The sequence below is a fragment of the Bradyrhizobium sp. 190 genome (genome assembly GCF_023073415.1).
Taxonomy (GTDB): domain Bacteria; phylum Pseudomonadota; class Alphaproteobacteria; order Rhizobiales; family Xanthobacteraceae; genus Bradyrhizobium.
Genome location: NZ_JADPJL010000005.1, coordinates 337351 through 392425, shown reverse-complemented (window position 1 = coordinate 392425; position 55075 = coordinate 337351). Strand labels below are relative to the sequence as shown.

Genomic DNA, 55075 nt, shown 5'->3' with positions numbered 1-55075 from the left:
ATCACGACAGGCCGCCTTTCCGGTCGCAGCGGAGGCGGAACGTTCCGGCAATCGGATGGCTGCACCGGAACGTGGACGGCATCGAAGCAATAGCGCCGTTGCGCGTTAGCCGCGGGAAATATTGGAACATTTCATTATGGAATACTCGGCGCAACGTTCGATCGGAATTGGCCTCCTCTCGCTCCTGATCTCGGTCGCCATATTAGGCGCGGCAGCGGCGCAATCCGGCAGCGCCGGCGGCAGCATCGGCAACGACGAAAAATCGCTGTCCGGTTCACGTGAGAAGCCACGCGCGGTCGAATCTTCCAAGCCGGCGCGTCGCGCCAAGCCCGAAGCCGAAGAGCCGCGCCGTGCATCGCGAAGAAACGCCGGTGGGGGCGGCGCTGGCGGTGGCAATTTCGATGGCGCCTGGGTTGCCGTTTCCGTGGGCACGCCTTGCGGTAGCGCCACCGAGCGATTTGTCATCTCCGGCGGCCGGATCACGGGGGAATGGAGTTCCGGCCAGGTCAGCCCAAATGGGTCCTCGAGGGGACACGGATCCGCCGGCGGTGTGAGCTGGACCAGTTCCGGCCGCATGTCGGCCAGCAGCGGCTCCGGTTCGTTCGTCCGATCCGACGGCTGTACCGGACGCTGGACCGCCTCCAGACAGTAGGAAAACGGCATCCAAACAGGAGAAAAACAAGCTGTTTTGCAGGCAATCCGCCGACCTCAATTGAGGCGGCGGCACTAGCCCCAATTATACCCCATCCCTTCCGGAATTGCGGCTCATTGCCACCCAAGTCTCTGACCAGATTGGGGGCATCAAGCGTCGCGTTGCGTAGCGTTGCCGGGGATGTTGATGTCGAACCGTTCCGTGAAATTCGTCCCGGCTCTCTTGGCCGGTGTTGTGGCAGGAGCCAATCTGGCCACCGTGACGGATCTCCGGGCCCAGGTAATTTCAACAGCGGAAGCCGCCACGCAGCCCGCCGCTGACAATTGCCTGTCCGCGCCAAAGGGCGCGACCCCCGCAGGCAGCCATTGGTACTATCGCATCGACCGCACCACCAAACGTCAATGCTGGTATCTCCGGGAGGAGAGCGACAAGGCCGATGACAAGTTCGCACGCGCCGCGCCGCCGGCTTCGGCCCCGGCGCCAGCTGCGGCCCCGGCTCCAGCTTCGGCAGCAGAGGAGCCGGCGCAGCAACGAACGATCACACGCAAGTCGATCGCCGACGCGCGTGCCGAATGGGTCTCGCAGCAACCCCGCGCCGAGCCGAATTCGCCCGCCAAGGTCGAGCCGCGAACGGTTGCGGCAGCCCCCGCGCCCGCCGCTCAGAACACCCAGCGCGCAGCCATGCCGAATGTGCTCGCACCAGCGCCGCTGTCGTCGATGCGATGGAACGACGCTCCCACCACGAGATCTCTTGCCAATCCAACCGATCTCCAGGTTGCCGCCGCCAACCCACCCGCAAGCCAGCCGCCACAGGCCGCGGAAGTGCAGCAGCCCGCGGTAGATCAGGTTGCGCCCGCCGCAGCGGACGCGGCGACGGCAAAGCCGACCGCATCGCTGCAGAAGCTGTTGCTGGTGATGGCCGCCGCTCTTGCGCTGGCCGGCCTCACGGTAAGCGCGATCGTCAGGATCGGCCGCATGCGGGCGCGCCGCGCCATGCGCCGCAAGCGGCGCGCGATGTGGGATTCGGCCAAAACAAAGCGGCGTTCGCCACAGCCGATGTTCCACGACGAGGACGCCGGGCTGCGGCGTACCGCAGGCGTGCATAATCCGCGCGCGCCCCAGGATGTGCACAAGCCGCGCGTGCCCCAGGAAAGGACAACGCGCGTGCCCCGAGAGCGGCCGCGGGCTCCCCAGGAGCGGCCATACGTGCCGCAAGAACGGCCGCGTGCGCCCCAGGACCGGGAGCGGCAGGTTACGGAAATGCTGTCCCGGCTCGCCCGCAGCGCCCAGAACTGATCGAAACGGAAGCGGCGGCTATTTCTCCAGCTGGCGCTGCAGCTTGCGAACGAACTCGGTCAGGCCGGTGCGGCGCTCACGCTTGAGCCGCTCGGCCTTGAGGATCGACTGCACCTCGGCGAACGCGTCATCGACGTTGTGGTTGACGACGATATAGTCGTATTCCGCCCAGTGGCTGAGTTCATGGGTGGCGCGGCTCATGCGCCCGCGAATCACCTCGTCGGAATCCTGCGCACGCGTGTGCAGCCGTTTCTCCAGGTCGGCGGCCGATGGCGGCAGGATGAAGACCCGGACCACATCGACGCTTGCCTTCTGATGCAGCTGCTGGGTGCCCTGCCAGTCGATGTCAAACAAAACATCCTGTCCCGCCGACAATGCCGCTTCGACCGGCGCGCGCGGCGTACCGTAGAGATTGTCGAATACAGTCGCCCATTCGAGCAGTTCGCCCTGCTCCACCATCGTCTCGAATCTGCGCTTGTCGACGAAGAAATAGTCGCGCCCCTCGACCTCGCCCGGTCGCATCGAGCGCGTCGTCGCCGAAACCGACATCTTCAGACCCGGCTCGCGCTCGAGCAGCATGCGCGACAGCGTGGTCTTGCCCGCGCCCGAAGGCGACGACAGCACGAACATCAGCCCTCGCCGTTCAACCCCGTCGAAACCTCCAGCCGTCATCGGTTACTCCAGGTTCTGGACCTGCTCGCGGAACTGTTCGACCACGTTCTTCATCTCGAGCCCGGTCTGGGTCAATTCCAGATCGTTCGATTTGGAGCAGCAGGTGTTGACCTCGCGGTTGAATTCCTGGGCGAGGAAGTCGAGCCGCCGCCCGACCGGTCCGCCCTTGCCGATCATCTCACGGGCCTGCGCGACGTGCGAGGCGATGCGGTCGAGCTCTTCGCGGATGTCGGCCTTGGTCGCGATCAGGATCGCTTCCTGATTGAGCCTGTCCGCGTCGAAGCGTTCGGAAGTTTCCAGCAGTGCCGCCACCTGTTCGGCCAGGCGCGCCCTGATCGCCTCTGGCTTGCGGCCAGGCGCCGCCTCGGCCCGCTTCGCCAGTCGCTCGATTTCATCCATGCGCTGGCTGAGAATCTGTCCAAGCGTCGTGCCCTCGCGGCGGCGCATCTCGACAAGTTGGGCGAGCGCCTGCTCGAAGGCGGCGGCCGCCGCGTCCTTGGCCGCCTTGTCTTCCGCCTCGTCGCTTTCGGGTTCGACGACTTCGATGACGCCCTTGATGGCGAGCAGCCCATCGATGCTGGGCGCCACCGCGTCGATCCTGCCGGCGAGCTCGCCTGCAACCTTCACGATCGAGGACAGCACGTCTTCATTGATGCGTACGGTGGAGACCGCGTTGGCGCGCTTGACGCTGAGGTTGGCGTAGACCGTGCCCCGCGACAACACCTCGCCCGCGCGTTTCTTGGCAAAGGCCTCCAGTTCGTCCCAGCCCGGCGGCAGGCGCAAGCGCAGGTCAAATCCCTTGGCGTTGACGGATTTCAGTTCCCACTCCAACGTATAGGGGCCGCTGGCGCCGTGGCTCCGGGCAAAACCGGTCATGCTCGATAGCGCCATCGCGTAATACTCTCCGAAAGACAGGGATTTCGAGACTCGAAAGGAACGGCGGGACCTTAAGCCGATTTCCGCCAAAGTGGAATTACGTTCCGGCTGTGGCCGGAACGACTGTTCAACCGGCGGGGCGTCAGCGCTGAACCACCGGCGGCGTCATGGTCGACTGCGCGGCGCCCTGGCGGCCTGGCGCCGCCGCAGGTGCCGCAGGCCGGGCGGGCGGCTTTTTCGGCGCCGCCGGCCGCGGCGTAGTCGCGGTTGGATTGGTATCCGCCGGTGCTCCTGCCGACGTGGGCGGTGGCGCATCCTCTGATGGTTCGACGGTGTCGTTCTGAATCTGTTTTTCGAGCGCCCGCAACTTGGCGACGTTCTTCTGGTGCTGGTCGTAGGTCTCGGTAAAGGCGTGCCCGCCGGTCCCGTCAGCCACGAAGAACAGGTCGCGCGTGCGCGCCGGGTTGGCCGCCGCTTCGAGCGAGGCGCGGCCCGGATTGGCGATCGGTCCGGGCGGCAGGCCCTCGATCACATAGGTATTGTACGGCGAAGGCTGCGTGATCTCGGAGCGCTTGATCGGCCGGCCCAGCGTTCCCTTGCCGCCGACCAGGCCGTAGATGATGGTCGGATCAGACTGCAGCTTGATCCTCTGCCGCAGGCGATTGGTGAATACGGCAGCCACGCGGCTGCGCTCGTCGGCCCGGCCGGTTTCCTTCTCGATGATCGAGGCCAGCGTGATGAGCTGATCCGGCGACTTGACCAGAACATCCGGATTGCGGCGCTCCCAGATTTCCGCAAGCACCCGCTTCTGGCTCTGTTGCAAGCGGTGGATCACCTGCTCGCGCGTGGTGCCGCGCGGGAATTTGTAGGTTTCCGGCAGCAGCGTACCTTCGCGCGGCATTTCCCGCACGCTCCCAGCGAAGATGTCGTTGTCGGTGAGCCGCGCCACGATCTGTTCGGACGTCAGGCCTTCAGGGATAGTGACGGCGTGCTGCACCACCTTGCCCTCGACGATGGTGGCGATGACATCGCGCAGGCTGGCATTCTTCTGGAAGGAATATTCGCCCGGCTTGAGGTCGGAACTCGCCTTGAGCGCAAACACGCCGCCGATGAATACCCAGGGATTGACGTTGATCACGCCCTCACGCAGCAACGCATCGGCGATGTCGCGCTTGCCAGCGCGCGAGGGAATGTTGACGATCTTGTCTTCCCGCAGCGGCCCCGGCGTCTCCAGCATCTGTCTGCCGTAATAATACACCGTCCCCGCCCCGATCATCAGAATGATCAGGATGGTGATGATGGCATTGCCGACGACCACGAAAGGATTGCGGGCGCGCTCCGACCGCTTCGGCGGCGGCGGCACCTGCTCGGGCTCCAGCGCAGCGCGCGGGCTCCGTGGTGAAATGGGCGGCCTCTCACTCATCGATGCAACCTGAATCCTGTCGGTTCAATCGCGGCCCGGCAATCCTCTGCCCAGCCGATAGCATACGCCCATATGTAGAAGTCATCGCCGAATACGGCAAAACGGTGGAGTCGTTATAAACACTTGCTAGTCGGCCACGCGCTGAACGATCACGGAGGCATTGGTCCCCCCGAAACCGAAGGAATTCGACAGCGCGACGTTAATTTCGCGCTTGCGCGCCGTCTGCGGCACCAGATCGATCGCCGTTTCCACAGACGGATTTTCCAAATTGATGGTGGGTGGAGCAACGTTATCGCGAATCGCAAGGATACTGAAAATGGCCTCGATCGCGCCGGCAGCACCGAGCAGGTGCCCGGTCGACGATTTCGTCGACGACATCGACACCTTGGAGGCGGCGTTGCCGAGCAGCCGCTCCACCGCGCCGAGTTCGATCTCGTCGCCGATCTGCGTCGAGGTTCCGTGCGCGTTGATGTAGTCGATATCGGATACCGCGATGCCAGCGCGCTTGATCGCCGCGCTCATGCTGCGGAAACCGCCATCGCCATCCGGCGACGGCGAGGTGATGTGATAGGCGTCGCCCGACAGGCCGTAGCCCACCACTTCGGCATAGATTCGCGCACCGCGGTTTTTCGCGTGCTCATATTCCTCGAGCACGACGACGCCGGCGCCCTCGCCCATGACGAATCCATCGCGATCCTTGTCATAGGGCCGCGAAGCCCTTTGCGGCGTCTCGTTGAAGCCGGTCGAGAGCGCGCGCGCCGCGCAGAATCCAGCCATCGCCAGCCGGCAGATCGGCGATTCGGTCCCGCCCGCCACCATGACGTCGGCGTCGCCGAGCGCAATCAGGCGCGCTCCATCGCCGATCGCATGCGCGCCGGTCGAACACGCGGTCACCACGGAATGGTTGGGGCCCTTGAGGCCGTGCTCGATCGAGACATAGCCGGACGCGAGATTGATCAGACGCCCCGGGATGAAGAACGGCGACACCCTGCGCGGCCCGCGCTCCTTCAGAAGCAGCGCCGTGTCAGCGATGCCGGACAGACCACCGATACCCGAACCGATCAGAGTGCCGGTGGCGCATTTGTCTTCTTCGGTCGAGGGATGCCAGTCGGCGTCGTCGAGCGCCTGGCGCGCGGCAGCCATCGCAAAGATGATGAAATCGTCGACCTTGCGCTGTTCTTTCGGCTCCATCCACTGATCGGGATTGAACGTGCCATCACTGCCGTCGCCGCGCGGAATCACGCAAGCGATCCGGCTCGCAAGATCGGCGACTTCGAATGTATCGATCTTCCTGGCGCCGCTCTGGCCGTTGAGGATACGCGTCCACGTTGTGTCAACGCCGCAGCCGAGCGGCGTAACCATGCCCAGCCCCGTGACGACAACCCGCCTCATGTCAAAAACTCCAGCCCGAAACCAGCGGCCCAAAACAAGAAACCGGGGGACCGTTCGACAACGGCCCGTCCGGCTCTGTCTCTACCCGCCCGGGACGTCAGCTTTTCGCGTTCTTCTCAAGAAACTTCGTGGCGTCGCCGACGGTCAAAATCGTCTCGGCGGCGTCATCGGGGATTTCGCAACCGAACTCTTCTTCAAATGCCATCACAAGCTCGACGGTGTCGAGACTGTCGGCGCCGAGATCGTCGATGAAACTTGCGTTGTCGACAACCTTATCGGGTTCAACACCGAGGTGTTCGACCACAATCTTCTTAACCCGCTCGCCAATCTCACTCATCGTTCAACCTCGTGCTTGTTCCAATGGACCCGACCCCAAGACGCTTCAAATACGCTACGAGCTATCGTGGTCGTTAAACTTCCTTCGCTATCGCGCATAGTCTTGATTCGGCCCGGTGGTAGCCGACAAAGCCCCGGCGAACGGCAGGCGTCGCCACGCCAATATACAGGGTTTCAAAATCCTGCAATGGCCTTGTTTGCCCATCCGTCGGGGGTTCGGTTATCATACTTCCCAAGCCTTGACTACAAGCCTCAACCGCCCCGGGAAACGGCCTTTGGCCGCGTCGATCGGGGCAATAACTGGCTCAAAACATGGCCATTCCGCCGTTGACGTGAATCGTCTGGCCGGTGACGTAGGCCGCCTCGTTCGAGGCGAGATAGACGGCCGCCGCGGCGATGTCCTCCGGCGTCCCGAGCCGCGCCGCAGGAACCTTGGTCAGGATGGCCTCGCGCTGCTTGTCGTTGAGCGCGTCGGTCATCGGCGTCTTGATAAAGCCCGGCGCAATGCAATTGGCGGTCACGTTGCGCTTGGCGTATTCCGCACCCAGCGTCTTGATCAGGCCGATGATTCCGGCCTTCGACGCGGTGTAGTTGGCCTGGCCGGGGTTGCCAGTCACACCGACGATCGAGGTGATGGCAATGATCCGGCCGAAGCGCTTGCGCATCATCAGTTTTGTTGCGGCGCGGGCGAGACGGAAGGTCGCTGTCAGATTGACCTGGATGACGTCGTCCCAATCCTCGTCACGCAACTGTACGAAAAGGTTGTCACGCGTGATGCCGGCATTGGCGATCAGGATGTCGACCTGCCCCATCGCGGCTTCAGCCGCCGGCACCAGCGCCTCGACTTCCGCACTGTCGGAGAGATTGCACGGCAGCACGTGGACGCGATCGCCCAGCTTGCCGGCAAACGAATCCAGCACCTCGCGGCGCGTACCGGAAATAGCCACCGTCGCGCCCTGCGCATGCAACGCCTGCGCGATCGCCCCGCCAATGCCGCCGGTCGCGCCGGTCACCAGCGCCGTCCTGCCCGTCAAATCGAACATCAATGTCTCCTTCCGGGAGCTTTAGGCCGAAGCCGCCAATGCGTCCTTGGCCGTCGCAATATCGTTGGGTCCTCCGATCGACACGCCGACCGCGCCGTCGGCGATGCGCTTGACCAGCCCGCTCAGCACCTTGCCGGCGCCGATTTCGAAGAACCGCGTGACGCCATGACCTGCCATGTAAGCTACCGACTCGCGCCAGCGCACGGTGCCTGTGACCTGCTCGATCAGGCGGCGGCGAATCTCGTCGGGATCGGTGATCGGCGCAGCCAGCACGTTCGACACCAGCGGCGAGGCCGGCGTCTTGATCGTCACACCAGCCAGCGCCTCCGCCATGGCATCGGCCGCGGGCTGCATCAGCTTGCAATGGAACGGCGCGGACACTGGCAGCAGCATTGCACGCTTGGCGCCCTTGGCCTTGGCGATTTCGAGCGCGCGCTCGACGGCGGCCTTGTCGCCGGACACCACCACCTGCCCGCCGCCATTGTCGTTGGCGGCCTGGCAAACCTGCCCCTGCGCGGCTTCGCTGGCAACCGCCATCGCGGCCTCATAATCGAGCCCGAGCAATGCGGCCATGGCGCCAGCGCCGACCGGCACGGCCTTTTGCATCGCAAGGCCGCGGGTACGCAGCAGGCGCGCGGTATCGCTGATGCTGAGGCTGCCGGCTGCGGCCAGCGCGGAATATTCGCCGAGCGAATGGCCGGCGACGAAGGCCGCATCCCGCCCGACGGAAAAGCCCGCCTCGGTCTCCAGTACACGCAGCGTGGCGATCGAGACCGCCATCAGGGCCGGCTGGGCATTTTCGGTGAGCTGGAGGGTTTCGGCCGGGCCATCCCAGATGATGGCGGTCAGCTTCTCGCCGAGCGCCGAATCGACCTCGTCGAATATCGCCCGCGCGGCCGGAAAGGCCTCCGCCAAGGCCTTGCCCATGCCGACCGCCTGGGAACCCTGTCCCGGAAACGTAAATGCAGCCGTCATCGGCGCTCCCTCATTCGAATGGGGCCGTAAGACACTGACCAAGGCCGGGATGTCAAGCCGCGGTGCGGAATCGCCGCCGCCCCGGCTTGAACCTTGATCTGGGCACTAGAACCCGCCCGCCGCCTGATCGCCGCCTACATCAGCGCCGGCCCGCGCGCGGCGCCCGCTACTCACGAGTTTCCCCGGCCGGTCCTCGTGGTCCGGCCTGGCAGTCGCGAGCCGCAGCACGGCGGCGTAATTGGGCTGCACCTCCATCCGCTCCGCATACCGGCTTTCAGAGAGAATGCGGTGGACGCGCGGCAGGTTGTAGCAGGGCACGTAGAACAACAGATGATGCTCGAGGTGATAGTTTACGTAATACGGCGCGATAAACAGCCGCTCCAGGAAGTTCGCGTGCGTCGTTCTTGTATTGCGCAAGGGATCGCTCGAATCCGGGACCACCGCATGCTCGGCAATGTTGCGGATGCGGGTGATGACCATCTGCCAGGTGAGCAACGGCAAAAGCCATAACAGCGGATAGGCCCACCACACGCCGGCAGCCGCAAGGCCTGCAAACAGCACGGCGTTGACGGCACACTGCGGACCGAGCTTCTCCCAAAAATGCGCAGCGCGCTGCACGAGCGGCCATTCCTTAGGTCCAAGTGCATTTAGCAATTGCGCCTTGCGCTGCTGGTAGCCGGTCTGTCCGGTGATATCGCGTACGAACTTGCGGCGGTAGCTCATCCCCGTGATCGGAAACGGCGCGGACAACACCAGATCCGGATCGTCTTCCTGCTGCGTGCGCGCATGGTGCTGCAGGTGATAGCGGCGATAGGCGCGGGTCTCGGCGAAGATCGGATAGGCGCAGAACCACTGGCTCAGCGTCAGGTTGACCTTCTCGTCCGCCGACAGGCAACCATGCGCGCCGTCATGCATCAGGATCGCAAGCCCGAGCTGGCGCGAGCCGATGATGCCCACCGCCAGCAGAAGGGTCAGCGGGTTGGGCCACCAGGCGACCAGCGCGATCGATCCCAATATCAGCGCCCACGCATGCGCGATCAGGGCTATCCCCTTCCACGTTACGCGCTGGCGCACGGCGATCAGTTGGTCATCGCTCAGGAAGTCGCGAGCACGCATGCGTAGCGCGGTCATGATGATCTCTCCCCGTCGGGTGAATCCGAAGCGTCGCGGTCGCCGACCAGACGCAGTCGGGTACTGTCGTCTTCGGTCCTTGTCGTCGCCTGATCGCCCAGCACGCGCAGCATCTCGCCGCTCATTTCTTCAGCCGAACGGCCCATGGCATGGCCCTCGACCATCACGCCGATCGCAAGCGCCCAGAACCGGCGCGAGCTGGCGTCCGGATCACGCAAGGTTTTCCAGCGGTGTCGCTCAATCTGGCCGGCATAGGCGCGCATGCCCTCGCCGTGCAGCCGCTCGATGGTGCGCTCCACCAGCGGCGCGAGATCCGGGCGGCGGCGGGTGAGCGTGAGCGCTTCGGTAAAGAAGGCGACCGAATCCGCCGCCGTGACGGTCTCGACCAGGGCGCGGGTGTATTCCCGCGGCGTGTGGGCCTGCAACGCGGCCTGCTCGGCCGCGCGCGCCAAATACAGTACGTCGCGGCAGGCAGCTTCGACGAACAGCGCTTCCTTGGTGCGGAAGTAATAGGTGATCTGGCTCGGAAACGCGTCCGCAGCCGCTGCGATGTCCGAGATCGAGGTGCCGGCAAGACCCCGCTCCTTGAACAGCCGGCTGGCGACGTCGAGCAGGCGCGAGCGCATCTGGCGCCCGGCCGAACGCGTCGCACGGGCGGCGTGCTTGGGATCGCCGGCCGGCGTTTCGGGTGCTGTCTGGACGGACTTCGGAGCCATTTTTCGCCCTCTTATCCATTGTTTGTATGACGTACAAACAAATAAGTCAATTGACGCGTTGGCTCCCGCCCCTGCCTGTGGTGAGGTCAGGAACCCTTTCAAGCCCCCGCAAGAAGCCTTGCCAGCGCGCTGAAAATCCTTATAAACCGCGCCATCCGTGGATCCCGGCCGGGAGCTGAACGGACGGTCTCAGCAATCTCACCTTTTTGGCGATGTTGATGTGGCAGGGCCAGTCGGCCCGTCGTCCCGTGCTTCCGCCTTCTGAGCTTATCCCGAGTCCTTTCCGAAGGCCTCGAAGGGCTTGCCGCCGGGAACCGCGCCAACTCTAGGAAAGGACACCCATGCCTCTTTATGAGCATGTTTTTCTCGCGCGTCAGGATGCGAGCACGCAGCAGGTCGAAGAGCTGACCACCCAGATGACGGGCATCGTCGAAGGGCTCGGCGGCAAGATCACCAAGACCGAGAACTGGGGCGTGCGTTCGCTCACCTACCGCATGAACAAGAATCGCAAAGCGCACTTCGTGCTGATGAACATCGATGCGCCTTCCGCTGCGGTCACCGAGATCGAGCGCCAGGAGCGGATCTCTGAAGACGTCATCCGTTACCTTACCGTCCGCGTCGAAGAGCACGAGGAAGGTCCCTCGGCCATGATGCGCAAGGCCGATCGTGACCGTGAGCGCGACGATCGCGGCGGCGGCTTCCGCGGTGACCGCGAAGGCGGCTTCCGTGGCGATCGTGAAGGCGGTGGCTTCCGCGGCGACCGCGGCCCGCGCCGTCCGCGCGAAGACGCCGCTGTTGAAGCGACGGAAGAGGAGTAAGAATCATGGCTGAAGCTGGTGCACGCCGTCCGTTTTTCCGTCGCCGCAAGACCTGCCCGTTCACGGGTCCGAATGCGCCGAAGATCGACTACAAGGATTCCAAGCTGTTGATGCGTTACGTGTCGGAGCGCGGCAAGATCGTGCCGAGCCGCATCACGGCCGTCTCCGCCAAGAAGCAGCGTGAGCTCGCGCGCGCCATCAAGCGCTCGCGTTTCCTCGGCCTGCTGCCCTACGTTATTCGCTAAGACCTCTTCGACCGGCGGCGTCCGCGCCGCCGGTTGCAATTCTTCATAAGGCTTCCGGGTCGTCCGGTCGCCGATGGTTGGGGTCAAGACGACCTCTAACCGCTCGAAAGGAGCGGGACAGCTGATGATCGCGATTGTCCTCATTGGTCTTGCAGCCGGCTGCGCGTCGGCGCTGATGTTCGCCTCGATCATCTCGGGCGCGCTGATCTCATTGCTGCTGTTCTATCTGGCGCCGCTGCCGCTGATGGTGGCGGCCCTGGGATGGGGACCGATCGCAGCGACGGTCGGCGGCATTGTCGCCGCTTCCGGTCTTGGCGCGATCTTCGGCCTGCCCTATTGCATCGCCTTTGCCATCACCGTTGCGCTGCCCGCCTGGTGGCTCGGCCACCTCTCGCTGCTGGGACGGCCGCTGCCCGGTGCAGCCGCCGGAAATGGTTCGGCACCGGCCGCGCCGCAGCTCGAATGGTATCCGGTCGGCCGCATCCTGCTCTGGATCGCAGGCTTTGCCGCATTGGCCACGATTGCGGCCATGCTGACGCTTGGCACCGATGCCGAGACCATCACCAACTCGCTGCGCCGCGGGCTGTTGCGAATTCTGGGGGCGCGCGATTCGGCGTCGTCGGCCGATATCGAACGCTGGGTCGCAGCGCTTGCCATCGTCGCGCCGGCGGCCGCAACGATCGTCGCCATGATGACGTTGACGCTCAACCTCTGGCTCGCCGGCAAGATCACGGCGACGTCCGGCCGGCTGCACCGGCCATGGCCCGATCTGAAGAGCGCGGAATTGCCGCCGATGACGCTGGTGGCGCTGTCGGTCGCGCTGGCTTTTTGCTTTATCGGCGGGCTCGCCGCGATGTTCGCACAAATCGCGACGACCGCGCTGATGATGGCCTACGGCCTCACCGGCTTTGCCGTGCTGCACACGCTGACGCTGGCGCTCAAGAGCCGGGCCTTCTGGCTCTGCTGCATTTACGCGATTGTTGTCGCGTTTGGCTGGCCGGTGCTGGCGATGATCGCGCTCGGCCTTGCGGATGCGGTCTTTGGCATTCGCCAACGCTATTTGCGCGGCAAGCCGCCGCCCTTGCCGGCGTCCTGAAACTGCAACCATTCACTTCAACCGCATACCGAACACTCAAAGGAGAACGAAAATGGAAGTCATCTTGCTGGAACGCGTCGCCAAACTCGGTCAGATGGGCGAAGTCGTCCGCGTCAAGGACGGGTTTGCCCGCAACTTTCTGCTCAAGCGCGGCAAGGCGCTGCGCGCCACCGCCGACAACCGCGCCAAGTTCGACGGCATGAAGGCCGAGCTCGAGGCCAACAACCTCAAGGCCAAGGGCGAAGCGACCAAGGTCGCGGAGAAGATCAACGGCCGCAACGTGATCGTGCTGCGCCAAGCTTCCGAAACCGGTCAGCTGTTCGGCTCGGTAAGCGTGCGCGACATCATCGCTTCCTTCGAGGCCGACGGCGTCATCATCAGCCGCAGCCAGGTTCTGCTGGATGCGCCGATCAAGACCATCGGCAAGCACGAGATCGCCATCGCCGTGCATCCGGAAGTCGAAGTCAGCGTCAGCGTCACCGTGGCGCGCAGCGCCGACGAAGCCGAGCGCATCAACCGCGGCGAGGACATCTCGACCCGTCAGGAAGACCAGGACGCCGCCGCCGAGGCGCTCGCCGCAGCCGGCGAGTTCTTCGATCCGGAAGCCCAGCACGACGACGAGGCGCCGGCGCCCGCTGCGACCGAGAAGTAACGCGTCCTATCGCGCTGTGATGAGTTTCAAGCCCGGCCCCTCAGGCCGGGCTTGGGATTCTGGCAGCCGCTTCTCGTCGAGCATGGCAATCGACGCTAGCGCAGTCGCAGTGTGCTTCTCGACACCGTCGGTCACGCAGAACACGTCGGCCGCAACCACGGCGACCTGACGTCCGGGCTTGATCACGCGCGCCCGGCAGATCAGGCGCTCGCCTGCAGCCGGCGACAGCAGGTTCAATTTGTATTCCGCCGTCAGCGCCGACTGCCCCCGCGATGTCGCGGCCGCAATGGTGGTGGCATTGTCGACCAGGAAGGCGGTGACGCCGCCGTGGAACAGGCCGTGCTGCTGTAACAGTTCCGGCCGGCGGTCGACCGCAAGCGTGCACGTGCCGCGCGTCAGCTCGGACAGCTCCGCCCCGATATGGGTCATGAAGCCTTGGCGCCCGACATTGTCGCGGATACGGGTCGCGATCGGCGCGAAGTCGGGATCGTTATTCGCATTATACGGTTTCTCCCGGTTGGTGGATCGCATCGGGCGCGACCACCGCGCGAATGGCACAGGCGATCAGGATGTCGGCCTGCGCTCTTGGATCGGCGCGATCGCGGCCCGACAGCCATGCGCGGCAAAAAATTTGCGCCGGTCCGATAATCTGGCTGAAGAACAGTGACGACGTCATCGGCAGCAATTCGCCGCGCTCAACCAACGGCACGCGCCATCGCTCGACGGCTTCAGCAAGGCGCGAATTCTGTGCGCGCTGCGCGCCCCGGATCTCCTCGGTCCATTCACTGCGGGAGATTTCGAACAGATAGCGCGCCTCGCGCCTGGATTTGACGACCCATTCGAGATGCGCCCGGATCAGCCGCGCCACGCCTTCCCGCGCGCTGCAGGATTCATCGACCGCCGCGATGACGGCGGCGTGGTAACGGGCGAGAATTTCCAGGAACAGCGTGCCGGCCAGCTCCTTCTTCGATCCGAAGAAATGGAAGAAGCTGCCATTGGACGCCTGCGCGCGGGTTCTGATGGCGGCCACGGTGGCTCCCTCGAAACCGTCGCGGTCGAATACCGCCAATCCCGCCGCCAGCAGATCCTCGCGTGCAGTGGTCATCCGCGTCCGTCTTTCGAGACCGTTGGATTATTACTCTAGAGCTATGCTCTAGAACTGGTCAAGCGACATCACAGCATCGACGGGCATCCGGCAATCTGAAAATTCTAGCGCGAGATGGGCGGAACGGGCGGGCCGGCGGGTGTTGCCGGCGGCGGTGCGGGCGTCGTAGCCGTTACCGGTGGAGACGCGGCTGCGGGAGAATCTGGGGCCGGCTCAGGCGCGGTCGCTGCGGAAGCTGGCGGCGCCGCGGTGACCGGCGACACCGGATCAGACCGGAGCGGGTTAGGCTCGCTGCCGACGTTCTCCTTGGGAGCATCGACCTTGGCGGTCTCGGGTCCGCCCTCGCGTGCCGGCTTTTCTGTTTCGCCTACGGGCTTCGTTGCCTCGCTGGCCGGCTTGTCGCCCTCGCCCTTGATCGCGTCGGTCTTGATCGCATCGGTCTTGGCGGGATCGGTCGCGGCAGTTTCAGCCTTGGCGGCATCCCGCGACGCATCTTCTTCCTTCGCGGCATCGCCAGGGGCTGCCTGCTCGGTTTTCGGCGGTTCTTCGGCGGCGGGCTTGCCACGTCTGCCCTGCTTCTGCCTGACGCCCGATTTGCTGTCGGTCGCGGCCTGCACCGGGGCCTGTCCATCTGCAGGCTTGGCGGCATCGGGCGCCGCTTGCGGACGTGCGAACCGCTTCGCGTCTCGGCCCGGACGCGCGCCCTCGCCTTGCGGTGGTGCTCCGTCGGCGTCCGGCCGGGAAGCGTCCCGCGCAGGTGCAGCCGGTGGCTGCCGGCGACCGAGCCGGTCGGGCTGATCCGGCCTGCCGTCCTGCTTGGCGTCCTTCTTCTTCGGCTGATCCTTGCTCTGATACCGCGGGTCGGCAGCCCCGTTGGATATCAGATAGGAAGAAAGCAACGAGGCCATGTCGGTGCCGGTCGTATAGTGCTGGCGCAGAAACCCCGGCAACGACGAAGTCGACGTGTTCTTCAACAGGCCGCGCGGGCTCTTGTGGCAGGCGCTGCAGGTGTTCGAGAATATCTGGGAGGGACTCTTGCCGGCGTCGAGATTTTCCACCGCCCACACCACGCCTGCTGTGAGGCAGCCGATCAGGAGCGTCACCGTCGCTATACTGAGCGCTCGGCTCAACATTCCCTAACTTCTCCAGACGTCGAATCGCTGCGGCGTCGCACAACGTAGCCAGCGGCGGGGTCACCTTTTAGCCCATTATGACGCGAATGGAAGCGCGCTCAGTACGCATCTGCGTGAGTGTGACATTTGTGAACATCCGCTTTGACTCCAACACACTAGCGCCACGGCATCATCGTACTTATGATTTTATTGATCCATCCTTGGAACCAGCGGTTCCGGGGTGCGTCAGTAGGTGTAACAGTCGCTCGCTCCATTGGTGCTTCGATGGACCGGTTGTTGCGTTATTTCCTCGGTCAGTTCATTCGCCGCGGCACAATGATATTTACAGCCGCGAGCGGGACCAGGTTTACCTGCGGCGACGGAACCGGCCCCCCGGTGTCGGCCCGGTTCCTGACCGAACGGACTCAGCGCCGGATCCTGCTCAATCCCGAACTGGCGCTCGGCGAAGCCTATATGGACGGCACATTCGTGGTCGAGGATGGCTCGATCGCGGACGCGCTGGAGATCCTGCTCGGCCAGCCCGAAATGGTCCCACGTTGGGCCAAGCTGCAATGGTGGCTGCGCTATTTCAGCCGGCACGCCAGGCAATTCAATTGGCGCGGCCGGGCGAGAAACAACGTCGCCCATCACTACGACCTCGACGGGCGGCTCTATTCCCTCTTCCTCGACGCCGACAAGCAATATAGCTGCGCCTATTTCGAAACGCCTGATACGACGCTCGACGATGCGCAACTCGCCAAGAAGCGCCACCTTGCCGCCAAGCTCCTGATCGGGCGCGGCAACCGCGTGCTCGACATAGGCTCGGGCTGGGGCGGCCTTGGCCTCTATCTGGCCGAAATGACCGGCGCCGATGTCACCGGCATCACGTTGTCATCGGAGCAATTGCTGTCCTCGAATGCCCGCGCCGCCGAAAAGAACCTGACGGGGTCGGCAAGATTCCTGCCGAGCGATTACCGCGATATTGCCGGCCCGTTCGACCGCATCGTGTCGGTCGGCATGTTCGAACATGTCGGCATCGACTTCTATGAAACCTATTTCCGGCGCTGTGCCGAACTTCTCAGCGACGACGGCGTCATGGTGCTGCACTCGATCTGCCGATCTACCGGGCCCGATGTGACGAGCCCATGGATCACGAAATACATCTTCCCGGGCGGCTATATCCCCGCCCTTTCCGAGGTCATTCCCGCGATCGAGAAGGCGGGCCTGCTGGTCAGCGACATCGAAATCCTGCGGCTGCATTATGCCGAAACGCTGAAGGCCTGGCGCGACCGCTTCCTGGCGCGGCGCGAAGAGGCGGTGCGCCTCTATGACGAGCGTTTTGCCCGCATGTGGGAATTTTACCTGGCGGCGTCGGAAATGTCGTTCCGGAAGCAAAACCTGATGAATTTCCAGATCCAGCTCACCAAGCGCCAGAGGGTCGTGCCGATGACGCGGGATTACATTACCCGGGAAGAAGCGAGGCTGCGCGGAATGGAACTCGGCAGGCCGCCGCGGCTACAGTTGGCGGGCGAATAGGCCGCTCCAATCATAGTGGCGTCAATTCCGCAGGCTGTACGCCGAGGCATAAGGCGTAAGAGCCAACGCCGGACGCGCGAGTTGGGCTCGGAACGCAGCAAGCAACTGATCATCACAGGGGACGGCGCGCAATTCCGGGCGCGAAATCTCTTCCATCGTGTCGATCAGCATCGACAGCCACGCGCGCTGCCCGCTTGCCGATCGCCATCCCTGGATTTGCTGACCCATCGCCTGTCCTTCCGGTCCGTCACAACTGGCAACTCGAAAATCGCCGGCCCGTTCCCGATTTCGTAACCAATCCATTCTGCGACGAAGAAAATCACACCCGATGTGATCTACTTCACAGAAGCGCCCGGCGGCTCGTCGTACATCTCCGCCATGAGCCGACAGACCTACCCAGCCCCATTCGATTCCGACATCAGGATCGACTACGCCTTGATCGTAGCCGGCGTGGGCGCCGCTCTGCTCGCGTTCCTCTACCTGATCCTGGTTTGATCAACGCTTAAGACGCGGGTCGAAACGTCTCCCCGCGTTCGGATATGTCCGTCCAAGTCGCGGTAAGGTTCAGGTCCTCCTAAGATTTTGCCTGGCATTTTTGCGGAAAGCGCACCCGCACCGGCTGGTTGTGACCGAAAGCCCGTCAAGCTTCACGGCGCGCGCGCGCCGGATTCATCCACATTTTTGAAGAACGGTGCATAGCGGCCAGCTTTTGCTTCCGCTTTGTCCAGGACAGGCGCTTTATCGCCGGCCCTTGCGGAAATCCTAGCAACGCCAAAAAACAAGAGCATAACCTGACGCCATGGCTACTGATTCGAACGTCCTCAAGCTTGCTCCCGACGCTGGAACTCCGGTCTACCGGAGCGCACCGCACAATATCGAGGCGGAGCAGAGCCTGCTGGGCGCCATCCTGGTCAACAACGACGCGTTCTACCGGGTTTCCGACTTTCTGGAGCCGAAGCACTTCTTCGAGCCGATCCACCAGACCATTTTCGAGACCGCCGGCAGCCTGATCCGGATGGGCAAGGTCGCTACCCCCGTCACGTTGAAGACCTTCCTGCCCGCCGATACTGATATCGGCGGCATGACGGTGGGCCAGTACCTCGCGCGCCTCGCGGCCGAGGCGACCACGATCATCAACGCGCAGGACTACGGCCGCACGGTTTACGACATGTCGCTGCGCCGCGACCTGATCCGGATCGGCGAGGACATGGTCAATGTGGCCTTCGACGCGCCGGTGGATTTTACCCCGCGCACCCAGATCGAGGATGCCGAGCGCCAGCTTTACGAACTTGCCGAGTCCGGCCGTTACGACGGCGGCTTCCAGCGCTTCTCGCAGGCGCTGACCACTGCGGTCGACATGGCGGCCAAGGCCTTCCAGCGCGACGGCAGCCTGTCGGGCATTGCCACGGGCTTGCGCGATCTCGACACCAAGATGGGCGGGCTGCAGGCGTCCGACTTGATCATCGTCGCCGGCCGCCCCGGCATGGGCAAGACGGCGCTTGCCACCAACATCGCCTACAACATCGCCAAGGCGCATCGTGCCGAGGTGCAGGTCGACGGCACGATGAAATCCGTCAATGGCGGCATCGTCGGCTTCTTCTCCTGCGAAATGTCCGCCGAACAGCTCGCCACACGTATTCTTGCCGAGCAAACCAGCATCGCGTCGAGCATGATCCGCCGCGGCGGCATCAGCGAGGCCGATTTCGAGAAGATCCGCGACTATTCGATCGAGCTGCAGTCGCTACCGCTCTACGTCGACGAAACCGGCGGCCTGTCGATCTCACAGCTGACTGCGCGCGCCCGCCGGCTGAAGCGGCAAAAGGGCCTCGACATGATCGTGATCGACTACATCCAGCTTCTGCAGGGCTCGGGCAAGAAGTCTGACAACCGCGTGCAGGAAGTGACCGAGATCACCACCAGCCTCAAGGCGCTCGCCAAGGAACTCAACGTTCCGATCATCGCCTTGTCGCAGCTCTCGCGTCAGGTCGAAAACCGCGACGACAAGCGGCCGCAACTGGCCGACCTGCGTGAATCCGGTTCGATCGAACAGGACGCCGACGTCGTGATCTTCGTGTACCGCGAGGAGTATTACCTCGCCAACAAGGAGCCGCGTATCGGCACGCCCGAATACGAAAAATGGCAGCTCGACATGTCGCTGGTGCACGGCAAGGCCGAAATCATTATCGGCAAGCAGCGCCACGGCCCCACCGGTACCGTGGAAGTGCAGTTCGAGGGCCAGTTCACGCGCTTCAGCGATCTCGCGCAGGATGGCCACTTGCCCGACCGCGGCTATTGAGGCGAACGGCGGTTGAACCGCCGCGTTCCGCCACGTAAAATGGGGCATGAACATTGCCCCAGATCCCAAATCCATTCCGCAAGGCACCCTGCTCTCGCCGGAGGCGAACCAGGCGGCTGCGCTTGTGACGGCCACCGGCGTGCTGACGGTCGATCTCGACGCCATCGTCGCCAACTGGCGCAAGCTCGAGAAGACGGCGGTGCCAGCCGAATGCGCCGGTGTCGTCAAGGCGGACGGCTATGGCTGCGGCGCCGAACAGGTCGCGCGGGCGCTTGCTGCCGCCGGCTGCAAGACGTTTTTCGTCGCCACGCTCGATGAAGCGCGCGTTGTGCGTGCGGCCGTGCCAGGAGCGGCGCTCTACGTGCTCGGCGGCTTCTTCCAGAACACCGGCGAGGCCTACGCCAGGATCGACTGCAAGCCCGTGATCGGCGACCTCAACGAACTCGCCGAATGGGACGTGTTCTGCCGCCGCTCGGGTTGGTCGGGCGGTGCGGCCATTCACATCGATACCGGCATGAACCGGCTCGGCCTGACGGTCACCGAGGCGCAAGGCATCATCCCGCGGATCAACGCCGGCGATCACGGCATTACGCTCGTGATGAGCCACCTCGCCTCCGCGGAACTGCTCAACAATCCCGCCAACGCCCGGCAACTCTCGGCCTTTCGCGAGATCGCAAGCGTGTTCTCCGGCGTACCGGCGTCGCTTGCGAATTCGTCCGGCGTTTTCTTAGGGTCTCAATTCCAATTCGACCTGGTGCGGCCGGGCTGCGCGCTTTACGGTATCAATCCGACGCCGGAAGCCGACAATCCGATGCAGCCGGTCGTCGAACTGAAGGCGCGCATCGTTCAGATACGCAACGTCGAGCGCGGCGACACCGTCGGCTATGGCGGCACCTGGACGGCGCGACGTCCGACCAGATTAGCGATCGTTTCCGCCGGCTATGCCGACGGCTATTTCCGTGCTGCCAGCGCCAATGACGGCACCCGTGGCGCCGAGGTGGTGGTCGCCGGCAGACGCTGCCCGATCGCGGGGCGGATTTCGATGGACCTGACGGCCGTCGACGTCACCGATCTCGACAAGAATGCCGTGCGGCGCGGCCATATGGTGACGCTGATCGGCGAAGGCATCACGGTCGACGAACTCGCCCACCATTTCGGCACCATCGGCTACGAGGTGCTGACCAGCCTCGGCAAGCGCTACACGCGGATTTACAAGGGCGGCAATGCCATTGCAGAGCCCCCTGCTCCGCCTCCAGCGGAGCCGGCTGCCGCTTCTACCTAGTTCTTAGTTTCCAGGTTCGTTCGCGCCGCCTCATGTCGAGGTTGTGTATTACTGTGTCTTCCGGCTGGCCAACACTTTCTTGCAGGTGTCGCTGAGTTGGTGCTGCTGCTTGTTCAGACATGCGACGACACGGCCGCCGCCGGGCGGCGTGCCGGCGCAATATTTGTCATAGTCCGCCTTGCAGGCGCCGCGCTGGTCGGCGGTTTGAGCAACCGCGGATCCGGAGCATCCGATGGCGAGTGCGAGAACGGCGAAGCGTAGTTTCGACATGGAATCTCCAAGTGTCAGCGAAGTGTCAGGCGAAGTATCGTGATGCCGGCTAGTTCTACATGAAGATCGCGACCTTCAACATTAACAATGTCAACCGCCGCCTGCCGAACCTGTTGCGCTGGCTGCGCGCGGCTAAACCCGACGTCGTCTGTCTGCAGGAACTGAAATCAACCGATGCTGAGTTCCCGATTCTGGCGATCAACAAGATGGGCTACGGCGCGGTGTGGCGCGGCCAGAAGACCTGGAACGGCGTGGCCATCCTGGCGCGCAACGCCGAGCCGGTATTGACCCGAACCGCGCTGCCCGGCGATCGCAATGATGACGAGGCGCGCTACATCGAGGCCGCCGTCAACGGCATCATCGTCACCAGCATCTATCTGCCAAACGGCAACCCGCAGCCCGGACCGAAATTCGATTACAAGCTCGACTGGTTCAAACGGCTGCGGTCACATGCCGGCAAACTACTCAAGCAAGACATTCAGGTGGTGCTGGCCGGCGACTACAATGTCGCGCCGACCGCATCAGATATCTATCCGACGAAATCCTGGGACAAGGACGCGCTGATCCAGCCGAAGAGCCGCGCCGCCTTCAAGGCGCTGGTGGACCAGGGCTGGACGGACGCGATCCAGACGCTGCATCCGGAAAAACCGATGTTCACGTTCTGGGACTACAAGCGCAACCGCTGGCCGCGCGACGCCGGATTGCGGCTCGATCATCTGCTGCTGAGCCCGGCGATTGCTCCACGCCTGCTCAGGGCCGGCGTCGATCGCAAGATGCGCAGCGAGGAAGGCGCCAGCGATCACGCGCCGGCGTGGATCGTGCTGCGCTAGAATACACTCCGGAAGCGTTGTGAAGCACGCGGTCAGCGATCGTGCACGCAAAAAAATAAATGACCCCGGAAGCAGTTTGCTTCGCACTGCGAAGCCGGGATTGTTATGCTTCAGGCAAGCTTAGAAACGAAGGCGGAGGACACGCGTGGGAATCCCGAGGACGGTTGCGGCAATTGCCTCGCTTTTTTGCTCGCTCGCGAGTTTTGCTGCATCCGCAGATGACGACTACCCGTCACGTCCAATCACACTGACGCATGGATTTGGCGCCGGCGGCAACGCCGATGCGATCTCCCGCATCGTGGGCGATGGCCTTTCCCGGCGACTTGGAAAACCCGTCATCGTGGAAGCCCGTCCGGGCGCCGGCGGCAACCTCGCATCCGACCGCGCCGCAAAAGCTGCACCCGACGGCTACACGCTGATCATGCTGACGGGTGGGCACGCGGTTTCGGCGGCCATGTACAAGGCGCTGCCGTTCGACCCGGTCGAGGATTTCCAGATGGTTTCGACAGTGGTGCTCTTTCCCTTCGTCGTCGCCGTCAAATCGAGCCACCGGTTTCAGACGCTTGCGGATTTGATTGCTGAGGCGAAAGCGAAACCGGACACGCTGACCTATAGCTCGGTGGGCGTCGGATCAACGCAACATCTGGTTGGCGAATTGCTGTCGTCGATGGCCGGCATCAGGATGATCCACGTGCCCTACAAAGGCGGCGGCGGCCCCATCAACGACCTGCTCGGCGGCCAGATCGATATTCTGATCGACACGCTGACCATTACTGCTCCGCAGCTTGCGGCCGGTGCGATAAGAGGCCTCGGCGTGACCAGCGAAAAACCGTGGTTTTCAATCCCTGGCGTGCCACCGGTCGCCGCAACCGTCCCGGGTTACGAGGTCCGATCCTGGCTCGGCATCGCGACCAGCAAGAGCGTTCCTCAACCCGTCGTCGACAAGCTCAATCGCGAATTGCGTGCTGTGCTCGAGATGCCTGACATCAAGGACAAGCTCCGGGCCATGGGGAACGACGTCCGCACCGGTTCGCCGGATGACATGCGAAGCATGATCTCGTCCGAGATTTCGCGCTGGAGGCGTGTGATCGACGCCGCGGGGATTCCAAGGCAATGACCGGAAGACGGTGAAGTCAGCCCTTTCGCGTGTGCCCCCAGGCCGCGTCCCAATCCTCGCCCGCGGCATCGATGACGCGGCCATCGGCCTCGAAGAACTTGTTCGGGACCTGGAAGATCGCGAGCATCAGCCCACCTTCCGGACACCAGGCGACATGGCGGCTGCCCTCCTCGCGCCAGATGAATTCACCCGCCTTGCATTCGATGCCCTGCGCCGGACCTTCCTTGTCGACGAGCGAGCCTTCAAGCACGTAGGTCTGCTCGATGTTGACATGCTCGTGGTCGGGCAGCACCGCGCCCGGCGCGAACCGCATCAGCGCGGTCATCAGGCCGGTCTTGCGATCGAACAGCAAGGTCTTGGCCTCGTAGCCGGGAAAACGCGTCTTCTGCCATTCCATGCTGTCGGGGCGAACCAGATGGGAATGCGTGTCAGCGGTCTGCGCGCCCTTCGGCGTCACGGCGTCCATGGCGATCCTCCGTTCTGCTTGTTTTGACGCGATCCTAGCAGCTTTGCCTTGGGCCGCCAGCCGGCAGGTGTGCGCTGCGGTGGCGCTTGTCTTGCTCAACCCCGCTGCCGACTATAGGATCGTCATACCTGCCACTCTCGGGAGTCACTGCTGAAAATGGCAGCTCTGCAACATTCGCTTATCTGCAAAGGGTGCTGGGAGCAGATGCATGTACCGGTGCTGCTTCGCGGCGTGGCCTCGGCGCCGTTTCGCGCATTCGGCATTCGGCCGAGCCGGATGAATCCCAATACCTGCACCATCTGCGAACTGATGTTCACGAAGGTCATGCGGGCTCGCAAGATCACCATCGACGCAACCATCATGTTTGCCGATCTCCGCGGCTACACCAGCCTGTCGCAGTCGCAATCGCCGGATGCCGTCTCAGGCCTGCTCGACGCGTTCTACGATGAATGCGCCAATGCAATCTGGGAGCACGACGGACTCCTCAATAAGACCATCGGCGACGCCGTGATGGCGGTATTCAATTTTCCCTTGAAGCGGGAAGCACACGTCAGAAATGCCGTGCTCGCCGCGCGCGAAATCCAGAACAACTGGCGCGACCGGCGCGAGAGCCTTGTCGAAGCGCACGGCCTCACCGCGAGCGAATTGGGGATCGGCATCGGCATCCATTGCGGTGAACTCAGTTTTGGCGAGTTCGGCCGATCGCACCGGGATCTGACGGCGATCGGCACCGTCGTCAACACCGCCTCCCGGGCCCAGTCGGTCGCCGAAGCCGACCAGATCCTCGTGACGAAGGCCGTGTTTGACCGCGCCCAACCGGATTTGAGGGACAGCCAATCAAAGGCGTTCCAGCTCAAGGGGTTCGATACCCCGATCGAGCTTTACGCCGCCTAGAGCCTTTTCCGTTCCGATGGAATCGGAACGGGGCTCGAGATTTTTGATTTGACGCGTTTTCTTGACGCGAACCGGCTTCCACCCCCGGATCAAGTCCGAGGGCATGCTTCGCTGGAAAACGCTCTTGCCTTGTTGGCCGGCCGCCATATCACCACAAATTCTTGCCGTCGATGACGGTGACCGGCACGGCGTCGAGGTCGAAATCATCAAACAGCCGCGAATTGACGCCGACCTTCGGATTGTCGAAGTCCGGCTTGCCGCTCGACCAGTCCGGCGACTCCGAATAGGTGCCGCAGCCGCAACCAGCGCAGAAATGATGCTTGACGGTGCGGCTGCCCCACAGGTAGGTCGCGACATTTTCCGCCGGCGACGTCAGGCGAAATTGCGCAGGCGTGTAGTAGGCCCATAGCGCGCCGCGCTTGGAACAAAGCGAACAGGTGCAGCACGTCACATCAGACGGCGCCTCGCTCACTTCGAATCGTGTGTTGCCGCAGTGACAACTTCCTTTGATGGCCAAGGTCCGCTCCTCCGCAATTGATCCTAAGGAGCTACGGTAGTAGCCGACGCCTGCTGCCAGCATACTGTCAGCAGGCAAACGCGCTTGCGCCAAAAAGCGGCGTCAGTCTTCCCGTGACGCATGCCAGACCGACTGCAGGTCTGTCCAGCGCTCGGGAAACCCCTCGCTCAACCTGGCGGTACCGCCGCAAGCCGGCAGGTGAACCCTCAGGGTCTCCCAATCCTTCGTTTCGCGCGGCGTGAGGTTGCGCAACATGATCACATCACGCGTGCGATTGATCTCGTCGAACCGATAGCTAGAGGCAGCGACACCATGCGGGTACTCGTACCAGAATTCGCCCTCCTTTTTGAAATTGCTCTGCGAACCCTCATAGAAGTCCGAGGTGAAGCAACTCGGAAGATTGAGCGCATTGAGAATCAGTGGAATGGCAGTGCCTGCCTGGCTGATCATGGCAAACACAGCGGTCGCCGTGGTCACCCCGCCGAAAAGCATGGCGAACAGATTGGGCTTAAACCCGCTCAGATACGTCGAAAAGAAGGTGGCGCGTGCTTTCTCCATGATTGCGGTCTCCCTCATCCGGCGACCAGTGCTGGCGAAATTGCGCCGCCGATCGCTCTAACCAGCCAAGATCCCGTCCCACGACACAAACCTTGCAGAAAAACGAGCGGTGCGAATGTGACCCAGCTCACAACCAACGGTGACATTGCCAAGCCCGCCCCGCATGTTCCGGCCTTGCGATTGCCGCTACCCTCGCCATCACGATTCCCGGCATCCCGCCGGCCCCGGAGCTGTGATCCTTGGGTTTCCTCTTCATCCTCATTGTCGGCCTGTTCGCCGGCATCATCTCGGGCATTGTCGGCACCGGCTCGTCGATCATGCTGATGCCGGTGCTGGTCTATCAATACGGGCCGAAGGAAGCGGTACCGATCATGGCGGTGGCAGCCGTGATGGCGAACCTGTCGCGCATTCTCGCCTGGTGGCGCGAGGTCGATTGGCGGGCCTGCCTCGCCTATTCGGTCACGGGGATTCCGGCCGCTGCGCTTGGCGCACGAACGCTGCTGGCGCTGCCCTCGCACGCCGTCGACATCGCGATCGGCCTGTTTCTCATCGCGATGGTGCCGGTACGGCACTGGCTTTCTCGTCATCAGCTCAAGGCGCAGCTCTGGCACCTTGCGGTCGGCGGCGCGGTCATCGGCTATCTCACGGGCATCGTGGTCTCGACCGGTCCGCTCAGCGTACCGCTGTTTCTGTTTTACGGATTGACCAAGGGCGCCTTCCTCGCCACCGAAGCCGCAAGCTCGCTCGGGCTCTATCTGAGCAAGTCGGTCACGTTCGAGCGATTTGGTGCGCTGACGGCGGATATTGCGGTGAAGGGCCTGATCGCCGGCTCCTCACTGATGTTCGGCGCCTTCATCGCGAAAAGCTTCGTGCTGCGGCTCAAGCCTGACGTCTTTCGACTGTTGATGGATGGCATCATGGTGGTCGCCGGTCTCACCCTGCTGTGGACGGCATTTTCTTAAGGATACGGCTCTCCGCCTGAACCATTCGCCATCAATGCCCGACCAAGTGATGCCTGTCACATCCATTTCGTTTCATCGACAGGCCGCACCGGCTTGCCAACTGACACAAGACGCAACAGAAAGTGTCCGGCCGGCTTGCGTTGCGCCAGTCCACTTGATGCAGAACCGCCTGTAATAGGTTGTTTTCATCGGGGAGGCTGAAACAGTGGGCGCCATCATTTTTGACTTCGACGGGGTGATTGCCGACAGCGAAGCCATCGCGAATACGGTTCTGGCAGAAGCTGTAACCGACCTCGGTCATTCGACCACGCTCGACCAGGCGCTCACCCGCTATTCCGGCCGGAGACGAAGCCGTGGCGGAGATTGAAGCGGCGATCGGACAGCCGCCGCCTTCCGATTTTTCCGGCCAGCTCAAGCTTGCGACGCTGGACCGGTTTCGAACGGATTTGAAGGAAGTGAGCGGGGCGACAGATTTCATCAGACGATTTGCCCACATCCCCCGATGCATCGCCTCCTCCAGTTCGATTGATCGCCTGCAGCTGTGCCTTTCGGTGTTGGCCCTGGAAGCGGAATTCGGCAGTCATGTTTTCAGCGCGGATATGGTCGCGCGAGGAAAGCCGCACCCGGACATTTTCCTGTTCGCCGCAAGCAAATTGGGCGCGCGCCCGGCCCAGTGTCTCGTAATTGAGGACAGCGCAGGTGGGATCCGGGCGGCCGTTGCCGCCGGGATGACGGTCGTCGGCCTGTGCGCGGCCAGCCACATTCGCGAAGGACATGATCTCAAGCTGCGCGATGCCGGAGCTGTGCATCTGGCGAATTCATGGTCGGACGTCGAACGTTTCGCCCTTCACTTTTTCAATGGCTAGAACGCACGTCCTCCGGTGGTATCATGCCGGCGTGAACGGTGCCGGGTACCGTGGCATGGTGCATCATCCGATACATTCAATTTGGGGACGAGTGTCTTGAGCGCATTGGCGGAAACGGCCGATATCACAAATCTCCGAAGCGAAGCAGGCGGGCGAACCGACGCCCAGCAGGAGACCCAGAAGTTCGCTGAAGCGGCGATTGCGGACAGCAAGCGCCAGGGTCTCCTTCTCGCTGTCCGGGCCCGCTGGGTCGCGCTGGCGGTGATTGCCGTTACCTTGCCGATCATCAACCCGAACTGGGACGCGATATACTACGTCGTGATGCTCGGCTTTTTTGCCTTGATCGGCTGGGCCCAACTCAAGGTCGGCAAAGTGGGCCGTTCGCTGCCGGAGCTTTTCCTGATCTTTTGCGATCTGGCGTTACTTACCCTCCTCACCGTCGTGCCCAATCCGTTGAGTACCGAGAACTGGCCGGTCGGCATGCAATTCCGATTCGAGACTTTCATCTATTTCTTTGTGTTCCTGGCAACCGGCACACTTGCCTATTCGTGGCGAACGGTGGTCGCGATGGGCTTCTGGACCTCTGCCGTGTGGGCGATCGGCGTCGGCTGGGCCTACCTGCAGCCCGAAACCCACGCCGAGTTGTCGGAACGCGTGCGGGCCGCTGTCGGCTCCGACGTCAGAATGTTCGACATCATCAACCCCGCAGCGGTCGGCATTCCGACGCGATTCCAGGAAATCACGGTGTTCCTGATCGTCGCCATGACGTTGGCGCTGGCGGTGCGCCGTTCCAACGCTCTGCTGATCAGCCACGCCGGAATCGAGCGCGAACGGGCCAACCTCGCGCGGTATTCTTCCCCCAATGTCGTCGAGCAATTGTCTGGAAACGACGAGCCTCTCAAACAGGTCCGAACGCAGAATGTTGCGGTGCTGTTCGCCGACATCGTCGATTTCACCGCTTACACGGATGGCCGAAGCCCAATGGAGGTCATTGGGACACTGCGACTATTCCACGAGCGGATGGAACGAGAGGTGTTCCGGCATGGCGGAACGCTGGACAAGTATCTTGGTGACGGATTGATGGCGACGTTTGGCACACCCTCCGCCAGCGATTCGGACGCCGGAAACGCGCTGCGCTGCGCGCAGGCCATGATCAGGTCGATCGGCGAGTTCAATCGCGAACGAAAAAATCGCGGCGAGCCGCCGATCCGCGTCAGCGTCGGGCTACACTATGGTGAAGTCGTGCTCGGGGATATCGGCTTGAACCGGCTCGAATTCGCTGTCATCGGCACGGCAGTGAACGCGGCAAGCCGGCTTGAATCACTTACCCGCGAACTCGGCTGCGCCATCGTGGTCAGCGACGCGCTGGTGCGTCAGGCCCGGGCGGAATTGAACCATTCCAGCGCCGACCTCGCGTTGCTTGTCGAGCGGCCAGCACAGATCATTCGTGGACTCGAGCAACCGGTTGGCATCTGGACGTGTGCCAACATTGCTCCCTGATGTCCTGATGCGCGCGATGGATGCATAGGCACTCATCGCGCCGCGGCTTCTTTTCGTGCTATGAGTCCTGCCCGTTCCATTGAGACTGCGACTCACTCCCTTCATGGCCAAATCCACCCTCTCCTTTGTCTGCCAGAACTGCGGCGCGGCGTATAACCGCTGGCAGGGCAAGTGCGAGTCCTGCGGCGAGTGGAACACGCTGGCCGAAGAGGACACGACCGGCAGCGTGCCGGTGTCTATCCGTTCAAAGCGCCGGGGCCGAACGTTTGCGCTGGAAAGCCTCACCGGCAAGAGTAACGACGCCCCCCGTCTGTCCTCCGGCATGACCGAGCTCGATCGCGTCACCGGCGGCGGCTTCGTCCGTGGCTCGGTGCTTTTGGTCGGCGGCGATCCCGGCATCGGCAAATCGACTTTGTTGACGCAGGCCACCAGCATGCTGGCCCGCGCCGGCCATCGCGCCGTCTATATTTCGGGCGAAGAAGCCGTGGCGCAGGTGCGGCTGCGCGCCGAGCGGCTGGGATTGGCGGATGCACCGGTGCAGCTTGCGGCCGAAACGTCGGTCGAGGACATCGTCTCGACGCTGTCGGAGGGCGCGGTGCCGCGCCTGATCGTGATCGATTCGATCCAAACCATGTGGACCGACACGGTGGAGTCGGCGCCGGGAACGGTGACGCAGGTCCGCGCCTCGGCGCAGGCGCTCATTCGTTTCGCCAAGAAAAGCGGCGCAGCGATCATTCTGGTTGGGCACGTCACCAAGGACGGCCAGATCGCGGGCCCCCGCGTCGTCGAGCACATGGTCGACGCGGTGCTGTCGTTCGAGGGCGAAGGCTCGCAACAATTCCGCATCCTGCGCGCGGTCAAAAATCGATTCGGCCCGACCGACGAGATCGGCGTGTTCGAGATGACGGGTCTCGGCCTCCGCGAAGTCTCCAACCCCTCCGAATTGTTCCTTTCTGAACGCGATCTGGGCAGTCCGGGCACGGCGGTATTTGCAGGCATCGAAGGCACCCGCCCGGTGCTGGTGGAGTTACAGGCGTTGGTGGCGCCGACCACGCTCGGCACCCCCAGGCGGGCCGTGGTGGGCTGGGACCCGAGCCGGCTGTCGATGGTCCTGGCGGTGCTGGAGGCCCATTGCGGGGTCAAACTGTCCGGCTACGACGTCTATCTGAACGTCGCCGGGGGCCTGCGTATCCAGGAGCCCGCGGCCGACCTTGCGGCAGCAGCCGCCCTGGTGTCCTCCTTGGTGAACGCTCCGTTACCGACAGATGCGGTTTATTTCGGCGAGATTTCACTCTCGGGCGCGGTCCGGCCGGTGGCGCAGACCTCGGCTCGGTTGAAAGAGGCCGCAAAACTGGGATTTGGGCGCGCCGTTCTGCCCGAATCGGCGCGTGGGGAGGTCGGCTCCGACGGCGGTCTGACGCTGAACACCGTCGGCGGATTGACCAGCCTGGTCGCCGAAATCGCCGCGCGTGGCAGCCCAAGAAACGGCGGGGCCGGCAACCGGGAAGCCAGTCGCGAGGGTGTGACGGAGAAAAATGCCACACCGGCGCGATTCCGTCGTGAAAACAGCTAAAGCGGCGTGACGCGCCCGGCCGTCGCCGCTATACAACGCGCGCGAAAGGCGGGTGGAATGGCGCGATATCCGGCCTTGCGGGATGCGCCGTCTGCCCCTCACTTGGGGGTGATCCTAGCCCGCCGATTCGCTGCTTGAGAACTTACGAGCGGACCTGACCAGCCGATGCCGATAACGATACTCGATCTCGTCCTGCTCGGAGTGATGCTGATTTCGGGGCTGCTCGCCATGGTGCGCGGCTTCATGCGCGAAATCCTGTCGATCGCAGCATGGGGCGCGGCGGCGCTGGTGACGCTGTATGCCTTCTCGAAGCTGCTGCCGACCGCCAAGGCCTATTTCAACAACGACACGGTGGCTTCCGTGGTGGTGGTGGCCGGCACCTTCATCGGCACGCTGATCATAGTCTCCATCATCACGGTGCGGATCTCGGACATGATCCTGGATTCCCGGATCGGCGCACTGGACCGCACGCTCGGCTTCCTGTTTGGGTTGGGTCGCGGCCTTTTGATCGTGGTGGTCGCGTTCCTGTTCTTCAGTTGGCTGGTCCCGGACAAGCAGCGGCCGGACTGGATCACCGGAGCCAAGTCGCGGGTGGTCCTGCAGGGAACCGGGGATTGGTTAATGTCGCTCTTGCCGGACGATCCCGAGAACACCATCTTAAAGAGATTCAAGAAGAATAAACCGGAAGACGATCAAACTGACGCCGACCAGGCAGCCCCTGCGTCCGGCGATGGCTACAGTAAACCTGCCCGCGACAGCCTTAAAAAGCTGATCGAAAAACCCGCGGGCCGCTAATTCTGGCCAAATAGAGAGGCGATGGACGCGATGCAAAACCCTTCCGATCCCGCCGGCCAACTCGATCCGAATCTTGATTTAAATCTTGGTATCGAGTTGCAGGACGATCTCGAAGGCGACACGCTACGCGAGGAATGCGGCGTGTTCGGCATCTTCGGCCACCCGGAAGCCGCCGCCGTCACCGCGCTCGGGCTGCACGCTTTGCAGCACCGCGGCCAGGAGGCCGCCGGCATCGTCTCCTTCGACGGCTCGCGGTTTCACTCGGAGAAGCGGCTCGGCCTGGTCGGCGACACCTTCTCCCGCCGCGAGGTGATCGAGCGCCTCCCCGGCAACCTCGCGGTCGGCCATGTGCGCTATTCCACGACCGGCGCCAACATCCTGCGCAACGTGCAGCCGCTGTTCGCCGAACTCAATGCCGGCGGTTTCGCGGTCGGCCACAACGGCAACCTCACCAACGGGCTGAGCCTGCGCCGCGAACTGGTGCGCAACGGCGCCATGATGCAATCCACCAACGACACCGAAGTGATCCTGCACCTGGTGGCGCAGTCGAAGCGCGGCCGCTTCATCGATCGCTTCATCGAAGCGCTGCGCACGATCGAGGGCGCCTATTCGCTGGTCGCGCTGACCAACAAGAAGCTGGTCGGCGCACGCGATCCCCTCGGCATCCGCCCGCTGGTGCTCGGCGACCTCGACGGCCGCCCGATCCTGACCTCGGAAACCTGCGCGCTCGACATGATCGGCGCCAAATATGTCCGCGACATCGAGCCCGGCGAAATCATCGTGTTCGACGAGACCGGCGCTAACAGCCACAAGCCGTTCCCGCCGAAGCCGCCGCGGCCCTGCATCTTCGAATACATCTATTTCTCGCGGCCAGATTCGATTGTCGGCGGCCGCTCGGTCTACGACGTCCGCAAAGCCTTCGGCGCGCAGCTCGCGCGCGAAAGCCATGTCGAGGTCGACGTCGTGGTGCCGGTGCCGGATTCCGGCGTGCCTGCCGCCCTCGGCTACAGCCAGTATTCCGGCGTGCCGTTCGAACTCGGCATCATCCGAAACCACTATGTCGGCCGCACCTTCATCCAGCCGACGCAGAGCGTGCGCGAACTCGGCGTGCGCATGAAGCATTCGGCCAACCGCGCCGCGATCGAGGGCAAGCGGATCATCCTGATCGACGACTCGCTGGTGCGCGGCACCACGTCGAAGAAGATCGTGCGCATGATGCGCGATGCCGGCGCCCGCGAGGTGCACTTCCGCCTCGCCTCGCCGCCGATCCTGTATCCCGACTATTACGGCATCGACCTGCCGGACCGCGGCGGACTTCTCGCCGCCACCCATACGCTGGAGGAGATGCGCGACATCATCGGCGCGGACTCGCTGGCGTTCCTGTCGATCGACGGCATGTACCGCGCCATGGGCGAGCCGGGCCGCGACCCCGCCAATCCAAAGTTCTCCGACCACTGCTTCACCGGCGCCTATCCGACCCACCTCACCGACCAGACCCAGGTCGAACCGCAGCCCCGTCAATTGTCGCTGCTGGCGGAAGCGAGCTAAGGGCGCGTTTCGGCAAGTAATCTGATCATTTTCCGTGATGGCCGGGCTTGTCCCGGCCATCCACGTCTGTAAAACCCGCCGCAAAGACGTGGATGCCCGGAACAAGGCCGGGCATGACGAAAGTGGCACGACATGACCAAACCCCTAACCTCCCGTATCGCCCTCGTCACCGGCGCCTCACGCGGCATCGGCTACGCTACCGCCCGTGCGCTTGCCCGCGCCGGCGCGCATGTCGTGGCCGTCGCGCGCACGCAAGGCGGGCTGGAGGAGCTCGACGACGAGATCCGGAAAGACGGCGGCAGCGCCACGCTGGTGCCGCTGAACCTCACCGATTTCGACGGCATCGCGCGGCTGGGCGCGGCGCTGCATGAACGCCACGGCAAGATCGACATTCTCGTCGGCAATGCCGGTATCGCCGGCCCCTCCTCGCCCCTCGGTCATATCGAACTGAAGCCGTGGAACGACGTCATCGCGGTGAACGTCACCGCGAACTTCCAGCTCATCCGCTGCATGGACCCGCTGCTCAGGGTCTCGGACGCCGGCCGCGCCGTGTTCGTGACCTCGGGCGCCGCCAGCAAGGCGAACGCCTATCAGGCGCCCTACGCGGCCTCGAAGGCTGCGCTGGACACGCTGGTGCGCTCCTGGGCCAACGAGACCGTGAGCACGAAACTGCGTGTCAATCTGTTCAGCCCCGGCCCGATCCGCACCCGCATGCGCGCCAGCGTATTTCCCGGCGAGGACCCGATGACGCTGGATACGCCGGAGCAGGCGGCGGAATTCATCGTGCCGATGTGCACGCCTGAGTGGGACGAGACCGGCAAGCTCTATGACTACAAGACCCGCACGCTGATAAGTTTTCGTGCGCCGGAGTGAGTTTCTCTTGTCCCGGGCGCGATGCAGCGCGTAGCGGTGCATCGCAGAACCCGGACCTATTGTCCGACGGCCGTAGAAGCATGGGCCCCGGCTCTGCAGCGCACCGCTAACGCGCTGCGCTGCGTCCGGGGCACGAGACCCAAGCGCGATTGACACCTCCCCCTCCCCGCGATTGACTGCCCGTCCAAGCGGGGAGCAACCCGCCAACAAGATCAAGGGAGGACGCCATCATGCCGACGCATCACGCGCGCTCGAAACCTGGCGCCAACATTTTTTCCAGAAGCATTCTTGCCGGCCTTGCGCTGATCGGCGTATCCGCTCTTTTTTCGCCGGCACGCGCCGGCGACGTCCCGACGTTTGCAGTCGATGCGTCCTGGCCAAAACCGCTGCCGAACAACTGGATCCTCGGCCAGGTCGGCGGCATCACGGTCGATGCGCAGGGTCATATCTGGGTGATCCATCGTCCGCGCTCGCTCACCGACGACGAAAAGGGTGCTGCGCTGAATCCGCCCCGCTCGAAATGCTGCGTCTCGGCACCGCCGGTGCTCGAGTTCGACGCCGACGGCAATCTGCTGCGCTCCTGGGGCGGCCCCGGCGAAGGCTACGAATGGGTCGGCCGTGAACATGGCATTGAAGTGGATGAGAAAGGTTTCGTATGGGTCGGCGGCAACGCCGACAACGACAATGCAATCCTGAAATTCACCGGCGACGGCAAGTTCGTGATGCAGATCGGCAAGATCGCGCCGAGCAAGGGTTCTGGCGACACCACGCAGCTCGGCAAGCCCGCCGAGACCGCTGTCGACAAGGACGCCAACGAAATCTTCGTTGCCGACGGCTACGGCAATCGCCGCATCATCGTATTTGATGCGACGACCGGCGCCTACAAGCGGCACTGGGGCGCCTACGGCAAGCCGCCCAGTGATGACAGGCAACCGCCCTACGATCCCAACGGACCGGCCCCGCAGCAATTCGCCAACCCCGTGCATTGCGTGAAGCTCGCCAGTGACGGGTTGCTCTATGTCTGCGATCGCATGAACAACCGCATCCAGGTGTTCAGGAAAGATGGAACCTTCGTTAAGGAATGGTTCTACGAAAAGAACACACGGGGTAATGGCGCGGTGTGGGATATCGCGATCTGGCCTGACTCCAAGCAGACCTATTTGCTGAGCGCCGATGGCGAGAACAACGAAATCCGGGTGCTGATACGGGATGATGGTACCGTAGTCGGCAGTTTTGGCCGCAGCGGCCGCAATGCCGGCCAGTTCCACTGGATTCACGCCATGGCGGTGGATGCCAAGGGTAACGTCTATACAGCGGAAGTCGACACCGGTAAGCGGATCCAGAAGTTCAAGCTGACATCGGACGCGCTACGATAGGTGCATTGCCCATCCCGGCGAGAAGGACTATCGCAAATCCGCTGGCAGGTTCCGAAAAGAGAGCCGGCAAACAACATTCTGGAGGAATACCATGACGACTAGAATCGCGCGGCGTTTCGCTGCGTCAGTGGCACTTGCCGCACTCGGCCTAGCGACGCCAGCACTGGCCCAGGACAAGACCGTCAAGATCGGCGTACTCAACGACATGGCTGGCCTTTACGCCGACATCGGCGGCCCCAATTCCGTCGTCGCCGTCAAAATGGCGATCGAGGACTCCGGCCTTCTCAAGAAGGGCTGGAAGATCGACGTGCTGAGCGGCGACCATCAGAACAAGCCTGACGTCGGCGTCAACCTCGCGCGGCAATGGATCGACAACGAAAAGGTCGACGCCATCGCCGACACGCCAACTTCGAGTGTCGCACTTGCGGTTAGCAATCTGATAAAGGAAAAAAACTCGGTGCTGCTCAATTCCGGCGCCGCGACCGCCGACCTCACCGGGAAGGCCTGCACGCCGAACACTGTTTCGTTCACTTACGACACCTACATGCTCGCCAACGGCACCGGCAAGGCGCTGACCAAAGCCGGCGGCGACACCTGGTTCTTTCTGACTGTCGATTATGCCTTCGGTCATGCCCTGGAGCGCGATACCACCTCGGCCGTCACCGCTAACGGCGGCAAGGTGATTGGCGGTGTCAAGCATCCGCTCAACACGTCTGACTTCTCCTCTTTCCTGCTACAGGCCCAGTCCTCGAAGGCCAAGATCATCGGTCTCGCCAACGCCGGCGGCGACACCACCAACTCGATCAAGCAGGCCGCCGAATTCGGCATCACCCAAGGCGGCCAAAAGCTCGCTCCGTTGTTGATGTTTGTCACCGACGTTCATTCGCTCGGTCTGAAGACCGCGCAGGGCCTGACGTTCACGGAATCCTTCTACTGGGACCTGAACGACCAGACGCGCGCTTGGTCGAAGCGGTTTGCGGCACTCGCTAGCAAGAACGCGATGCCCTCGATGACGCAGGCCGGCAACTACGCCATGGTGCTGCATTATCTCAAGGCGATGGAAGCACTCGGCGGCAATCCGCATGACGGTGCCAAGGTCGTCGCCAAGATGAAGGAATTGCCGACCGACGATCCGCTGTTCGGCAAGGGTCCGCTGCGCGTCGACGGCCGCCGTCTCATCCCGGCCTATCTGTTCGAGGTGAAGAAGCCGGAAGAGTCGAAGGGACCGTGGGATTACTACAAGCAGATCGCCACGATCTCGGCCGAAGACGCCGCCAAGCCGCTCGAAGCCAGCGAGTGCCCGCTGGTGAAGAAATAAGAATCCGTAGGGTGGGCAAAGGCGCGCAAGCGCCGTGCCCACCATCTCTCCGGTTCAACATCGAGAATGGTGGGCACGCGGAGCCTGTCATCGGGCGCGCATTCGCGCGACCCGGTGGCTTTGCCCACCCTACTTTTTAAGCGTCCGCCACGCGATCACAAGCCCCAGCCCCAACAGCGCCGCGGCCAGCAGAAACGGCGCGCCCGGCATTTTGAAAGGCGCCTGATCGCTGATGAAATAGGCAAAGGTCAGCGTAAACAGAAACGGTCCCACCATCTGCGCGATGCTGTTGACGCTGTTGGTCGCCCCCTGCAATTGGCCCTGCTGATCCGGCGCAACGAGTTGCGTCGTCAGCGCCTGGATTGCCGCCCCCGCCACGCCCCACAGCGCCATCACGGGAATGCCGATCCAGAACAACGGTCCGGTCGGGGCCGCGCCATAGATGAAGAATCCCAGCGCGCCGCAAGCCAGCCCCAGCAGCAGCGCCCGGCGCTCGCCGAGGCGCTTGACGATCGGCCCGACGCCCGCGCCCTGCACCACCATGGCGCAGACGCCGACCAGGGCCAGCGTCAGGCCGACGGTCGTCGTATCCCAGCCATATCGGTAGGTCGCATAGAGCACGAAGGTCGAGGGCAGCACCACATGCGCGACCTGCCCGAAGAAATTCGCCAGCGACAGGCCGGCGAGAATCCGGTTGGAACGCAGCAGATGCAGCGCGCCGATCGGGCTGGCGCTTTTCCAATGGAATGGTGCGCGGCGTTCCAGCGGCAACGACTCGGGGAGGATCAGCCAGCCGTAGAGCGTGTTCGCAAAGCTCAAGCCTGCCGCGATCCAGAACGGCAGACGCGGATCCATGCCGCCGAGCAGACCGCCAATGGCGGGGCCGAGAATGAAGCCGGCGCCGAAAGCCGCCCCGATCTTGCCGAACACCGCGGCGCGCCGTTCCGGCGGCGTCACGTCGGCGATATAGGCAAAGGCAGTCGAGATGCTCGCCGACGTAATGCCTGAGATCACCCGGCCGATGAACAGCCAGGTCAGCGACGGCGCCAGCGCCATCAACACATAGTCCAGCGCCAATCCGAAATTCGACAGCAGCACCACCGGCCGCCGGCCGAAGCGGTCCGAGAGCGCGCCGAGGATCGGCGAGAACAAAAACTGCATCAGCGCCCAGGCGGTGCCGAACAGGCCGAAGATCCGCGCCGCCGTCGCCGTGTCGTTGTCGACAAAGCTTTCCACGAGCTTGGGCAGGATCGGCAGGATCAGGCCGAGCGCGAGCATGTCGAGCAGGATGGTGACGAAGATGAAGGCGGCCGCGCCGCTGCGTACCGGCGGCGTTTCGGCAACGCGCGCGGACGCCTCTTCGCTCATGACGGCCGCTTGCGCTTGTGGGCAAACGGATTGGCCTTTTCGCGCAGCGTGATCCGTATCGGCGTACCCGGCAGGTCGAAGGCCTCGCGCATCGAGTTGGTGAGATAGCGCAGATAGGATTGCGGCACGGCGTCGGCGCGCGAGCAGAACAAGATAAAACTCGGCGGCCGCGCCTTGGCCTGCGTAATGTAGTTCAGCTTCAGCCGACGGCCTGAGACCGCGGGCGGCGGGTTGGCATCGACCGCCTGCTCGAACCAGCGATTGAGCGTGGCCGTCGGCACGCGCTTGTTCCACACCGCGTAGGCTTCCTCAATCGCCGTCATCAGCCGGTCGATGCCTTCGCCCATCAACCCGGACACCGCGACAACAGGCGCGCCCTTGACCTGCGGCAGCCAATGATCGACATCGGTGCGCAGCGCGGAAATCAGATTTCCCTTCCGCTCCATCAAGTCCCACTTATTGACCGCCAGCACGATCGCCCGCCCCTCGCGCTCGATCAGATCGGCGATGCGCAGGTCCTGTTCCTCGAACCGGTTTTGCGCATCCATCATCATCACGACGACTTCGGCAAAGCGCACCGCGCGCAGCGCGTCCGCCACCGACAGTTTTTCCAGCTTCGCCTCGATCCGCGAGCGCCGCCGCAGGCCTGCGGTGTCGAACACGCGGAACTCGCGTCCCTGCCAGTTGATTTCCACCGAAATGGAATCGCGCGTAGTGCCGGCTTCGGCGCTGGTCAACAGCCGCTCCTCGCCGAGCAGATGATTGATCAGCGTGGATTTCCCGGCATTGGGACGGCCGACGATGGCGACGCGGATCGGACGCTGTGCGAGTTCTTCATCCGATACGATGATGTCGTCGTCGTCGAACTCTTCACCCTCTTCGACCGGCTCCGGCATCAGCGCAGCGAGCGCGTCGTAGAGATCGCTCAAGCCCTCGCCATGCTCGGCCGAAATCTGGATGGGATCGCCGAGCCCCAGCGCATAGGACTCCATCGCGCCGACTTCGCCGTGCTTGCCTTCGCTCTTGTTGGCGACCAGCACCACCGGCTTGTTGGCACGCCGCGCGAAATCCGCAAAGGCGCGATCGTTCGGCGTCAGGCCCGCACGGGCGTCGATCACGAACATCAGCGCATCGGCAAGGCCGATCGCGGTTTCGGTCTGCTCCTGCATCCGCGCGGTGAGCGAGCCCTTGGCGCCTTCGTCGAGGCCGGCGGTGTCGATCACGGTGAACTCGAGATCGCCGAGACGCGCATTGCCCTCGCGGCGATCACGGGTGACGCCGGGCTCGTCATCCACCAGCGCGAGTTTCTGCCCCACCAGCCGGTTGAACAGCGTCGACTTGCCGACATTGGGGCGGCCGATGATGGCGATCGTAAAGGGCATAAATGATCCAAACGCCCTTTTTCGAAGGGCGTGTCAATCGAACGAAAAGGATAAATCAGCGCGTGAACGTACCGCTCGGCATTGGCGCCGGGAACGCGGATTGTTGCGGGGATTGTGCAGGCGCCGCCGATTGATCGGGCGGCGGCGCGGTGGTGCGCTTGCGCACGATCTTGGCCGGCTTGGGCGCCGGCGGCGCGGCGGCGGTGCTACCCTCTTCCTCGGGTGCGGCGTCGGGGTCCGCAGCGGCGGGGGCGGCGGCCTGTTTGCCCTTGGATTTCGCGCCACGCTTGGATTTCGGCTCTTCCGGCGGAGGAGCTGCAGCGGCAGCCTGCGCGTTCGGGTCGTCAACCTGCTGTCGGGAGCCCTTGTAGAGATCCTTCGGCACGCCCTGCTCGAGGCCCGGCACGCCTTCGGGGAACACCGGCTTGCGGTCACCGGGCAGCTTCTTCTTGGTGTCGAGGAAGTCGAGCATGTCGCTGGGATCGAAATTGCCAATGCCGCCACCGCCACAGCCCGCCAGAGCGCCCGAAAGTGCGACGAGAATGGCAGCTGCGATCAAACGTTGCGGGCGGCGCATGGTCGGTTTCCCACTCAACTCGTTCTCCGTCAGCTCTTGGCGACCGGCGGCAGCAAGGCCTGCAGCGCTTCGGCGCGCGAGCGCAGGCTCGGCGGTGTCTCGCCGTCATTGGCGATCAAGTCCAGCCATTGCCGCGTCGCCGCAGCATCGTTGGCGCGCCATGCCGACAGCGCCAGCAATTCGCGCGCGCTATGACGAAAGGTTGCGCCCGGCGCAGCAGCGGCTTCGAGGCGCGTTTTCATGTCGGGATAGCTCGTGCTTTCCAACAGCAGCTGGGCGGCGCGAATCCGCGCGAGATCCTGCTCGGCGACGCCGACGCCGCGATCCGCGGTGATCTCATCGAACATCTTTGCCGCGGCCTGCGGATCACGGTTGGCGACTTCCGTCGCCATGCGCAACCGCGCCAGCACGCGATAGCCGAACGGCGCCTTCGCGACGAGATCGGCGAAGGCCGCCTCGGCCTCGGCGTGCTTGTTGGCTTCCGAAAGCTCGACGGCCTTGTCGAACGCAGCCCCCGCCTCGGCCGCCTTCCTGGCCTCCAAATATTGGTAGCCGCGCCATCCGCCCACGGCGGCAATGATCAAAATCACGCCGGCGATGATATAAAGCGAGTACTGGTCCCACAGCTTTTTGAGCTGATCGCGACGGACCTCCTCGTCGACTTCATTAAATAATTCAGACACTTAAAGGTATCCCATCCCCGAGGAACCGCGCCTTGGGCGGCAGCATCCTGCGCCCGATCCCCGCATGGCCGCGACGTAGCCTATCGATATGGCGGTGGCAAGGCAAAGCGAGGTGGATCAAAGCGTTAACAACGGCCCCGCCGACCTGCGAAATCGCCTGACAACGTTGACATCGCGGTTCAAAGCTTGGCGTAATCCCGCCCGCTTCCACATTGGCTTATTTCCGATTTCTTGGGTGTTTCATGCCTCGCCATGCGCTGGTTTCGATGCTTGCCATGGGGCTGGTAATGGGACTGGCATCCCTGCCCGCGGCATCACTGGCCGACGATATCAAGCCGAAGGCACCCGAGACGGCATTCTCGGGCAAATTGCGCCCCGACATTTTGGGTATCTCGACCGAATCGAACGCCGAATCCGCGCGTGCTGTCTTTGATTCCCTGTTCAAGGGCCGGACCGACACCAAAACCGACATCCAGCAGCAGAAATTCGGCAACGGCGGCGCCAGCTACGTCGCTGCGCTGAATTTCAGCCTCCCCGCCGGTTCGAAACAGAACGGCGAGATGCTCTCGACCAGCTTCTCCTCGCCCGCGAGCGCCAACCGCGCCTATTTCGTCGCGCGCAACCTGACCTTCGCCCAGGATCAGCAGCCGTCGAAGGCCGACATGATCAAGGAAGTCATGGGCAAATACGGCGTGCCTACCATCGTCGGCGATCAGCACCTGTACTATATCTACCGCAAGGGCTCGATCATGTCGGTCGGCGGCAAGTACAAGCAAGCGACCGCGCTGGAAGCGATCGACAAGCCGCTTGACCCTAGGGCCGCCGTCAAGCTCAACGGCGACACCGTCCGCGGCAGTTGTGTGGCAGTCGTCAAGCGCGCGCAGACCAAGGCCAAGGCCCAGGAACCGAGCGCCATGCTTGCCGAGGCCAGGGGCGCGAACTGCGACGGCGTGTTGAGCGTGCAGCTCGTCCCGGGCACGCCGGCCGACCGCGTCGGCATCGCGCAATTCACACTGCTCGACGTCAAGCAGCTCGTCAGCGCCGCCGCGATCGACAGTGCCGCGCTTGCCGCCGGGCAGAGCGAAGGCTCGACGCCCAAGGGCAGCGCTCCGAAGCTTTGACAGCCGCCGGCGCTATAGCGTTTTCGAGCGAAAGCCTGCCCCGGACTTGATCCGGGGTGGATACCGGTTCGCGTGAAGAAAACGCGTCAAAACAAGAATCTAGAGCTTCGGTTCTGATTCAATCAGAACCGAAGCTCTAGGCTTGCACGGCCGCCCAAATGGCTGAGGCCGCCTCGCGGAGCTGCCGTTTCAATACCTTGCCATTGGCGTTACGCGGCAGCGGGTCCGTCCGCACATCCATGGTTTCCGGCACCTTGTAATCGGACAGCCGCTCGGCGCACCAGGCGCGCAGCACCTCGGCCCCGACCGTGCTGCGGGTCACGACGACCGCATGCACGCGCTCGCCCAGCACCGGGCACGGCTTGGCGATGATCGCGCTCTCGACCACGTCGGGATGACCTGCGAGCACCGACTCGACCTCGGCTGAATAGATCTTCAAGCCCCCGCGGTTGATCATGTCCTTCTGGCGATCGAATACCCGGACGAAATTGTCAGCATCAATCGAGCCGAGATCGCCGGAATGCCAGAAGCCGGCGGTAAAACTCTCCGCCGTCGCTTTCGGATTGTTCCAGTAGCCCTTGATGACAGATCCGCCGTGAATCCAGATTTCGCCGATCTCGCCGCGTGGCCGCTCACGGCCCTCGGCATCCACCACGACGATCTGCGCGCCCGGACAGGGCAAGCCGACGCTGTCGATGTGGCTGGCGGTCAGTTCGCCGGGCATCATGGTCGAGGGCGACGTGGTCTCGGTCGCGCCGTAGCAATTCATCAGCTTCAGGCCGGGTATCTTGGCGTCCAGCCGCTCGATCGTGGCGATCGGCATCGGCGCGCCGCCAAAGCCGCCGATCCGCCAACTCGACAGATCGTAGCTGTCGAAATCCGGCTGCAGCAGGCAGAGATTGTACATCGCCGGCACCATCACGGTGTAGGTGACGCGCTCGCGCGCCGCCATCTTCAGATATTCGGCCGCCTTGAACTCCGCCATGATGATCAGCGCGCCGGCGCAGCGGACCATGGTCATGATGTTGGCGACCACGCCCGTGACATGGCCGAGCGGCACCGCGGCAATCGAGCGATCCGCTGCGGTCAGTTTCAGGCATGATACGAACACCATCGCCGAATGAATGATGTTGCAATGGGCGAGCATCGCGCCCTTGGGCCGCCCTGTTGTGCCCGAGGTGTAGAGGATCATGGCAGTGTCTTCTTCGCCGACCTCGACCAGCGCGGCCATCGCCGCGTGATCGGCCAGATCCGAGAAGCGCGAGAGCTTCGGATCATCATCGACCGCGATCCGGTGCGTCACATCGGGAATGTCGCCCGCATCCGGCACTCGGTCGGCCAGCGCAGCCTCGTGGATCAGGAGCCGCGCGCCGCAATCGGTGAGCACATAGGCGATCTCGGGCTTTTGCTGACGGGTCGAAAGCAGCACCGTCACCAGCCCCGCATGCGCCGCGGCCAGCATCGTCAGCACGAATTCGATCCGGTTGCCGAGCAGCACCGCGACGCGGTCGCCGCGGCTGAGGCCGAACTTCCCGAAGCCTGCCGCGATCTGCGCAGACTGCTGCGCGACTTCGCGCCAGGTCATTCGCCTGTCACCGCAGACCAGCGCTTCGCCGTCAGGATTTACAGCAACCGCTTCGGCTACCATCGACGGGATGCTTTTGGGCCGTTCGCAAAAAGCCGGAACGATACGATCGCCAAAGCGCGGTTCTAGCCGCATCGCCGGAATGGAATGCCGCGACCAGTCCATGGCGTGCCTCGTCAGCTCTTCTTCATCTCGTAAACATGCTCAGGCCCCGGGAAAGCGCGCGAGCGCACGTCGCTGGCGTAGCCCTGGACCGCCGCTTCGATCGCGGGGCCGAGATTGCCGTAGCGGCGAACGAATTTCGGCGTCCGCGGCGACAGGCCTAGCATGTCCTCCAGCACCAGCACCTGCCCGTCGCAGGCCGCGCTGGCACCAATGCCGATGGTCGGAATGGCGATAGTTTCCGTGATCTTTCGCGCCAGCGGCTCGGCGACCGCCTCGACCACGACCGAGAAGGCGCCGGCATCCGAGATCGCCTGGGCATCCCTCAGGATCGGGTCCCAACTGCTCTCGTCGCGGCCCTGCGCGCGAAACGAGCCGAGCGTGTTGATCGATTGCGGCGTCAACCCGATGTGGCCCATGACAGGCACGCCACGCTCGGACAGGAACGCGACGGTTTCCGCCATCCGCGCGCCGCCTTCGAGCTTCACCGCGCCGCAATGGGTTTCCTTCAATATCCGCACCGCGGAATGAAACGCCTGCTCCTTCGAGGCCTCATAGGAGCCGAACGGCATATCCACCACAACCAGGGCATGCTTCGACCCGCGCATCACCGCATGCCCCTGCAGGATCATCATGTCGAGCGTCACCGGCACGGTGGTCTCGAAACCGTGCATGACATTGCCGAGGGAATCGCCGACCAGAATGACGTCGCAGTGGCGATCCACCAGGGCTGCGGTATGCGCATGGTAGGACGTCAGCATCACGATCGGCTCACCGTTCTTGCGCGCGCGGATATCCGGCGCAGTTTTGCGCTTGATGGCAGACTGAATCGACATGCTAGACTCCAACCACGGGGACGCCGATCACGACCGGGTGGAACGCGAATGCGAGCGCCAGATAGGCGACGAGGCCGACCGCGATCGCGATCAGGTCGTTGCCGGGACCACCGACGGGGATCGGCGGCGCGCCGGCGTCGGAACGAGATTTCAGCGAAATGCGGTCATACACCGCCCATGCGAGAAACGAGCCGAACAGGATGATCGAGCCGAGATCACCGTTGGCGAGCAAGTGCGCCGCAGCCCACAGCTTGATGCCCGTCAGCATTGGATGCTTCAGCGTCGTATAGATCCGGCCGCGAATGTAGGAAGCGACCACCATGATGACCGCCGGCAGCATCAGGGCTAGCGTAATGTGCTTGAACGCCGTCGGCGGGTTCCAGACGTCGATCCAGCCGGTCGCACGATACTTCGCAAAGCCCCAGATGATCAGCGCAAGCCCTGCGAACGAGACCAGCGCATAGCCGATCTTGTAGCCGCCCTCGCCGGTCGCGGCGATCACCTGCGCGCGCAGCTTGCGCTGGATGGTGAGCGTGTGGACGCCGAAGAACAGGAGCAGGCCGAGGATCAACACCAGCAGTCCCACGATGTCCTCCCGTTGCACGGCTGGTTTTGCCGTATTATCCGCGTATCATTTTAGGGGCTTGGTACGCAATGCGCCACGCGGCCGTCGTCACGGCTTCTCCGCCTGCTTGGCCGAATCGCGGTTGTCGACGTAGCGGATCGCGATCGGCCGCCCGGCCAGCGCACCGCCAAGTCCACCGGTGAATTTCAGAGGCTGGCATGCCTGCAGCGACGCATTGATCGCTTTGAGATAGGCAGCGCGGGTATCTGCCGGGGCGCCGGCCGTGGCATAGGTCACGCGCGGGGCGGCGATGATCTCGCCCGAGCGCTTGAAGCTGAAGCGAACCGACATCTGCATGCCCGGCCGAGCGATGTCGGCAGGCGGCGGCGACCAGCAGGACCGTAGCGCCGCAAAGAGGTCGCCGATCGTATCGAGATCGTGGTCCGGCTTGCGGTATTTCGCGGCCTGATCCTGCGGCGGCACGGTTTCGATCGTGAGTTGCAGGTTCTGGCCGTACGGATAATCGATCTCGGGAATGCACGGCCCGTCGTTGAACACGCTGCAGAACGACGGCGTGCAGGGCTGGCCGTCGAGCACGCTGCAGGGGGCATGCGAAAACGGCGTCGCGTCGATCTGGCGCCGCGACTGGGCATCGGCGGCGTCCATTCCGACGACCATAACGGTCAGACATACAATGAAGCACCGAAGCATGCGGCGATCCCTCGGATACGGTCCAACCAACTTGATGTCCGCTTTGGCCGGTATCAAGGCCGCCACGTTCACTTCCCCGCGTTCATGGCGGCCTCACCCTCGCCTGTCATCGTCCGGCTTGACCGGACGATCCAGTATTCCAGAGGCGGTTGAGATTCATGGAAAGGCCGCGCGTACTGGGTCCCCCGCCTTCGCGGGGGACGACAGGCGGGCCGGAACGACAACGCCCCTTACGCCTTCTTCTTTACGTCCTTGACGTTGGAAAAATTGATGCCCTCGGCCCGTTCGCGAGTATAGCCGAGATAGAACTCGTTCTTGGCCATGAATACCGGATCGCCGTCGACGTCATCGGCGATGCCCGAGCCGTTGGCGGCAATGAAGGCCTCTAACTTCTTGCGGTCGTCGGACGAGACCCAGCGCGCGAGCTGGAATTCCGAGACCTCGAATTCCACCGGCAGCGAATATTCCGCATCGAGGCGGGCTTTCAGCACATCGAGCTGCAGCGGACCGACGACGCCGACCAGCGCCGGTGCGCCGTCGCGCGGCCGGAACACCTGCACCACGCCCTCTTCCGACATCTGCTGCAGCGCTTCCTTCAGCTTCTTCGCCTTCATCGCGTCCGTCAGGCGCACGCGGCGGACGATTTCCGGCGCGAAGCTTGGGACGCCGACGAAGGTAAGATCCTCGCCCTCGGTCAGCGTATCGCCGATCCGAAGCGTGCCGTGGTTGGGAATGCCGACGACGTCGCCGGCAAAGGCTTCGTCTGCCACCGAACGATCCTGGGCGAAGAAGAATTGCGGCGACGACAGCGACATGTTCTTGCCGGTGCGCACCAGTTTTGCCTTCATGCCGCGGCTAAGCTTGCCTGAGCATAGGCGTGCGAAAGCGATACGGTCGCGGTGGTTCGGATCCATGTTGGCCTGGATCTTGAACACGAAGGCGCTCATGCGCGGTTCGGCTGCCTCCACCTTGCGCAGGTTGCTTTCTTGCGCGCGCGGCGCAGGCGCAAACTTGCCGAGCCCCTCCAGCAGGTCGCCGACGCCGAAATTGCGCAGCGCGCTGCCGAAATAGACCGGCGTCAGATGGCCCTCGCGAAACGCCTCCAGCTCGAACGGCTTGCAGGCTTCCGACACCAGCGCGAGCTCATCCTTGATCTCGGCGACGTCGAGATTGGCATTACGGCCGGCGAGATCGGCGATGTCGATCTGTTCGGTCGCACCGGTCTTGGCGCCGCCGCCCTCGAGCAGGCGCACGCCGCCGTTGACGACGTCATAGGTACCGAGGAAATCACGGCCGCGGCCAACCGGCCAGGTCATCGGCGTGGTGTCGAGCGCCAGCGTCTTTTCGATCTCGTCCAAGAGTTCGAACGTATCGCGGCTCTCGCGATCCATCTTGTTGATGAAGGTGATGATCGGAATGTCGCGCAGCCGGCACACCTCGAACAGCTTTCGCGTCCGCGCCTCGATGCCCTTGGCGGCGTCGATCACCATCACGGCGGAATCGACCGCGGTCAGCGTCCGGTAGGTGTCTTCAGAAAAGTCCTCGTGGCCCGGCGTATCCAGCAGGTTGAAGACGAGGTCCTGGAACTCGAAGGTCATGACCGAGGTCACGACCGAGATGCCGCGCTCGCGCTCGATCTTCATCCAGTCGGACCGGGTATTGCGGCGCTCGCCCTTGGCCTTGACCTGCCCTGCCAGATTGATGGCGCCGCCGAACAGCAGAAGCTTTTCAGTCAGCGTGGTCTTGCCGGCGTCCGGATGGGAGATGATCGCAAACGTGCGCCGCCGCGCCACTTCATCTGAGAGCGGCGAGCGGGACGGCGATTCGGCGGTGACGGCACTGTCGGACATGAGGCTCGAGCGTTTGGCAGGGAAAACCGGCCTAATCAAGCCTCATTTGGTGGTTGCGGAGGCCGCTGGCCAGTCCCATATCGGCTGTGGAAGGACGGCCTTCCATCTCACAGCTCATCCGCGGGGACGACCCTGCCTGGTTCGGAGGGTTGTCATGGCCTGGATCGTGTTGTTCGTCGCCGGCCTCATGGAAATAGGCTGGGCGATCGGCCTTAAATATACCGAAGGTTTCACACGGCTCATTCCGTCCGTCCTGACGCTCGCTTGCATGGCCGGCAGCATCCTCCTGCTCGGTCTTGCCCTGAAAGTGCTGCCAATCGGAACCGCCTACGCAGTTTGGACCGGCATCGGCGCGGTCGGAACCGCAATCCTGGGCATCGCGCTGTTCGGCGAGCCTGCGACCGCCGCCCGCCTCGCGTGTATCGGACTGATCGTGGCCGGCATTGTCGGGCTCAAACTCGTTACCGGATCAGCGTAGCAACAACACGGCCCAATAGGTCAGCGCCGCCACGATCGCGGACGCCGGAATGGTGATCACCCAGGCATAGACGATCGAACTCGCCACGTTCCAGCGTACCGCCGAGACCCGCCGTGCCGCGCCGACGCCAACGATGGAGCCGGTAATGGTGTGGGTGGTGGATACGGGAACCCCGAGATAGGTCGCCATGAACAGGGTCGCAGCCCCGCCGGTTTCCGCGCAAAATCCCTGCATCGGCGTCAGCTTCGTAATTCGCAGCCCCATCGTGCGGACGATCCGCCAGCCTCCCATCAGGGTGCCGAGGCCCATGGCCGCCTGGCAGGAAATCACGACCCAGAACGGGATGTTAAAATCCGCGCCGAGATAACCCTGCGAATAGAGCAGCACCGCTATGATGCCCATGGTCTTTTGCGCGTCATTGCCGCCATGGCCGAGCGAATAGAGCGACGCCGAGACGAATTGCAGGATGCGGAAGGCACGGTCGACCGCAAACGGCGTCGAGCGCACCGACAGCCAGGACACGATCGCGACCAGCAGCAGCGCCAGCAGGAACCCGACCAGCGGTGACAGCACGATCGCCAGCAGCGTTTTCGATAGACCACTCCAGACCGCCGCGGAAATCCCGGCCTTGGCCATGCCCGCGCCCACCAGCCCGCCGATCAGCGCGTGCGAACTGGACGAGGGAATCCCGAGCGCCCATGTGATCAGGTTCCAGACGATGGCGCCCACAAGTGCCGCGAAGATCACGGTGGCATCGACGACGCTCGGTTCGATAATGCCGGTGCCGATCGTATTGGCGACGTGCAGTCCGAAGAAGAGGAAAGCGATGAAATTGAAGAACGCCGCCCAGAACACCGCATATTGAGGACGCAGCACGCGGGTGGACACGATCGTCGCAATCGAATTCGCGGCGTCGTGCAACCCGTTGAGAAAGTCGAAAAGCAGCGCGACCGCGATCAGAAAGATCAGAATTGGAAGACCAAGCGTGGCGTCCACTGAATTGGCCCTGCCCTATACCTGTTCGATCACGATCGAGTTGATTTCGTTGGCAACGTCGTCGAAGCGGTCGGACACTTTTTCGAGGTGCTTGTAGATCTCGGCGCCGACGATGAAATCCATCGAATTGCCGCTGCGATGCTTGAGAAACAGCTCTTTCAACCCGATGTCGTGGAGATCGTCGATGCGGCCCTCCAGCTTTCCGATCTCCTCGGTAATGGCGGTCAGCATCGCGACGTTGTTTCCGATCGACTGCATCAGCGGCAGCGCGCGACCGACCAGATTGGCGCACTCGACCAGCAGGGTCCCGATCTCGCGCATCGGCGGCTCGAAAATGCGAACCTCGAACAGCACCACCGCCTTCGCGGTCTGCTGCATCTGATCGATCGCATCGTCCATCGCCGTGATCAGGTTCTTGATGTCGCCGCGGTCGAACGGGGTGATGAAGGTTCGGCGGACAGCGGTCAGCACCTCGCGAGTAATGCCGTCGGCGTCGTTTTCGAACTGGCTGACGCGCTGGCAGAACACCGGCGTCTCGTCACCGCCGCGCAGCATGTCCTGCAGCGCCAACGCACCTTGCAGCACCGTCTGGGCGTGCCGGTCAAACAGGTCAAAAAACCGCTCCTCTTTGGGCAAAAAGGCACGAAACCAGCGCAACATAGGTACTATCCATCGTTCAGGAACGGCCGTTCCGGACGGCGCGTCATGAAACTGTCATAAAGCATTCAAAGACAAAGCGCGCGACGGCAGGCCCCGGGAAACGGGTCATCCACCGCTTTGTGGCACCGAAAAGGGCGTCAAAACCGGCAGTTTTACAGCGATCTCCGGAAATAATGCGCGATCTCGCCGATCACGCCGCGGCGGAAGGTCAGCACGCAGGCGACGAAGATGACGCCCTGGATCACCGTCACCCACTGGCCGAAACCGGCCAGATATTGCTGCATGGCGATGATGACGAAGGCGCCGATCACCGGGCCAAAGATGGTGCCGAGGCCACCGACCAGCGTCATCAGCACGATTTCGCCCGACATTGTCCAGTGCACGTCGGTGAGCGAGGCGTTCTGCGCCACAAACACTTTCAGCGACCCGGCAAAGCCCGCGAGCGTGCCGGACAGGATGAAGGCGAGCAGCTTGTACTGGTCGGTCTTATAGCCCAGCGAGATCGCGCGCTGCTCGTTCTCGCGGATCGATTTCAGCACCTCGCCGAACGGCGAGTTGATGGTGCGGTAGATCAGGAGGAATCCGCCGAGGAAGCCGGCCAGCACGACGTAGTAAAGCACCGTGGGCTTGGCGAGATTGAAGATTCCGAACAAATAGCCCTGCGGGATGCCCTGAATGCCGTCTTCACCATGGGTGAACGGCGCCTGCAGATAGATGAAGTACAGCAACTGCGACAGCGCCAGCGTGATCATCGAGAAATAAATGCCCTGCCGGCGGATCGAGATGAAGCCGGTGACGACCGAAAGCGCGGCGGCGCTGGCGACGCCGACCACAATCCCGAGTTCCGGCGAGAGACCCCAAACCTTGAGCGCATGCGCCGTGCAGTAGCCCGCTGTCCCCAGAAACATCGCGTGGCCGAACGATAGCAGGCCGCCATAGCCGATCAGCAGGTTGAACGCGCAGGCGAGCAGCGCGAAGCACAGCGCCTGCATCACGAAGAACGGGTAGATTCCGGTCATGGGCACCATGGCCAGCAGCACCGCCATCGCCGCAAACACAATCATCTCGTCGCGCATGGCGCGCGGCGTTACCGGTAGTGTATCGTCAGTCAATGCGCTCATGTCAGGCCGCCCGTCCCGTCAGTCCCGCAGGCTTCACCAGCAACACCAGCACCATCAGGACGAACACCACGGTGTTGGAAGCCTCGGGATAAAAATACTTTGTCAGTCCTTCGATCACGCCGAGCGCAAAGCCGGTGATGATCGATCCCATAATCGATCCCATGCCGCCGATCACCACCACCGCGAACACGACGATGATCAGGTCGGCGCCCATCAGCGGCCGGACCTGGTTGATCGGGGCCGACAGCACGCCGGCCAACGCCGCCAGACCGACGCCGAGCCCGTAGGTCAGCGTGATCATCCGCGGCACGTTGATGCCGAATGCGCGCACCAGCGTCGGATTTTCGGTGGCGGCACGCAGATTGGCGCCAAGCCGCGTCTTTTCGATCAGGTACCAGGTGGCGATGCACACCACGAGCGAGAAGACGACCACCCAGCCGCGGTAGACCGGCAGGAACATGAAGCCGAGATTCATGCCGCCCTTCAGCTCATCGGGGATCGCGTAAGGCAACCCGGAAGAGCCGAAATAATTCTGGAACACGCCCTGCACGATCAGCGCGATGCCGAAGGTCAGCAGCAATCCGTAGAGATGGTCGAGGCCGGAGAGCCATTGCAGCATGGTCCGCTCCAGGATCATGCCGAAGATGCCGACCACAATGGGCGCGATGATCAGCGCCGGCCAGTAGCCGATGCCTGCGATGTTCAACAGAAAATACGCGCAGAACGCGCCCATCATGTAGAGCGCGCCATGGGCGAAATTGATGATGTTGAGCATGCCGAAGATCACGGCGAGCCCCAGACTGAGCAGCGCGTAGAACGATCCGTTGATCAATCCCACCAAGAGCTGGGCGTAGAGAGCTTGCATCGGTTTCGCACTCAATCTCGTTGTGACGCGGAATCGCGTGGTGACGCGAAGGTGTGCCCGCCGGCACGTGGCCGGCGGGCAATCATATTTACTTCTTTACCAGCGGACAGGCGCTTTCCGAAAGCGGCCGGAAGGCCTGGTCGCCTGGGGTAGTTCCGATCAGCTTGTAATAATCCCACGGTCCCTTGGATTCCGCGGGCTTCTTGACCTCGAACAGGTAGGCCGGATGAATCTTGCGACCGTCAGCGCGGATCGAGCCCTTGCCGAACAGCGCATCGTCGGTCGGCAGTTCCTTCATTTTGGCGACTACCTTGACGCCGTCATGCGGATTGCCGCTCATCGCCTCAAGCGTCTTGAAATAGTGGATCAGACCCGAATACACGCCGGCCTGCACCATCGACGGCATCGCCTTGTTCTTCATGCGCTCGGAGAAGCGCTTGGAAAACGCGCGGGTGCCGTCATTCAGATCCCAGTAGAAGGTTTCGGTAAAGCTGAGGCCCTGCGCCACCTTCAGGCCGAGCGAGTGCACGTCAGTGATGAACAGCAGAAGACCGGCCAGCTTCTGGCCCCCGGCGACGATGCCGAATTCAGACGCCTGCTTGATGGTATTCGTGGTGTCGCCGCCGGCGTTCGCCATGCCGATGATCTTGGCCTTGGACGCCTGCGCCTGCAGCAGGAACGAGGAGAAGTCCGACGAATTCAGCGGATGCTTGACGGTGCCGATAACCTTGCCACCCGACTTCACCACAACCGCGGTCGTGTCGCGCTCGAGCGCATGGCCGAACGCATAGTCTGCGGTCAGGAAGTACCAGGTGTCGCCGCCGGCTTTCACCAGCGCCTGCCCGGTGCTGTTGGCGAGCATGTAGGTGTCGTAAACCCAATGAATTGTGTTGGGCGAGCACTGGGCATTAGTGAGATCCGACGACGCCGCGCCGGTATTGATCATGACGGCGTTCTTTTCCTTCACCAGATTGTTGACTGCCAGCGCAACGCCGGAGTTCAGCACGTCCATGAAGATATCGACCTTTTCGACGTCGATCCATTGACGCGCGATGGTGGTGGCGATGTCGGGCTTGTTCTGGTGGTCGGCTGAGATGATGTCGATTTTCCAGCCCTTGGCTGCAAGCCCGGAATCCTCGACCGCCATCTGGGCAGCAAGCGTGGAGCCTGCGCCGCCGAGGTCGGAGTAGAGTCCGGAATTGTCAGTGAGCACGCCGATCTTGACGGTCTTGTCTTGCGCCATGGCGCCGCCGCCTGCGGCAAGCGCGAGCGCGGTGCCGAGGAAGAGAGCTGAAATGCGATGTTTCATAGTATCTCCATAAATCCAGAGTGCAGCCGTAGTACCGATTAAACGCCGAGATAGGTGTGGAGCTTGTCCATGTTGGCCGACAGCTCCGAATTCGCAAAACCATCGATCACCTTGCCGTGCTCGACGATGTAGTAACGGTCGGCCACCGTCGAGGCGAAGCGGAAATTCTGCTCGACGAGCAGGATGGTGAACCCTTCCGACTTCAGCCGTGCGATGGTGTGGCCGATCTGCTGGATGATGACCGGCGCGAGACCCTCGGTCGGCTCATCCAGCATCAGGAAGCGCGCGCCAGTGCGCAGGATTCTGGCGATGGCGAGCATCTGCTGCTCGCCGCCGGAAAGCTTGGTGCCCTGGCTGTTGAGGCGCTCCTTCAGGTTCGGAAACAACTCGAAGATCTGATCGAGCGACAGGCCGCCAGGGCGCACGATCGGCGGCAGCAGCAGGTTTTCACGCACGTCGAGGCTTGCGAAAATACCCCGCTCCTCCGGGCAGAAAGCCACGCCCATCCGTGCGATCCTGTCGGACGAGGCACGCGTGATGTCCTGACCGTTGAAACGGATCGAACCGGTACGCTTGCCGATAATTCCCATCACCGACTTCAGAGTCGTGGTCTTGCCGGCGCCGTTGCGGCCGAGCAGCGTGACCACTTCGCCGGCCTTCACATTGAAGTTGACGCCGTGAAGGATGTGGGATTCGCCGTACCAGGCCTGCAGGTCGGAAACGGAAAGAATTTCCGCGCCCGCCGGTTTGGCGGCAGCTTCGGCCATTTTCAACTCAGGCATGACCGGCCCCCAGATAGGCTTCCTTGACGCGCTCGTCCTTGGACAGTTCAGCATAATTGCCTTCGGCCAGCACCTGCCCGCGCGTCAGCACCGTGATGATGTCGGACAGGTTGGCGACCACCGAGAGGTTATGTTCGACCATCAGAATGGTGTACTTCGCCGAAATGCGCTTGATCAGCGCCGCGATCTTGTCGATGTCTTCATGACCCATGCCGGCCATCGGTTCGTCGAGCAGCATCATCTCGGGGTCGAGCGCCAGCGTCGTCGCAATCTCGAGCGCGCGTTTGCGGCCGTAGGGCATCTCGACCGCCGGCGTGTTGGCAAACTCGCTCAGGCCCACATCGTTGAGAAGCTCATGCGCGCGGCCGTTGAAGCGGTCGAGCACGCTCTTGGAACGCCAGAAATCGAACGAAGCGCCGTGCTGGCGCTGCAAGGCGACGCGGACGTTCTCCAGCGCCGTCAGATGCGGAAACACCGCCGAAATCTGGAATGATCGCACCAGCCCGAGGCGGGCCACATCCGCCGGCGCCATCGCAGTGATATCCTGTCCCTTGTACAGGATCTGGCCTGCCGACGGCCGCAAGAACTTGGTCAGCAGGTTGAAGCATGTCGTCTTGCCGGCGCCGTTAGGCCCGATCAGCGCATGAATGCTGCCGCGACGCACCTTGAGGGCGACGTCGCGAACGGCGAAGAAACCCGCGAATTCCTTGGTCAATCCGTGGGTTTCGAGAATGAACTCATCAGCCAAACAAATTTCCCCCATCAGCCGTCTCCGCGAATTCGCTCGCGCGCGGCCAATTTTTCCTGTTCGGGCAGGCCTCTGCCGGACGTCCTGGAAACCGTCCCGAGCCTGCCGCCTCCGGGCCGGAATATGCCGTCAACAGTATGGGTTAGGCAAGGTGGAAAGCGGCCACGGGAAAACGCGCGTGCCGGTTCCGAATGCGCCATAAGTCGAATTGCGCCGATTGCCCGGCCCGGCTGGCCCGCTATCCGCGATCTTCACGCCCGCAAGCCATCGTTAACGGTGTTCTGCTGCAATCAGACGCTTTCATACAATATTTCCGCCTCAGCCGCATCATCACGCGATTTAGACAGCCAGGAATCGCCGCCTTGGAATTTGAAAGCGCCGGACCGTCGATCGTCAAATCTATCAAACAGCGCGACCTGCTGAACACCTGGCTGCGGCAATACGCCCGCGACCAGTCGATACCGCGAATGTCGGAATACCAGCCGGCTCGGATCGAGGACGAACGTCCTGACCTCGTCATCTACACCGTCGATTCCAGCACGCAGCCGCCACGCCTGACCATCCAGAGCGACGGGACGCGAATGTCGGCAGCTTATGGGAATACCGGCAAGGGTCGCTATCTCGACGAGTATCTGGGCGCAAGGCTCGCTCCGATGGTGATGCCGGTCTATTATGCATGCATCGCGCGCCGCCTGCCCGCCTATACCATCGCCAATATGGATGACATCTACCGGCGAGTCGTTGCCTATGAGCGGCTATTGCTGCCGTTCTCCGACGACGGCAGCATTACCCACATCATCGCTTCGCTGAAGACCATCAGCGAGGATGGCGGCTTCGAGATCAAGAACCTGATCCGCGGAAACGATAAGCTGCCGGTGCCAAAGCTGCGCACCATCATCGACCGCGATCTCTTCCATCGCGCGCCGGGCCGCATTCCGTCCGGCGATGAACTCGAATTCAGTTAAGCCGCGATGCAATTCGAAAGTGCCGATCCTTCGGTCGTCAAGTCGATCAGGCAGCGCTATCTCCTGAACGAATGGCTGCGCGCGGCCGGCAAGCAGCGAACCATGCCTCCGCCCGGTGATTTTCAGCCGGAGCAGGTCGCCGACGAACTGGTCGACATGATGCAATACGAGGTCGTCGGCCATGGCGATGGCGC

The 55075-nt window shown here is 63.1% G+C and carries 61 protein-coding genes (2 of these 61 running past the window's edge); 28 read left to right on the top strand and 33 right to left on the bottom strand.

Annotated features, from left to right (window positions below; genetic code table 11):
- The 3 genes from IVB22_RS03125 to IVB22_RS03115 all read left to right on the top strand — a co-directional run.
- Positions 1-93: the 3' portion of a hypothetical protein gene (locus IVB22_RS03125; protein ID WP_247515838.1), read on the top strand. 408 nt of this gene lie to the left of the window's left edge; only the last 93 of its 501 coding nucleotides appear in the window; its start codon lies off the left edge, out of view; it ends in the stop codon at positions 91-93.
- A 43-nt stretch (positions 94-136) separates the two neighbouring features.
- Positions 137-652: a hypothetical protein gene (locus IVB22_RS03120; protein ID WP_247515837.1), complete on the top strand. Its 516-nt coding sequence runs from the start codon at positions 137-139 to the stop codon at positions 650-652.
- Between the two features lie 186 nt (positions 653-838).
- Positions 839-1948 carry a hypothetical protein gene (locus tag IVB22_RS03115; RefSeq protein ID WP_247515836.1) on the top strand — a complete coding sequence of 370 codons (1110 nt, stop codon included), beginning with the start codon at positions 839-841 and terminating at the stop codon, positions 1946-1948.
- A gap of 18 nt (positions 1949-1966) precedes the next feature.
- Here IVB22_RS03115 and gmk read toward each other — a convergent pair whose 3' ends face one another.
- From gmk to IVB22_RS03070, 9 genes are all read right to left on the bottom strand, one after another.
- Complete coding sequence (gene gmk / locus IVB22_RS03110) at positions 1967-2620, bottom strand: guanylate kinase (RefSeq protein ID WP_247515835.1); 654 nt, start codon at positions 2618-2620, stop codon at positions 1967-1969.
- Between the two features lie 3 nt (positions 2621-2623).
- A complete protein-coding gene (locus tag IVB22_RS03105) occupies positions 2624-3511 on the bottom strand; it encodes a YicC/YloC family endoribonuclease (RefSeq protein WP_247515834.1) in 888 nt (295 codons plus the stop codon).
- Positions 3512-3638: 127 nt separating this feature from the next.
- On the bottom strand, positions 3639-4919 hold the full coding sequence (gene mltG, locus IVB22_RS03100) for an endolytic transglycosylase MltG (protein ID WP_247515833.1): 1281 nt from the start codon (positions 4917-4919) through the stop codon (positions 3639-3641).
- Positions 4920-5045: 126 nt separating this feature from the next.
- On the bottom strand, positions 5046-6311 hold the full coding sequence (fabF, locus tag IVB22_RS03095) for a beta-ketoacyl-ACP synthase II (RefSeq protein ID WP_247515832.1): 1266 nt from the start codon (positions 6309-6311) through the stop codon (positions 5046-5048).
- A 97-nt stretch (positions 6312-6408) separates the two neighbouring features.
- A complete protein-coding gene (locus tag IVB22_RS03090; protein ID WP_008969609.1) occupies positions 6409-6648 on the bottom strand; it encodes an acyl carrier protein in 240 nt (79 codons plus the stop codon).
- Between the two features lie 304 nt (positions 6649-6952).
- Entirely contained in the window at positions 6953-7690 is a 738-nt protein-coding gene (gene fabG, locus IVB22_RS03085) for a 3-oxoacyl-[acyl-carrier-protein] reductase (RefSeq protein ID WP_247515831.1), read from the bottom strand.
- Between the two features lie 21 nt (positions 7691-7711).
- The gene (gene fabD, locus IVB22_RS03080; protein WP_247515830.1) at positions 7712-8665 is read right to left on the bottom strand and encodes an ACP S-malonyltransferase; all 954 of its coding nucleotides are present in this window, start codon (positions 8663-8665) and stop codon (positions 7712-7714) included.
- Between the two features lie 105 nt (positions 8666-8770).
- Positions 8771-9796 carry a fatty acid desaturase family protein gene (locus IVB22_RS03075; protein ID WP_247515829.1) on the bottom strand — a complete coding sequence of 342 codons (1026 nt, stop codon included), beginning with the start codon at positions 9794-9796 and terminating at the stop codon, positions 8771-8773.
- Positions 9793-10512, bottom strand: coding sequence for a TetR/AcrR family transcriptional regulator C-terminal domain-containing protein (locus IVB22_RS03070; protein WP_247515828.1), 720 nt, complete (start codon positions 10510-10512; stop codon positions 9793-9795). The genes IVB22_RS03075 and IVB22_RS03070 overlap by 4 nt, the downstream gene beginning before the upstream one ends.
- Positions 10513-10853: 341 nt before the next feature.
- Here IVB22_RS03070 and rpsF point away from each other — a divergent pair, with 341 nt between their 5' ends.
- The 4 genes from rpsF to rplI all read left to right on the top strand — a co-directional run bounded on the left by rpsF (position 10854) and on the right by rplI (position 13323).
- Positions 10854-11330: a 30S ribosomal protein S6 gene (rpsF, locus tag IVB22_RS03065; RefSeq protein WP_247515827.1), complete on the top strand. Its 477-nt coding sequence runs from the start codon at positions 10854-10856 to the stop codon at positions 11328-11330.
- A gap of 5 nt (positions 11331-11335) precedes the next feature.
- Entirely contained in the window at positions 11336-11575 is a 240-nt protein-coding gene (gene rpsR / locus IVB22_RS03060) for a 30S ribosomal protein S18 (protein WP_002711478.1), read from the top strand.
- Positions 11576-11699: 124 nt separating this feature from the next.
- Positions 11700-12671, top strand: coding sequence for a hypothetical protein (locus tag IVB22_RS03055; RefSeq protein ID WP_247515826.1), 972 nt, complete (start codon positions 11700-11702; stop codon positions 12669-12671).
- Positions 12672-12723: 52 nt separating this feature from the next.
- Positions 12724-13323 (top strand): 50S ribosomal protein L9, encoded by a 600-nt coding sequence (gene rplI / locus IVB22_RS03050; RefSeq protein WP_247515825.1) that lies wholly within the window; start codon positions 12724-12726, stop codon positions 13321-13323.
- Positions 13324-13329: 6 nt separating this feature from the next.
- Here rplI and IVB22_RS03045 read toward each other — a convergent pair whose 3' ends face one another.
- The 3 genes from IVB22_RS03045 to IVB22_RS03035 all read right to left on the bottom strand — a co-directional run bounded on the left by IVB22_RS03045 (position 13330) and on the right by IVB22_RS03035 (position 15561).
- A complete protein-coding gene (locus tag IVB22_RS03045; RefSeq protein ID WP_247515824.1) occupies positions 13330-13854 on the bottom strand; it encodes a PaaI family thioesterase in 525 nt (174 codons plus the stop codon).
- The gene (locus tag IVB22_RS03040) at positions 13823-14428 is read right to left on the bottom strand and encodes a TetR/AcrR family transcriptional regulator (RefSeq protein ID WP_247515823.1); all 606 of its coding nucleotides are present in this window, start codon (positions 14426-14428) and stop codon (positions 13823-13825) included. Before IVB22_RS03040 ends, IVB22_RS03045 begins: the two co-directional genes overlap by 32 nt.
- A 104-nt stretch (positions 14429-14532) precedes the next feature.
- Entirely contained in the window at positions 14533-15561 is a 1029-nt protein-coding gene (locus IVB22_RS03035; RefSeq protein WP_247515822.1) for a hypothetical protein, read from the bottom strand.
- 264 nt (positions 15562-15825) lie between these two features.
- Between IVB22_RS03035 and IVB22_RS03030 the strand changes: the two genes are divergently transcribed.
- Positions 15826-17076 (top strand): cyclopropane-fatty-acyl-phospholipid synthase family protein, encoded by a 1251-nt coding sequence (locus tag IVB22_RS03030; protein WP_247515821.1) that lies wholly within the window; start codon positions 15826-15828, stop codon positions 17074-17076.
- Between the two features lie 21 nt (positions 17077-17097).
- Here IVB22_RS03030 and IVB22_RS03025 read toward each other — a convergent pair whose 3' ends face one another.
- Positions 17098-17247: a hypothetical protein gene (locus tag IVB22_RS03025; RefSeq protein ID WP_247515820.1), complete on the bottom strand. Its 150-nt coding sequence runs from the start codon at positions 17245-17247 to the stop codon at positions 17098-17100.
- A gap of 159 nt (positions 17248-17406) precedes the next feature.
- On the opposite strand from IVB22_RS03025, the gene IVB22_RS03020 reads away from it, so the two are divergent.
- The 3 genes from IVB22_RS03020 (at position 17407) to alr (ending at position 20654) form a co-directional block, all read left to right on the top strand.
- Positions 17407-17571, top strand: a complete 165-nt coding sequence (locus tag IVB22_RS03020; protein WP_247515819.1) for a hypothetical protein — start codon at positions 17407-17409, stop codon at positions 17569-17571.
- A gap of 304 nt (positions 17572-17875) precedes the next feature.
- A complete protein-coding gene (locus IVB22_RS03015) occupies positions 17876-19372 on the top strand; it encodes a replicative DNA helicase (protein WP_247515818.1) in 1497 nt (498 codons plus the stop codon).
- Positions 19373-19418: 46 nt separating this feature from the next.
- Positions 19419-20654 (top strand): alanine racemase, encoded by a 1236-nt coding sequence (alr, locus tag IVB22_RS03010; protein ID WP_249804885.1) that lies wholly within the window; start codon positions 19419-19421, stop codon positions 20652-20654.
- Between the two features lie 48 nt (positions 20655-20702).
- Here alr and IVB22_RS03005 read toward each other — a convergent pair whose 3' ends face one another.
- Positions 20703-20924 (bottom strand): cysteine rich repeat-containing protein, encoded by a 222-nt coding sequence (locus tag IVB22_RS03005; protein ID WP_247515817.1) that lies wholly within the window; start codon positions 20922-20924, stop codon positions 20703-20705.
- Positions 20925-20983: 59 nt separating this feature from the next.
- Here IVB22_RS03005 and IVB22_RS03000 point away from each other — a divergent pair, with 59 nt between their 5' ends.
- Together IVB22_RS03000 and IVB22_RS02995 are read left to right on the top strand one after the other, a co-directional pair.
- Positions 20984-21754: an exodeoxyribonuclease III gene (locus IVB22_RS03000; RefSeq protein ID WP_247515816.1), complete on the top strand. Its 771-nt coding sequence runs from the start codon at positions 20984-20986 to the stop codon at positions 21752-21754.
- Between the two features lie 145 nt (positions 21755-21899).
- A complete protein-coding gene (locus tag IVB22_RS02995) occupies positions 21900-22871 on the top strand; it encodes a tripartite tricarboxylate transporter substrate binding protein (protein WP_247515815.1) in 972 nt (323 codons plus the stop codon).
- 16 nt (positions 22872-22887) lie between these two features.
- On the opposite strand, the gene IVB22_RS02990 is transcribed toward IVB22_RS02995, so the two are convergent.
- Complete coding sequence (locus tag IVB22_RS02990) at positions 22888-23337, bottom strand: cupin domain-containing protein (protein ID WP_247515814.1); 450 nt, start codon at positions 23335-23337, stop codon at positions 22888-22890.
- Positions 23338-23502: 165 nt separating this feature from the next.
- Here IVB22_RS02990 and IVB22_RS02985 point away from each other — a divergent pair, with 165 nt between their 5' ends.
- A complete protein-coding gene (locus tag IVB22_RS02985; RefSeq protein WP_247515966.1) occupies positions 23503-24231 on the top strand; it encodes an adenylate/guanylate cyclase domain-containing protein in 729 nt (242 codons plus the stop codon).
- 148 nt (positions 24232-24379) lie between these two features.
- Here the strand turns inward: IVB22_RS02985 and IVB22_RS02980 are convergent, their stop codons facing one another.
- Together IVB22_RS02980 and IVB22_RS02975 are read right to left on the bottom strand one after the other, a co-directional pair.
- Entirely contained in the window at positions 24380-24748 is a 369-nt protein-coding gene (locus IVB22_RS02980) for a GFA family protein (protein WP_247515813.1), read from the bottom strand.
- A 102-nt stretch (positions 24749-24850) separates the two neighbouring features.
- Positions 24851-25306: a hypothetical protein gene (locus IVB22_RS02975; protein ID WP_247515812.1), complete on the bottom strand. Its 456-nt coding sequence runs from the start codon at positions 25304-25306 to the stop codon at positions 24851-24853.
- Between the two features lie 239 nt (positions 25307-25545).
- Here IVB22_RS02975 and IVB22_RS02970 point away from each other — a divergent pair, with 239 nt between their 5' ends.
- The 10 genes from IVB22_RS02970 (at position 25546) to IVB22_RS02925 (ending at position 36117) form a co-directional block, all read left to right on the top strand.
- Entirely contained in the window at positions 25546-26268 is a 723-nt protein-coding gene (locus IVB22_RS02970; RefSeq protein WP_247515811.1) for a sulfite exporter TauE/SafE family protein, read from the top strand.
- A gap of 205 nt (positions 26269-26473) precedes the next feature.
- The gene (locus IVB22_RS02965) at positions 26474-26635 is read left to right on the top strand and encodes a hypothetical protein (protein ID WP_247515810.1); all 162 of its coding nucleotides are present in this window, start codon (positions 26474-26476) and stop codon (positions 26633-26635) included.
- Positions 26622-27134 carry an HAD-IA family hydrolase gene (locus IVB22_RS02960; protein ID WP_247515809.1) on the top strand — a complete coding sequence of 171 codons (513 nt, stop codon included), beginning with the start codon at positions 26622-26624 and terminating at the stop codon, positions 27132-27134. Before IVB22_RS02965 ends, IVB22_RS02960 begins: the two co-directional genes overlap by 14 nt.
- A gap of 96 nt (positions 27135-27230) precedes the next feature.
- Positions 27231-28634 (top strand): adenylate/guanylate cyclase domain-containing protein, encoded by a 1404-nt coding sequence (locus tag IVB22_RS02955; protein WP_247515808.1) that lies wholly within the window; start codon positions 27231-27233, stop codon positions 28632-28634.
- A gap of 103 nt (positions 28635-28737) precedes the next feature.
- Positions 28738-30207 (top strand): DNA repair protein RadA, encoded by a 1470-nt coding sequence (radA, locus tag IVB22_RS02950; protein ID WP_247515807.1) that lies wholly within the window; start codon positions 28738-28740, stop codon positions 30205-30207.
- Positions 30208-30372: 165 nt separating this feature from the next.
- On the top strand, positions 30373-31002 hold the full coding sequence (locus IVB22_RS02945) for a CvpA family protein (RefSeq protein ID WP_247515806.1): 630 nt from the start codon (positions 30373-30375) through the stop codon (positions 31000-31002).
- 30 nt (positions 31003-31032) lie between these two features.
- Positions 31033-32550, top strand: a complete 1518-nt coding sequence (gene purF, locus IVB22_RS02940) for an amidophosphoribosyltransferase (protein WP_247515965.1) — start codon at positions 31033-31035, stop codon at positions 32548-32550.
- 132 nt (positions 32551-32682) lie between these two features.
- Complete coding sequence (locus IVB22_RS02935) at positions 32683-33423, top strand: SDR family NAD(P)-dependent oxidoreductase (protein ID WP_247515805.1); 741 nt, start codon at positions 32683-32685, stop codon at positions 33421-33423.
- 230 nt (positions 33424-33653) lie between these two features.
- Positions 33654-34799 (top strand): hypothetical protein, encoded by a 1146-nt coding sequence (locus IVB22_RS02930; protein ID WP_247515804.1) that lies wholly within the window; start codon positions 33654-33656, stop codon positions 34797-34799.
- Between the two features lie 91 nt (positions 34800-34890).
- The gene (locus tag IVB22_RS02925) at positions 34891-36117 is read left to right on the top strand and encodes an ABC transporter substrate-binding protein (protein ID WP_247515803.1); all 1227 of its coding nucleotides are present in this window, start codon (positions 34891-34893) and stop codon (positions 36115-36117) included.
- A gap of 129 nt (positions 36118-36246) precedes the next feature.
- Here IVB22_RS02925 and IVB22_RS02920 read toward each other — a convergent pair whose 3' ends face one another.
- Genes IVB22_RS02920 through IVB22_RS02905 form a run of 4 tightly spaced genes read right to left on the bottom strand, consistent with a single transcriptional unit; the run spans position 36247 to position 40127 of the window.
- Positions 36247-37485 carry a TCR/Tet family MFS transporter gene (locus tag IVB22_RS02920; RefSeq protein WP_247515802.1) on the bottom strand — a complete coding sequence of 413 codons (1239 nt, stop codon included), beginning with the start codon at positions 37483-37485 and terminating at the stop codon, positions 36247-36249.
- A complete protein-coding gene (gene der / locus IVB22_RS02915; RefSeq protein ID WP_247515801.1) occupies positions 37482-38867 on the bottom strand; it encodes a ribosome biogenesis GTPase Der in 1386 nt (461 codons plus the stop codon). Before der ends, IVB22_RS02920 begins: the two co-directional genes overlap by 4 nt.
- 55 nt (positions 38868-38922) lie before the next feature.
- Positions 38923-39444, bottom strand: a complete 522-nt coding sequence (locus IVB22_RS02910; RefSeq protein ID WP_247515800.1) for a hypothetical protein — start codon at positions 39442-39444, stop codon at positions 38923-38925.
- 29 nt (positions 39445-39473) lie between these two features.
- On the bottom strand, positions 39474-40127 hold the full coding sequence (locus tag IVB22_RS02905) for a tetratricopeptide repeat protein (RefSeq protein ID WP_247515799.1): 654 nt from the start codon (positions 40125-40127) through the stop codon (positions 39474-39476).
- Positions 40128-40369: 242 nt separating this feature from the next.
- On the opposite strand from IVB22_RS02905, the gene IVB22_RS02900 reads away from it, so the two are divergent.
- Positions 40370-41248: a hypothetical protein gene (locus IVB22_RS02900; RefSeq protein ID WP_247515798.1), complete on the top strand. Its 879-nt coding sequence runs from the start codon at positions 40370-40372 to the stop codon at positions 41246-41248.
- A gap of 136 nt (positions 41249-41384) precedes the next feature.
- Here IVB22_RS02900 and IVB22_RS02895 read toward each other — a convergent pair whose 3' ends face one another.
- The 5 genes from IVB22_RS02895 to IVB22_RS02875 all read right to left on the bottom strand — a co-directional run bounded on the left by IVB22_RS02895 (position 41385) and on the right by IVB22_RS02875 (position 46957).
- A complete protein-coding gene (locus IVB22_RS02895; RefSeq protein ID WP_247515797.1) occupies positions 41385-42998 on the bottom strand; it encodes a class I adenylate-forming enzyme family protein in 1614 nt (537 codons plus the stop codon).
- Positions 42999-43009: 11 nt separating this feature from the next.
- The gene (panB, locus tag IVB22_RS02890; protein ID WP_247515796.1) at positions 43010-43831 is read right to left on the bottom strand and encodes a 3-methyl-2-oxobutanoate hydroxymethyltransferase; all 822 of its coding nucleotides are present in this window, start codon (positions 43829-43831) and stop codon (positions 43010-43012) included.
- A gap of 1 nt (position 43832) precedes the next feature.
- Entirely contained in the window at positions 43833-44417 is a 585-nt protein-coding gene (locus IVB22_RS02885) for an NnrU family protein (RefSeq protein ID WP_247515795.1), read from the bottom strand.
- Between the two features lie 87 nt (positions 44418-44504).
- Positions 44505-45107 (bottom strand): hypothetical protein, encoded by a 603-nt coding sequence (locus IVB22_RS02880; protein ID WP_247515794.1) that lies wholly within the window; start codon positions 45105-45107, stop codon positions 44505-44507.
- 230 nt (positions 45108-45337) lie between these two features.
- Positions 45338-46957, bottom strand: a complete 1620-nt coding sequence (locus IVB22_RS02875; protein WP_247515793.1) for a peptide chain release factor 3 — start codon at positions 46955-46957, stop codon at positions 45338-45340.
- A gap of 154 nt (positions 46958-47111) precedes the next feature.
- On the opposite strand from IVB22_RS02875, the gene sugE reads away from it, so the two are divergent.
- A complete protein-coding gene (sugE, locus tag IVB22_RS02870) occupies positions 47112-47435 on the top strand; it encodes a quaternary ammonium compound efflux SMR transporter SugE (protein ID WP_247515792.1) in 324 nt (107 codons plus the stop codon).
- On the opposite strand, the gene IVB22_RS02865 is transcribed toward sugE, so the two are convergent.
- From IVB22_RS02865 to IVB22_RS02835, 7 genes are all read right to left on the bottom strand, one after another.
- A complete protein-coding gene (locus tag IVB22_RS02865; protein ID WP_247515791.1) occupies positions 47427-48431 on the bottom strand; it encodes an inorganic phosphate transporter in 1005 nt (334 codons plus the stop codon). The genes sugE and IVB22_RS02865 overlap by 9 nt on opposite strands.
- A 15-nt stretch (positions 48432-48446) precedes the next feature.
- Complete coding sequence (locus IVB22_RS02860) at positions 48447-49091, bottom strand: DUF47 domain-containing protein (RefSeq protein ID WP_247515790.1); 645 nt, start codon at positions 49089-49091, stop codon at positions 48447-48449.
- 152 nt (positions 49092-49243) lie between these two features.
- On the bottom strand, positions 49244-50212 hold the full coding sequence (locus IVB22_RS02855; protein ID WP_247515789.1) for a branched-chain amino acid ABC transporter permease: 969 nt from the start codon (positions 50210-50212) through the stop codon (positions 49244-49246).
- A gap of 1 nt (position 50213) precedes the next feature.
- A complete protein-coding gene (locus tag IVB22_RS02850) occupies positions 50214-51077 on the bottom strand; it encodes a branched-chain amino acid ABC transporter permease (protein WP_247515788.1) in 864 nt (287 codons plus the stop codon).
- 88 nt (positions 51078-51165) lie between these two features.
- Positions 51166-52386, bottom strand: a complete 1221-nt coding sequence (locus IVB22_RS02845; protein WP_247515787.1) for an ABC transporter substrate-binding protein — start codon at positions 52384-52386, stop codon at positions 51166-51168.
- 38 nt (positions 52387-52424) lie between these two features.
- Positions 52425-53168, bottom strand: coding sequence for an ABC transporter ATP-binding protein (locus IVB22_RS02840; RefSeq protein ID WP_247515786.1), 744 nt, complete (start codon positions 53166-53168; stop codon positions 52425-52427).
- Positions 53161-53916 (bottom strand): ABC transporter ATP-binding protein, encoded by a 756-nt coding sequence (locus IVB22_RS02835; RefSeq protein ID WP_247515785.1) that lies wholly within the window; start codon positions 53914-53916, stop codon positions 53161-53163. Before IVB22_RS02835 ends, IVB22_RS02840 begins: the two co-directional genes overlap by 8 nt.
- Before the next feature lie 362 nt (positions 53917-54278).
- On the opposite strand from IVB22_RS02835, the gene IVB22_RS02830 reads away from it, so the two are divergent.
- Complete coding sequence (locus IVB22_RS02830) at positions 54279-54881, top strand: PAS domain-containing protein (protein ID WP_247515784.1); 603 nt, start codon at positions 54279-54281, stop codon at positions 54879-54881.
- 6 nt (positions 54882-54887) lie between these two features.
- A protein-coding gene (locus IVB22_RS02825) for a hypothetical protein (protein ID WP_247515783.1) crosses the window boundary here: on the top strand, positions 54888-55075 show its 5' portion. It continues 442 nt past the right edge of the window; the window shows 188 of its 630 coding nt (coding positions 1-188); it begins with the start codon at positions 54888-54890; the stop codon falls past the right edge of the window.

What these genes read in the sequence shown, in the direction of transcription:
- panB (WP_247515796.1), bottom strand. Translation starts at nt 43,831, where the DNA reads ATGTCGATTCAGTCTGCCATCAAGCGCAAAACTGCGCCGGATATCCGC.
- IVB22_RS03105 (WP_247515834.1), bottom strand. Translation starts at nt 3,511, where the DNA reads ATGGCGCTATCGAGCATGACCGGTTTTGCCCGGAGCCACGGCGCCAGC.
- IVB22_RS03005 (WP_247515817.1), bottom strand. Translation starts at nt 20,924, where the DNA reads ATGTCGAAACTACGCTTCGCCGTTCTCGCACTCGCCATCGGATGCTCC.
- IVB22_RS02840 (WP_247515786.1), bottom strand. Translation starts at nt 53,168, where the DNA reads ATGCCTGAGTTGAAAATGGCCGAAGCTGCCGCCAAACCGGCGGGCGCG.
- IVB22_RS03000 (WP_247515816.1), top strand. Translation starts at nt 20,984, where the DNA reads ATGAAGATCGCGACCTTCAACATTAACAATGTCAACCGCCGCCTGCCG.
- IVB22_RS02910 (WP_247515800.1), bottom strand. Translation starts at nt 39,444, where the DNA reads ATGCGCCGCCCGCAACGTTTGATCGCAGCTGCCATTCTCGTCGCACTT.
- der (WP_247515801.1), bottom strand. Translation starts at nt 38,867, where the DNA reads ATGCCCTTTACGATCGCCATCATCGGCCGCCCCAATGTCGGCAAGTCG.
- IVB22_RS02975 (WP_247515812.1), bottom strand. Translation starts at nt 25,306, where the DNA reads ATGGAGAAAGCACGCGCCACCTTCTTTTCGACGTATCTGAGCGGGTTT.
- IVB22_RS02855 (WP_247515789.1), bottom strand. Translation starts at nt 50,212, where the DNA reads ATGAGCGCATTGACTGACGATACACTACCGGTAACGCCGCGCGCCATG.
- mltG (WP_247515833.1), bottom strand. Translation starts at nt 4,919, where the DNA reads ATGAGTGAGAGGCCGCCCATTTCACCACGGAGCCCGCGCGCTGCGCTG.
- alr (WP_249804885.1), top strand. Translation starts at nt 19,419, where the DNA reads ATGAACATTGCCCCAGATCCCAAATCCATTCCGCAAGGCACCCTGCTC.
- IVB22_RS02880 (WP_247515794.1), bottom strand. Translation starts at nt 45,107, where the DNA reads ATGCTTCGGTGCTTCATTGTATGTCTGACCGTTATGGTCGTCGGAATG.
- sugE (WP_247515792.1), top strand. Translation starts at nt 47,112, where the DNA reads ATGGCCTGGATCGTGTTGTTCGTCGCCGGCCTCATGGAAATAGGCTGG.
- rpsF (WP_247515827.1), top strand. Translation starts at nt 10,854, where the DNA reads ATGCCTCTTTATGAGCATGTTTTTCTCGCGCGTCAGGATGCGAGCACG.
- IVB22_RS02895 (WP_247515797.1), bottom strand. Translation starts at nt 42,998, where the DNA reads ATGGACTGGTCGCGGCATTCCATTCCGGCGATGCGGCTAGAACCGCGC.
- gmk (WP_247515835.1), bottom strand. Translation starts at nt 2,620, where the DNA reads ATGACGGCTGGAGGTTTCGACGGGGTTGAACGGCGAGGGCTGATGTTC.
- IVB22_RS03035 (WP_247515822.1), bottom strand. Translation starts at nt 15,561, where the DNA reads ATGTTGAGCCGAGCGCTCAGTATAGCGACGGTGACGCTCCTGATCGGC.
- fabG (WP_247515831.1), bottom strand. Translation starts at nt 7,690, where the DNA reads ATGTTCGATTTGACGGGCAGGACGGCGCTGGTGACCGGCGCGACCGGC.
- IVB22_RS03045 (WP_247515824.1), bottom strand. Translation starts at nt 13,854, where the DNA reads ATGCGATCCACCAACCGGGAGAAACCGTATAATGCGAATAACGATCCC.
- IVB22_RS03115 (WP_247515836.1), top strand. Translation starts at nt 839, where the DNA reads ATGTCGAACCGTTCCGTGAAATTCGTCCCGGCTCTCTTGGCCGGTGTT.
- IVB22_RS03025 (WP_247515820.1), bottom strand. Translation starts at nt 17,247, where the DNA reads ATGCTGATCGACACGATGGAAGAGATTTCGCGCCCGGAATTGCGCGCC.
- IVB22_RS03120 (WP_247515837.1), top strand. Translation starts at nt 137, where the DNA reads ATGGAATACTCGGCGCAACGTTCGATCGGAATTGGCCTCCTCTCGCTC.
- IVB22_RS02935 (WP_247515805.1), top strand. Translation starts at nt 32,683, where the DNA reads ATGACCAAACCCCTAACCTCCCGTATCGCCCTCGTCACCGGCGCCTCA.
- IVB22_RS02850 (WP_247515788.1), bottom strand. Translation starts at nt 51,077, where the DNA reads ATGCAAGCTCTCTACGCCCAGCTCTTGGTGGGATTGATCAACGGATCG.
- IVB22_RS03040 (WP_247515823.1), bottom strand. Translation starts at nt 14,428, where the DNA reads ATGACCACTGCACGCGAGGATCTGCTGGCGGCGGGATTGGCGGTATTC.
- IVB22_RS03070 (WP_247515828.1), bottom strand. Translation starts at nt 10,512, where the DNA reads ATGGCTCCGAAGTCCGTCCAGACAGCACCCGAAACGCCGGCCGGCGAT.
- IVB22_RS03090 (WP_008969609.1), bottom strand. Translation starts at nt 6,648, where the DNA reads ATGAGTGAGATTGGCGAGCGGGTTAAGAAGATTGTGGTCGAACACCTC.
- rplI (WP_247515825.1), top strand. Translation starts at nt 12,724, where the DNA reads ATGGAAGTCATCTTGCTGGAACGCGTCGCCAAACTCGGTCAGATGGGC.
- purF (WP_247515965.1), top strand. Translation starts at nt 31,033, where the DNA reads ATGCAAAACCCTTCCGATCCCGCCGGCCAACTCGATCCGAATCTTGAT.
- IVB22_RS02920 (WP_247515802.1), bottom strand. Translation starts at nt 37,485, where the DNA reads ATGAGCGAAGAGGCGTCCGCGCGCGTTGCCGAAACGCCGCCGGTACGC.
- fabF (WP_247515832.1), bottom strand. Translation starts at nt 6,311, where the DNA reads ATGAGGCGGGTTGTCGTCACGGGGCTGGGCATGGTTACGCCGCTCGGC.
- IVB22_RS02930 (WP_247515804.1), top strand. Translation starts at nt 33,654, where the DNA reads ATGCCGACGCATCACGCGCGCTCGAAACCTGGCGCCAACATTTTTTCC.
- IVB22_RS02900 (WP_247515798.1), top strand. Translation starts at nt 40,370, where the DNA reads ATGCCTCGCCATGCGCTGGTTTCGATGCTTGCCATGGGGCTGGTAATG.
- radA (WP_247515807.1), top strand. Translation starts at nt 28,738, where the DNA reads ATGGCCAAATCCACCCTCTCCTTTGTCTGCCAGAACTGCGGCGCGGCG.
- IVB22_RS03030 (WP_247515821.1), top strand. Translation starts at nt 15,826, where the DNA reads ATGGACCGGTTGTTGCGTTATTTCCTCGGTCAGTTCATTCGCCGCGGC.
- IVB22_RS02845 (WP_247515787.1), bottom strand. Translation starts at nt 52,386, where the DNA reads ATGAAACATCGCATTTCAGCTCTCTTCCTCGGCACCGCGCTCGCGCTT.
- IVB22_RS02990 (WP_247515814.1), bottom strand. Translation starts at nt 23,337, where the DNA reads ATGGACGCCGTGACGCCGAAGGGCGCGCAGACCGCTGACACGCATTCC.
- fabD (WP_247515830.1), bottom strand. Translation starts at nt 8,665, where the DNA reads ATGACGGCTGCATTTACGTTTCCGGGACAGGGTTCCCAGGCGGTCGGC.
- IVB22_RS02945 (WP_247515806.1), top strand. Translation starts at nt 30,373, where the DNA reads ATGCCGATAACGATACTCGATCTCGTCCTGCTCGGAGTGATGCTGATT.
- IVB22_RS03015 (WP_247515818.1), top strand. Translation starts at nt 17,876, where the DNA reads ATGGCTACTGATTCGAACGTCCTCAAGCTTGCTCCCGACGCTGGAACT.
- IVB22_RS03055 (WP_247515826.1), top strand. Translation starts at nt 11,700, where the DNA reads ATGATCGCGATTGTCCTCATTGGTCTTGCAGCCGGCTGCGCGTCGGCG.
- IVB22_RS02875 (WP_247515793.1), bottom strand. Translation starts at nt 46,957, where the DNA reads ATGTCCGACAGTGCCGTCACCGCCGAATCGCCGTCCCGCTCGCCGCTC.
- IVB22_RS02925 (WP_247515803.1), top strand. Translation starts at nt 34,891, where the DNA reads ATGACGACTAGAATCGCGCGGCGTTTCGCTGCGTCAGTGGCACTTGCC.
- IVB22_RS03075 (WP_247515829.1), bottom strand. Translation starts at nt 9,796, where the DNA reads ATGACCGCGCTACGCATGCGTGCTCGCGACTTCCTGAGCGATGACCAA.
- rpsR (WP_002711478.1), top strand. Translation starts at nt 11,336, where the DNA reads ATGGCTGAAGCTGGTGCACGCCGTCCGTTTTTCCGTCGCCGCAAGACC.
- IVB22_RS02860 (WP_247515790.1), bottom strand. Translation starts at nt 49,091, where the DNA reads ATGTTGCGCTGGTTTCGTGCCTTTTTGCCCAAAGAGGAGCGGTTTTTT.